The organism is Thioalkalivibrio sp. XN279 (assembly GCF_011089885.1).
Lineage (GTDB): Bacteria > Pseudomonadota > Gammaproteobacteria > Steroidobacterales > XN24 > XN24.
Genome location: NZ_JAANBD010000023.1, coordinates 307,501 through 348,319 on the forward strand (window position 1 = coordinate 307,501; position 40,819 = coordinate 348,319).

The 40,819-nt window shown below is 68.4% G+C and carries 29 protein-coding genes, 4 tRNA genes, 2 rRNA genes and 3 riboswitches (1 of these 38 cut by a window edge); of the genes, 32 read left to right on the plus strand and 3 right to left on the minus strand.

Annotated features, from left to right (window positions below):
- The 14 genes from G8346_RS04490 to G8346_RS04555 all read left to right on the plus strand — a co-directional run.
- Positions 1-1,535: ribosomal RNA gene (locus tag G8346_RS04490) — 23S ribosomal RNA — on the plus strand; it begins 1,367 nt to the left of the window's first position.
- 129 nt (positions 1,536-1,664) lie between these two features.
- A 5S ribosomal RNA gene (gene rrf / locus G8346_RS04495) occupies positions 1,665-1,780 on the plus strand.
- Between the two features lie 115 nt (positions 1,781-1,895).
- Positions 1,896-1,983, plus strand: a riboswitch (cyclic di-GMP riboswitch).
- Between the two features lie 73 nt (positions 1,984-2,056).
- Positions 2,057-2,437 carry a hypothetical protein gene (locus tag G8346_RS04500; protein ID WP_166048629.1) on the plus strand — a complete coding sequence of 127 codons (381 nt, stop codon included), beginning with the start codon at positions 2,057-2,059 and terminating at the stop codon, positions 2,435-2,437.
- Between the two features lie 109 nt (positions 2,438-2,546).
- Positions 2,547-2,633, plus strand: a riboswitch (cyclic di-GMP riboswitch).
- A 75-nt stretch (positions 2,634-2,708) separates the two neighbouring features.
- Complete coding sequence (locus tag G8346_RS04505; protein ID WP_166048630.1) at positions 2,709-3,296, plus strand: hypothetical protein; 588 nt, start codon at positions 2,709-2,711, stop codon at positions 3,294-3,296.
- A gap of 6 nt (positions 3,297-3,302) precedes the next feature.
- Complete coding sequence (locus tag G8346_RS04510; RefSeq protein ID WP_166048631.1) at positions 3,303-5,177, plus strand: lipopolysaccharide assembly protein LapB; 1,875 nt, start codon at positions 3,303-3,305, stop codon at positions 5,175-5,177.
- Positions 5,174-8,296 (plus strand): tetratricopeptide repeat protein, encoded by a 3,123-nt coding sequence (locus tag G8346_RS04515; protein WP_166048632.1) that lies wholly within the window; start codon positions 5,174-5,176, stop codon positions 8,294-8,296. Before G8346_RS04510 ends, G8346_RS04515 begins: the two co-directional genes overlap by 4 nt.
- 3 nt (positions 8,297-8,299) lie before the next feature.
- The gene (locus G8346_RS04520) at positions 8,300-8,935 is read left to right on the plus strand and encodes a tetratricopeptide repeat protein (RefSeq protein ID WP_166048633.1); all 636 of its coding nucleotides are present in this window, start codon (positions 8,300-8,302) and stop codon (positions 8,933-8,935) included.
- A gap of 11 nt (positions 8,936-8,946) precedes the next feature.
- Positions 8,947-9,231 (plus strand): hypothetical protein, encoded by a 285-nt coding sequence (locus tag G8346_RS04525; protein WP_166048634.1) that lies wholly within the window; start codon positions 8,947-8,949, stop codon positions 9,229-9,231.
- Positions 9,232-9,297: 66 nt separating this feature from the next.
- Positions 9,298-9,948: a MotA/TolQ/ExbB proton channel family protein gene (locus tag G8346_RS04530; RefSeq protein WP_206202573.1), complete on the plus strand. Its 651-nt coding sequence runs from the start codon at positions 9,298-9,300 to the stop codon at positions 9,946-9,948.
- A 3-nt stretch (positions 9,949-9,951) separates the two neighbouring features.
- Positions 9,952-10,449: a biopolymer transporter ExbD gene (locus G8346_RS04535; protein ID WP_166048635.1), complete on the plus strand. Its 498-nt coding sequence runs from the start codon at positions 9,952-9,954 to the stop codon at positions 10,447-10,449.
- Entirely contained in the window at positions 10,446-10,949 is a 504-nt protein-coding gene (locus G8346_RS04540; protein ID WP_206202574.1) for a biopolymer transporter ExbD, read from the plus strand. The genes G8346_RS04535 and G8346_RS04540 overlap by 4 nt, the downstream gene beginning before the upstream one ends.
- Before the next feature lie 9 nt (positions 10,950-10,958).
- The gene (locus tag G8346_RS15080; RefSeq protein ID WP_166048636.1) at positions 10,959-12,362 is read left to right on the plus strand and encodes an AgmX/PglI C-terminal domain-containing protein; all 1,404 of its coding nucleotides are present in this window, start codon (positions 10,959-10,961) and stop codon (positions 12,360-12,362) included.
- A 61-nt stretch (positions 12,363-12,423) separates the two neighbouring features.
- Positions 12,424-12,512, plus strand: a riboswitch (cyclic di-GMP riboswitch).
- Positions 12,513-12,593: 81 nt separating this feature from the next.
- The gene (locus G8346_RS04550) at positions 12,594-19,214 is read left to right on the plus strand and encodes an SdrD B-like domain-containing protein (protein ID WP_166048638.1); all 6,621 of its coding nucleotides are present in this window, start codon (positions 12,594-12,596) and stop codon (positions 19,212-19,214) included.
- A gap of 5 nt (positions 19,215-19,219) precedes the next feature.
- Positions 19,220-24,316, plus strand: a complete 5,097-nt coding sequence (locus G8346_RS04555; protein ID WP_240901306.1) for an OmpA family protein — start codon at positions 19,220-19,222, stop codon at positions 24,314-24,316.
- Between the two features lie 16 nt (positions 24,317-24,332).
- On the opposite strand, the gene dacB is transcribed toward G8346_RS04555, so the two are convergent.
- The gene (gene dacB, locus G8346_RS04560) at positions 24,333-25,745 is read right to left on the minus strand and encodes a D-alanyl-D-alanine carboxypeptidase/D-alanyl-D-alanine-endopeptidase (RefSeq protein WP_166048643.1); all 1,413 of its coding nucleotides are present in this window, start codon (positions 25,743-25,745) and stop codon (positions 24,333-24,335) included.
- A gap of 141 nt (positions 25,746-25,886) precedes the next feature.
- Here dacB and G8346_RS04565 point away from each other — a divergent pair, with 141 nt between their 5' ends.
- From G8346_RS04565 to G8346_RS04575, 3 genes are all read left to right on the plus strand, one after another.
- Positions 25,887-26,447 carry an RNA polymerase sigma factor gene (locus tag G8346_RS04565; protein ID WP_166048645.1) on the plus strand — a complete coding sequence of 187 codons (561 nt, stop codon included), beginning with the start codon at positions 25,887-25,889 and terminating at the stop codon, positions 26,445-26,447.
- Complete coding sequence (locus tag G8346_RS04570; protein WP_166048647.1) at positions 26,444-27,352, plus strand: anti-sigma factor domain-containing protein; 909 nt, start codon at positions 26,444-26,446, stop codon at positions 27,350-27,352. The genes G8346_RS04565 and G8346_RS04570 overlap by 4 nt, the downstream gene beginning before the upstream one ends.
- Positions 27,353-27,435: 83 nt before the next feature.
- On the plus strand, positions 27,436-28,899 hold the full coding sequence (locus G8346_RS04575; RefSeq protein ID WP_166048649.1) for a DUF4397 domain-containing protein: 1,464 nt from the start codon (positions 27,436-27,438) through the stop codon (positions 28,897-28,899).
- 57 nt (positions 28,900-28,956) lie between these two features.
- Here G8346_RS04575 and G8346_RS04580 read toward each other — a convergent pair whose 3' ends face one another.
- A complete protein-coding gene (locus tag G8346_RS04580) occupies positions 28,957-29,631 on the minus strand; it encodes a glutathione S-transferase (RefSeq protein WP_166048651.1) in 675 nt (224 codons plus the stop codon).
- 63 nt (positions 29,632-29,694) lie between these two features.
- On the opposite strand from G8346_RS04580, the gene ctlX reads away from it, so the two are divergent.
- The 5 genes from ctlX to G8346_RS04605 all read left to right on the plus strand — a co-directional run bounded on the left by ctlX (position 29,695) and on the right by G8346_RS04605 (position 34,693).
- Complete coding sequence (gene ctlX / locus G8346_RS04585; RefSeq protein ID WP_166048653.1) at positions 29,695-30,642, plus strand: citrulline utilization hydrolase CtlX; 948 nt, start codon at positions 29,695-29,697, stop codon at positions 30,640-30,642.
- Between the two features lie 68 nt (positions 30,643-30,710).
- A complete protein-coding gene (locus G8346_RS04590) occupies positions 30,711-31,541 on the plus strand; it encodes a dimethylarginine dimethylaminohydrolase family protein (protein WP_166048655.1) in 831 nt (276 codons plus the stop codon).
- Positions 31,542-31,571: 30 nt separating this feature from the next.
- The gene (locus G8346_RS04595) at positions 31,572-32,903 is read left to right on the plus strand and encodes an NAD(P)/FAD-dependent oxidoreductase (protein WP_166048657.1); all 1,332 of its coding nucleotides are present in this window, start codon (positions 31,572-31,574) and stop codon (positions 32,901-32,903) included.
- Positions 32,904-32,909: 6 nt separating this feature from the next.
- Positions 32,910-33,803, plus strand: coding sequence for a YqiA/YcfP family alpha/beta fold hydrolase (locus G8346_RS04600; protein ID WP_166048659.1), 894 nt, complete (start codon positions 32,910-32,912; stop codon positions 33,801-33,803).
- Complete coding sequence (locus G8346_RS04605; protein ID WP_166048661.1) at positions 33,803-34,693, plus strand: DMT family transporter; 891 nt, start codon at positions 33,803-33,805, stop codon at positions 34,691-34,693. Before G8346_RS04600 ends, G8346_RS04605 begins: the two co-directional genes overlap by 1 nt.
- Positions 34,694-34,704: 11 nt before the next feature.
- Here G8346_RS04605 and G8346_RS04610 read toward each other — a convergent pair whose 3' ends face one another.
- Positions 34,705-35,613, minus strand: a complete 909-nt coding sequence (locus G8346_RS04610) for a diacylglycerol kinase family protein (protein WP_166048663.1) — start codon at positions 35,611-35,613, stop codon at positions 34,705-34,707.
- 116 nt (positions 35,614-35,729) lie between these two features.
- On the opposite strand from G8346_RS04610, the gene G8346_RS04615 reads away from it, so the two are divergent.
- The 10 genes from G8346_RS04615 (at position 35,730) to tuf (ending at position 40,818) form a co-directional block, all read left to right on the plus strand.
- Positions 35,730-36,368 carry a glycerol-3-phosphate acyltransferase gene (locus G8346_RS04615; RefSeq protein ID WP_166048665.1) on the plus strand — a complete coding sequence of 213 codons (639 nt, stop codon included), beginning with the start codon at positions 35,730-35,732 and terminating at the stop codon, positions 36,366-36,368.
- Entirely contained in the window at positions 36,365-37,351 is a 987-nt protein-coding gene (locus G8346_RS04620) for a biotin--[acetyl-CoA-carboxylase] ligase (RefSeq protein ID WP_166048667.1), read from the plus strand. The genes G8346_RS04615 and G8346_RS04620 overlap by 4 nt, the downstream gene beginning before the upstream one ends.
- A complete protein-coding gene (locus G8346_RS04625; protein ID WP_166048669.1) occupies positions 37,348-38,127 on the plus strand; it encodes a type III pantothenate kinase in 780 nt (259 codons plus the stop codon). The genes G8346_RS04620 and G8346_RS04625 overlap by 4 nt, the downstream gene beginning before the upstream one ends.
- A 106-nt stretch (positions 38,128-38,233) precedes the next feature.
- Positions 38,234-38,518 carry a hypothetical protein gene (locus G8346_RS04630; protein WP_166048671.1) on the plus strand — a complete coding sequence of 95 codons (285 nt, stop codon included), beginning with the start codon at positions 38,234-38,236 and terminating at the stop codon, positions 38,516-38,518.
- 130 nt (positions 38,519-38,648) lie between these two features.
- Positions 38,649-38,724 (plus strand) — tRNA-Thr (locus G8346_RS04635).
- Between the two features lie 82 nt (positions 38,725-38,806).
- A complete protein-coding gene (locus G8346_RS04640) occupies positions 38,807-39,079 on the plus strand; it encodes a hypothetical protein (protein ID WP_166048673.1) in 273 nt (90 codons plus the stop codon).
- A 103-nt stretch (positions 39,080-39,182) separates the two neighbouring features.
- Positions 39,183-39,267, plus strand: a tRNA-Tyr gene (locus G8346_RS04645).
- Positions 39,268-39,334: 67 nt separating this feature from the next.
- Positions 39,335-39,408: transfer RNA gene (locus G8346_RS04650), tRNA-Gly, on the plus strand.
- Positions 39,409-39,457: 49 nt separating this feature from the next.
- Positions 39,458-39,533, plus strand: a tRNA-Thr gene (locus tag G8346_RS04655).
- Positions 39,534-39,627: 94 nt separating this feature from the next.
- A complete protein-coding gene (gene tuf, locus G8346_RS04660) occupies positions 39,628-40,818 on the plus strand; it encodes an elongation factor Tu (protein ID WP_166048675.1) in 1,191 nt (396 codons plus the stop codon).
- The last annotated feature ends 1 nt before the right edge of the window (position 40,819 follow it).

Sequence of the window (40,819 nt, forward strand, 5' to 3'; positions counted from 1 at the left end):
CGTAGTCGATGGGAAGCAGGTTAATATTCCTGCACCGTGTATTACTGCGATGGGGGGACGGAGTAGGCTAGGTCATCCGGGCGTTGGTTGTCCCGGTTCAAGCGTGTAGGGAGTGTGGTTAGGCAAATCCGGCCGCACATATCCTGAGGCGTGATGACGAGTTCCCATGTGGAGCGAAGTGATTGATGCCAAGCTTCCAGGAAAAGCCTCTAAGCTTCAGGTAATACATGACCGTACCGTAAACCGACACAGGTGGGTGAGGAGAGAATCCTAAGGCGCTTGAGAGAACTCGGGTGAAGGAACTAGGCAAATTGGTACCGTAACTTCGGGAGAAGGTACGCCCCTGCCGGTGACGAGACTTGCTCTTTGAGCTGGTGGGGGTTGCAGTGACCAGGTGGCTGCGACTGTTTATCAAAAACACAGCACTCTGCAAACACGAAAGTGGAAGTATAGGGTGTGACGCCTGCCCGGTGCCGGAAGGTTAATTGATGGGGTTAGGGAAACCGAAGCTCTTGATCGAAGCCCCGGTAAACGGCGGCCGTAACTATAACGGTCCTAAGGTAGCGAAATTCCTTGTCGGGTAAGTTCCGACCTGCACGAATGGCGTAACGATGGCCACACTGTCTCCACCCGAGACTCAGTGAAATTGAATTCGCTGTGAAGATGCAGCGTTCCCGCGGCTAGACGGAAAGACCCCGTGAACCTTTACTACAGCTTTGCACTGAATTTTGAGCACGCTTGTGTAGGATAGCTGGGAGGCTTTGAAGCTGGGACGCCAGTCCTGGTGGAGCCGCCCTTGAAATACCAGCCTGGCTTGCTTGGAGTTCTAACCTAGATCCGTTATCCGGATCAGGGACAGTGTATGGTGGGTAGTTTGACTGGGGCGGTCTCCTCCCAAAGAGTAACGGAGGAGCACAAAGGTACCCTCAGCGCGGTCGGACATCGCGCATTGCGTGCAAGGGCATAAGGGTGCTTGACTGCGAGACAGACACGTCGAGCAGGTGCGAAAGCAGGTCCTAGTGATCCGGTGGTTCCATATGGAAGGGCCATCGCTCAACGGATAAAAGGTACTCCGGGGATAACAGGCTGATTCCTCCCAAGAGTCCACATCGACGGGGGAGTTTGGCACCTCGATGTCGGCTCATCACATCCTGGGGCTGTAGCAGGTCCCAAGGGTATGGCTGTTCGCCATTTAAAGTGGTACGCGAGCTGGGTTCAGAACGTCGTGAGACAGTTCGGTCCCTATCTGCCGTGGGCGTTGGAAAATTGAAGGGATCTGCTCCTAGTACGAGAGGACCGGAGTGGACGTACCTCTGGTGTTCCGGTTGTCACGCCAGTGGCACTGCCGGGTAGCTATGTACGGAAGGGATAACCGCTGAAGGCATCTAAGCGGGAAGCCCACCCTGAGATAAGTTTTCCCTGGGGACTCGATCCCCCTGAAGGGCCCTCGTAGACTACGAGGTTGATAGGTCGGGTGTGTAAGCGCAGCAATGTGTTTAGCTAACCGATACTAATTGCCCGTGAGGCTTGACCATATAACACCCAAGCATTCAGGGTGTTGGTGCTCCTTGAACTTATGCGTCGCCTTGGAGCGACGACGTCAAAACTTTCCGATTTCGCGGCGCCCGGCTTTGACGGCGGGGCGCGATACGTGAACCAGTTTGCCTGGCGGCATTAGCGAGCGGGAACCACCCGATCCCATTCCGAACTCGGAAGTGAAAACGCTCAGCGCCGATGGTAGTGCGGGGTTTCCCCGTGTGAGAGTAGGTCACTGCCAGGCACCTAAAACAAAACCCCCGGTCTCGCTCGAGGCCGGGGGTTTTTCTTTTTGCGCGCGAAACTGTGAGCTGGCGCACATTAATCCGGCGCTTTGCAGGGGCAAAGTCGAGGCCAGGTTCAGACAAGGGCAAACCCACCGAAAGGTGGCGACGCAAAGTCTCCGGTCTAACGGGCGCATCGCCCCACGACAGCGGGACCGCCGGAATCACGGCCGCCATGGCTGTTCTTTATCCTCCCGGCGAAGCGTGCGCGCATCGGGTGGCGGGAGTGGACAGCGATGAGCAAATTCGAAACGACTTTCCTTTCTCGCGTCTCCGGCAATCGCGCCTGGACCGTTTTCCTTGCCCTCTGTTGCGTGCTCGCCGGGCTGTGGTCGCAACAGGCCGCGGCGGCGGAGGGCGCCGAGTTCGCCCCGTTGCACACGCGCCCGGTAGCGATGGCGGACGTCGACATCCGGCGGCACGTGCCGGGTGCGTCGCGTACCGACGCGTTCCCCGCCGCAGAGGCCGGGCAGAGCGACAGCGCCGGCCTGTATCGCCAGGTCAGCCGGAATTTCAAGTTCGGCTTGCGCTACACGCGCGCCGTCTTCTCGCTCGCTCCGGCCGAGGCGCTGGCGGACGACCACTACGTGTTCCTGAATCTCGTCGGCATGCTCTGAGCGGCGCCGCGATGGCGGTCGCCCGGCCGCGCAAGTTCAATTTTCACAGCAGAATTGTGATGGCGCGCACGCTTTTCGCGCCATAAATCGGGCGATAGTCGCAACACGATTTAGATAAAGGCAAACCCATCGAAAGGTGGGGACGCAAAGTCACCGGTCTAAAGGGCTTCTGCCCCATGACAGCGGGACCGCCGAAATCCAGTCCGTGTATTGGCCTTCTCCGGTCCCTGGTGGCTTTGCCCTTTCACCTGGTGGTGTAACGAGGGCGGCCATGACTTCAAGCTCCAGCATTCCCTGCTGCAACAGGCTCGGCGCTTGCCGATTCCCCGGCCTGCACCTGGCGCGGCTGTTTGCCCTGGTCCTCCTGTGCTGGGCCGGGCTCGCCACGGCCGCGGCGCCCGAGATCTCCCGCGAACAGATGAAAGGACTGGACGAGCAGGTCCAGGAGATCAAGGCGGACGTGCTGGCGATCGCCGCCGAGCTGAGCCAGCTCGAGGAGCGCCTGCTGTTTCCGTCCAGCACCCAGCTTTCCGTGTTCGTCTCGCTGGAGGAGGGCGCCTCTTACCGCCTGGACGCGGTCGAAGTGCAGCTCGCCGGCCGGCCGGTGGCGCATCACATCTACAGCTTCAAGGAACTCGAGGCGTTGCAGAAGGGCGGCGTGCAGCGCCTGTTCACCGGCAACCTGCCGAGCGGTGAGCACGAGCTTGTGGTGACGGTCAGCGGCAAGCTGCGCAGCGGCGCCGATTTCCGGCGCAGCGAGAACTTCAAGTTCACCAAGGGCGTCGAGCCCAAGATGGTGGCCATCAGTCTCGGCCAGCCCGACGGCGACGGCATCGGCGTCGCGCTGGGAAACTGGTAGTTCGTGATGCGACGACTCACATGGTTGCTCGCAGCCGGCCTGGCGACCTGCCCGGTCGCCGGCGCGGCGGAGCAGCTGCGTGACCCGTACTTCGGAGAAGCGCTGTATTACGCGCACCAGGAGCGCTATCTCGACGCCCTGGAGCGGCTCGACACCGAGCTGGCACAGCACTATCGCGTCGATGAGCCCGAGCTCGACAGCCTGCACTATCATGTCGGCCGCGCGGAGTTCTCGGTCGGCGACTTCGAGCTGCACTACCGGATGCATCACCGCGCTGGCCGCGCCATCCGCGCCGTGCTGGAAGGCGACGTGGACGAGGCGGTGCGCAACGAGGCCGCCTTCCGCCTGGCGCGCATCCACTTCCAGAAAGACCAGCCGGAAGACGCGCTGTTCGCGCTGGAGCGGATTTCCGGCGTCGTCCCGGACGAGATCAGCGCAGACGTCGAGTTCCTCCGTGCCAACGTCTACCTGGCGCTCGGCCGCCCCGGCGAGGCGGCCGAAGTGTTGCGCGAGCTGCAGGACGCCAAGGGCCTGGAGGCATTCAGCGCCTACAACCTCGGCATCGCGCTGTTGCAGGACGGGCAGGAGCGTGAAGCCATGGCGCAGCTCGACCGGGCCGGCAAGCTGCAGGGACTGGACCAGGCCGGGCTTGCGATGCGCGACAAGGCCAACTTCGTGCGCGGTGCGCTGCTGCTCGAGTCTGAAGACTACGGCTCAGCACAGGCCGCGCTCGAGCGCGTGCGGCTGGAAGGCCCGTTCTCGAACCAGGCCTTGCTCGGGGCCGGCTGGGCGCACGTTTCCGCTGAGAACTTCGAACGGGCGCTGGTGCCGCTGGCCATGCTCGCCGAGCGCGAGGTCACCGACGCCGCAGTGCAGGAGGCGATCCTGGCGCTGCCCTACGCCTACAGCCGGCTGAACGTCCACGGCCGGGCGGCGCTGCTCTACGGCGAGGCCGTGGAGATTTTCGGCCAGGAGCTGGACAAGGTGGACGCATCCATTCGCAGCATTCGCGAGGGCAGGTTCCTCGCGGCGCTGGTGCGCGAGGAAATACGCCTCAACAAGGACTGGGTGATCCGTTTGCGCTCGCTGCCCGAGACGCCGGAGACCTTTTACCTCGCGACCCTGATGGCCTCGCATGATTTCCAGACGGCCCTGCAGAATTACCTGGATCTCGAGGACCTGCGCAAGCGGCTGGTCTCCTGGGAGCGCAGCTTCGACGCCTTCGAGGACGTGATCGCGCAGCGCCACGCCTACTTCGAGCCGATCCTGCCCGAGCTGGATCGCCAGTTCCGCGAGCTCGACTCACAGATCCGCTTGCGCCAGGCCCAGCGCGCCGGCATCGATCGGCGACTGCAAGCCATGCTGACTGCGCCGCGACCGGACTACCTGGCGACCGCCGACGAGCGCGTCGCCCTCGAGACCCTGCGTGAACTCGCCCAGCGGCTGGGGGCGGCGGACTCGCCCGAGGAAGCAGCCTTGCGCGCGCGCCTGGAGCGCCTCGAGGGGCTGCTGCAATGGGAGCTCGAGACCCGTTACCACGAGCGCTTTACCCAGGCGCACGAGAACCTGGCGGCGCTGAACGAGGTCGTCGTCGCCATGGAGGCGCAATACCAGTCCTTCGTGCGTGCCCGGCAGGCTGCGATGCACAGCTACATCGGTTACGACGAGCAGATCTCCAGGTTGCGTCGGCGCGTGAGCGGGGTCCTGGAGCAGTTGCAGGTGCTCATGGCGCGCCAGGGGCACATGCTCGAGCGCGTGGCAGTGGCCGAGCTTGACCTGCGCCGGCAGCGGCTCGAGGCCTACCAGAACGAGGCCCGTTACGCCTTTGCCGACAGCTTCGACCGCGCTACCAAGGCCCAGGCCGCGGAGGACCAGGGATGACACGCCGCGTCGCCATGCTGCTGGCGGTCGCGCCACTGGCGCTCACGGCCTGTGCCACGGATCCCGACCGCCGCACGCTGGCCGAGTTGAGGTCCGTCGCGGCGGACGTGCAGGAAGTCCAGGTGACTGACGGCCTGGACCGGGCCATGGCCGGTTATCGAGCGTATCTCGAGGAAACGCCGGAGTCGGCGCGCACGCCCGAGGCCATGCGGCGCCTGGCGGACCTGCAGATCGAGCGGGACTTCGGCATTCTCGGCGACGGCACGCCGGTGGAGCTGCCGGCGCCCGAGCCGCGCGCCGACGTGTCTGCGTCGCGCCGCAGTAACGACGAGGCCGGCGCCGTGCAGGGCATGGCCGACCTGTCCGAGCCCGAGGACGATTTCCAGCAGCGCGCCGCCGGTGAGCAGGCGGTCGCCGCGACCGGCACAGCCGACGCTCCGGCATTGCCTGCGGGCGCGAGTGCTGGCGAGGGACAACCCGCGGGGCCGAGCGAGGCGATCGAGCTTTACCAGCGCATCCTCGCCACCTACCCCTACTACCCGCACAACGACCAGGTGCTCTACCAGATGTCGCGCGCCTACGACGAAATCGGCATGACCGAGGACGCGATGCGGGTGATGGAACGGCTGATCGCCGAGTACCCGGATTCGCGTTATATCGACGAAGTGCAGTTCCGGCGCGGCGAGTATTTCTTCACCCGGCGCCAGTATCTCGAGGCCGAGGCGGCGTACCAGGCCGTCACGGCGATGGGCCGGGGTTCGAGCTTTTACGAGCTGGCCCTGTACAAGCTCGGCTGGACGCTCTTCAAGCAGGACTTTTACGAGGAAGCGCTGCACGAGTTCATCGCCCTGCTCGATTACCGCGTCTCCATCGGTTACGACTTCGACCAGCAGAACGAGGAGGCCGACGAGCGCCGCGTGGCCGACACCTTCCGTGTGATCAGCCTCAGCTTCTCCAACCTCGGCCCCCCCGAGGTGGTGCAGGAGTACTTCGCCGAGAACGGTCACCGCAGCTTCGAGGACCGTATTTACGGCAACCTCGGCGAGTTCTACTTCGACAAGCTGCGCTACAACGACGCCGCCAAGGTGTACACCGCCTTCATCGAGCAGAACGCGCTGCATCGCGTCGCTCCCCAGTTCAGCATGCGGGTGGTCGAGATCTACGGCGCCGCCGGCTTCCCCATGCTGGTGGTGCAGGCGAAGAAGGACTTCGCCAACAGCTATGGCCTGGGCGCGGAGTACTGGCTGCACTTCGACATTGCCGAGCGCCCGGAAGTGGTGAGCTTCCTGAAGAGCAACCTGGAGGACCTGGCGAACCACTACCACGCCATGTACCAGGACGAGTTGCTGGCAGACGAGCAGCAGGAAAATTACCGCGAGGCGCAGCAGTGGTATCGCGCCTTCCTGGCCTCCTTCCCTGGTGAGGAGGACACGCCTGCGGTCCACTACCAGCTGGCCGACCTGCAGTTCGAGGCCGGCGATTTCGCCCCGGCGGCGCTGGAATACGAGCGCATCGCCTACGAGTACCCGCTGCACGAGCAATCGGCAGCGGCCGGCTACGCTGCGGTTTATGCGCATCGCGAGCGGCAGAAAGCGGCTCTCGAGGCGCCGGACCAGGTCCGGCGCGAGGCGGTCGAGAGTTCACTGCGCTTCGCCGAGACATTCCCCGGGCACGAGCACGCCGCCATGGTGCTGGGTGCAGCGGCCGACGACCTTTACGAGATGCAGCAGTTCGAACGCGCGCGTGAATCTGGCCATGCGCTGCTCGAACGCTATCCCGACGCCGGGGCGCCGCTGCGGCGCTCCGCCTGGATCGTGGTCGCGCACTCCTCGTTCGACCTGGAAGACTACGCGGCCGCCGAGCTGGCCTACAGCAGCGTCCTGGCGCTGACCGGCGCGGAAGACGAAACCCGGCCGGACTTTATCGACAACCTCGCCGCCGCCATCTACAAGCAGGGCGAGCTCGCCAATGCACGCGAGGACTACCGTGCCGCGGCCGATCATTTCCTGCGCATCCGCACCGCGACGCCGACTTCTACCATTCGCGCCGCAGCGGAGTACGACGCCGGCGCGGCCCTGATCCGCCTCGAGGACTGGGCCATGGCGGCCGCAGTGCTGGAGGATTTCCGCCGCGAATATCCGGAGCATGAGCTCAACAGGGAGGCGGGCAAGCAGATTGCGCACGTCTACCGCGAGGACGGCCAGGTCACGCGCGCGGCGGCGGAGTACGAGCGCGTCTCCGCGGAAGCAGACGACCCGGAACTGGCGCGCGAGGCGCTGCTGCTCGCCGGCGAGCTGTACGAGGGTGCCGCGGCCTGGGACCAGGCGCTCGAGGTGTACCTGCGCTATGTCGAGCAGTTCCCGCACCCCATCGAGCTTGCCGTCGAGACACGCCACAAGATCGCCACGCGCTACCAGGAACTCGCCGAACTGCCCGCCTACCACGCGCAGCTCGAGGCCATCGTGGCGATCGACGCCGCCGCAGGTGAAGAGCGCACGGCCCGCACGCGCTACCTCGCCGCGCAATCCGGCCTGGTGCTTGCCGAACAGGTGTACCTGCGCTTCGACGACGTCAAGCTGGTGCAGCCCTTCGAGCGCAGCCTGCAGGAGAAGCAGCGTCGCATGGACGCTGCACTGGCGGCCTTCGACAGCCTGGTCGCCTACGAGGTCGGGGACGTCACGGCCGCGGCCACTTTCTACATCGCCGAGGTGTACTACGGCTTCAGCCAGGCCTTGCTGGACTCCGAGCGGCCCGCCGACCTCGGCCCGGAGGAGCTGGCGGACTACGAGATGGTGATCGAAGAGGAGGCTTTCCCCTTCGAAGAGCGGGCCATCGAGGTGCACGAGAAGAACCTCGAGCTGCTCAGCGCAGGCGTGTTCAACGGCTGGGTGGAGCGCAGCCTCGACAAGCTCGCCGCGCTGATGCCCGGGCGCTACGCCAAGTTCGAGCTCAGTACCGGCTTCCTCGCCTCGCTGGACGTGTATTCCTACCGCTCCCCCGCGGCGCCGCCACCGGACGCCGTCGCGGAGCCGGGCGCCCCGCCGCCGGCTGCGCCGCAGGCGCCGGAAGAGACGGGTGAGACGGGTGAGACGGGTGCAACAGGCGAGACGAGCCCTTAAGTGATGTGCAATAAGAATCACAATGGCCCCGTGCGGGCGGCGATCGCGGCGCTGGCGACAGTCCTGCTGGCGACGGGTTGCGCGACACCGTCGGCCGGACCGGAGGTGCCCGCGACCGCAGCGATCCAGGACGAGCACGGCTTTGTCATCAGCCAGGATCTCCGTGTCAGCCCGGAGGCGCAGGCGGATTTCGCGGCGGCGCTGGGCCTGCTGCAACAGGAGCGCTACCAGGAAGGCATCGACCTGCTGGTGAGCGTGGCCGAGCGAGCTCCGGACGCCGCCGCGGCGCATATCAACCTGGGTATCGCCTATGCGCGGCTCGGCCGGAGCGACGAGGCGGAGGCCAGCATGCTGCGTGCGCTGGCGCTGAACCCGCAGCACCCGGTCGCGCACAACGAGATGGGCATGCTGTGCCGCAAGACCGGGCGTTTCGACGCCGCGCGTGCGCACTACGAACAGGCGCTGGCGTCCTACCCCGGCTTTCACTACGCGCGGCGGAACCTGGCCGTCCTCTGCGACATTTACCTGGGCGACCTCGAGTGTGCGCTGGAGCACTACGAGCGCTACGTCGAATCCGCGCCCGAGGATGGCGAGGCGGCGATGTGGGTCGCGGACCTGCGCAACCGGCTGGGCCAGTGAGGAGAACCATCATGCTGCGCAAGGACTTCTTTATCGCCCTGCTGTTTAGCGCTCCCGTCGCGATGGCAGCAGAGCCGCCGCAGGAGGGCGTGGAGGCGCCGGCCGAGGAACGCAACCTGGGCATGTCCATCGTGGGCAACCACGAGGCGCCCAAGTCGCTGGTCATCGTGCCGTGGAAGAGCTCGGAGCTCGGCAACCGGTCGGCCCTGGCGGGCCTGCTGGATGACGTCGCGCGGCCGGTGGACAAGGAAGTCTTCATGAGGGAACTGGAGTACTACCGCATCAAGGCGGAGTAAGGCGCGGCCACGGGCCGCAATGAACCGAAGGGCAACTGGCAAGTTGATGTGAAAGAGGATGTGGTCATGGACCTGATTTATTCATTGGTTGGATTTTTCGTAACGGGTGGGCCGTTCATGTATCCGATCCTGATCGTGTTTGCGGTCGGGGCGGCCATTGCGATCGAGCGCTATATCACCCTTTCGAGGGTGACGAATCACAATCAGAGCATGTGGGACAAGATCCAGCCGGCGCTGAACCAGGGCGATTTCGACAAGGCCCGCGAGCTCACCAGCAAGGACACCTCGACGGTCTCCCGGCTGCTGAGCATGGGGCTGGCCCGGCAGGGCGCGGTCCGCCGTCGCGAGGACATCGAGATCGCGATGGAGGAAAGCATGATGGAGATCATTCCACAGCTGGAGAAGCGCACCGCCTATGTGGCGCTGGCATCGAGCATCGCCACGCTGCTGGGACTGCTCGGCACCATCATGGGGCTGATCTCGGCCTTTACCGCGGTGGCCAACGCCAATCCCGCCGAGAAGGCCGACCTGCTGTCCGCCAGCATTTCGGTGGCGATGAACACCACCGCCTTCGGCCTCATGGTTGCCATCCCGCTGCTCGTCACGCACGCCGTGCTGACAGCCAAGACCGGCGCCATCGTGGACAGCCTGGAGATGGCCTCGGTGAAAGCGCTGAACGTCATTTCCGCCAAGGCCAAGCGGGTCGCGGAGGCGTAGGAAATGGCCAGGAGACACCACTACAGGCGGCGCATGAACGAGCCGGCCGAGTTGGACATGACCACCTTTCTCAACCTGATGGTGGTGTTGGTGCCGTTTCTGCTGATCACGGCCGTGTTCTCGCGTATCACCATCGTCGAGCTGAGCCTGCCCAGCAGCGCCAGTGCGCCGGCGCCGACCGCCCCGGCATTCCGCGTCGAGGTGATCGTGCGCGAGACCGGCCTCGAGATCACCAACGGCCAGGTCGTGATCGCCGCCATGCCGAAAGCCGAGGACGAGGACTACGACCTGTCGCAACTCGGCGAGTATCTCGTCGCTCTCAAGCGCGAGTATCCCGACAAGGAAGAGGCCTCCGTGCTGCTGGAGCCGGACATCGCCTATGACCACCTGATACGGGTCATGGACGTGGTGCGCAGCGTGGAACTGCCGCCGGAAGGGGAAGCGCTGGAGCCGCTGCGCGTGGCCCTGTTCCCCGACATCGCCATTGGAGACGCGCCATGAAGAACAGTCGCCGGGTGAAACGCATGTCGCGCAACCGGACCAGGATCACCAAGATGAACCTGACCTCGCTCATGGACGTGTTCACCATCCTGGTATTTTTCCTGCTGGTGAATTCCGCCTCCAGCGAGGTGCTGGACACGCCGAAGCAGATCAAGCTGCCGGAGTCGGTGGTGGAGTCGAAGCCGCGCGAGACCGTGGTGATCTTCATCAGTCCCGAGCAGGTGACGGTGCAGGGCCAGCCGGTGGCCCTGGTCGCCGACATTCTCCAGATGGAAGGCCAGGACATCGCACCGATCGCCGACCGCCTCGCCGCGCTCGACCAGAACGTGGTCGGGCTGCGCACGCGGGTGGTGGCGGAAAGCCAGGAGATCACCATCCTGGCGGACAAGCTGGTGCCGTTCAGCGTCATCAAGAAAGTGATGTCCACCTGCACCAGCCAGGGCTACGGCCGCATTTCCCTCGCCGTGATGCAGAAAGGCCACCAGGCCGCACAAATCTAGAGTGACACCGTGAACGTTGAAGCCACCCTCGATCAAGCCGCCCTGGACGCCGAGTTCGCCCAGGCGCGGGAGCGGCTGGATGCACTCGACCGGGACTTGCGCGCCGTCGATGCTGAGCTGGAAAGCTTGTCCGCCGACCATGAACGCTTCCTGCTGCTGCAGACCGCCTGCACGGCGCTCGGCAAGCTCGGGGAGCTGGGCGCCGCGGAACTGTTCTGGGGTGAGCAGTTCGCGGGAGAGAAGAGCGCGCAGCACCTGAGGCGTGTCGGCGCGCGGGTGGATGCCTTCCAACGCCAGTGGGGCGAGGTGGAGGCACGCCGCGAGGCCGTGATCGAGCAGATCCGGCAGGTTGAGGAACAGGTCGAGATCATCGAGGAGTCGCTGTTCCAGGCGCAGCAGGCCGAGGAACGGCGCAAGCTCGAGTGGATCATAGAGCGCGAGATCGACGCGCTGCCGGCGCGCCGTGCGGTGATGCCGTGGGCGCGCGGCGGCGAGGACGACCGTCGCCTGCGCAAGGCGCTGGGCACTTCGCTGCTGGCGGCGCTGGTGCTCGGGCTGATCCTGCCGTTGGTGGATCTCCCCCTGCCGCCGCTCGGCGAACCGATCGAAGTGCCGGAACGGCTGGCGCGCCTGGTCGAGCAGCGGCGCCCGCCGCCGCCACCACCGGTGCGCGAGGAGCCGCAGCCGGAGGTGCCCGAGCCGGTGGTGGAGGAAACGCCGCAGCCGACGGAAGAAGAGCCGGTGGTGGCGCAGGCGCCGACGCCGCAGCCGACGCCGCAGCCCGAGCCGAACACGCGGCAACGCGCGGAGTCCGCGGGCATCCTCGCCTTCCGCGAAAAATTCTCCGGCCTGGCCGACAGCCGTCCCTCCGCGCAGCTCGGCGCCGACGCGCGCATCAGCGGTGCGGGCGAGGAGGCGGCAGGCCCGGCGCAACGCTCCATGGTCACCACCCAGGCGCCGGGCTCGAGCGGGGGCATCAATCTTGCCTCGCTGAGCCGTGGCGGCGGTGGTGGCGGCGGCGGCTCGCTGGCCGGCGTCCAGGTGACCCGGGCCACCAGCTCGATCGGCGGCGGCGGCGCCGGCCGGCCCACGGCCGGTGGTGGCGGCGGCGGCGCGACAGCGTCCCGCACGGACGAAGAGATCCAGATCGTCTTCGATCGCCACAAGGCATCGCTGTACCGGCTTTACAACCGCGAGCTGCGCCGGGATCCGACCCTGCGCGGGCAGATGGTGCTGCGCATTCGCATCGAGCCGGATGGCCGGGTCTCGCTGTGCGAGTTGCAGTCCACGGACATGAATGCGCCGGAGCTCTCGGCGCAGGTGCTGGAACGGGTCGGCACCTTCAACTTCGGCGCCAAGGATGTACCGCCGGTGAACATTCTCTACCCGATCGATTTCCTGCCAGCGACCTGAGTCAGCGGCAGCTGTACAGGCACGACCACCGACAAGACCACAGACACGACACTCGACACGATTCAGACAAAGGCAAACCCACCGAAAGGTGGCGACGCAAAGTCACCGGTCTAACGGGCTCCCTGGCCCCATGACAGCGGGACCGCCGGAATCCAGCCCTGCCACGGGCTGTCTCCCTCGGTTCGCACCGGCGCTGCGATCGCCATACCCCAGGTGGAACGAGGGCACGCAATGATCCCCGAACGGGCAATACAAGCGCGAGCGCGCAGCGGCAGGACGGTGGTCCGACTGCTGGCCGCAGCAATGCTGCTGCTGGTGTCGCTGCCCGCGCTGGCGGTGAATTGCCTGGATGCGCCTTATTTCGGAGTGATAGACGGCAACTTCGTGGCGCCGCCCAGCCAGATCCAGGTCGACGGCAACTGCACCGTCAGGAATTTCCCGGCCTCCAACCCGCTGACCACGAACTTCAGTTTCCTGACGCAACCGGGCCAGACGCAGGAACGCTGGCTGGTGGTGTTCGACAACGTCGTGCACCTCGGCAACATGTCCTGCAACGCCACGCACGAGCACAAGATCTGGTTCACCAACGGCTCCTCCAGCAGGATCCGCGCGAACTGCCAGAACCTGCTCATCCCCGTCGAGAAGATCGACAAGCAGAACCCTGCGGGCCAGGTCACCGCCGCGATCGGCGCGCCGTTCACCTACCGCCTGGTCATCCCGGTGCTGTTCGACCCGGCCACGGGCAACGTCATCAACTTCGCCGGCTCGCCGAACCAGCTGCACGGCATCACCATCTGGGACGATCTCAACGAGACCGGCGCCGACCTGACCTACCTCAGCCACGAGGCTTACTGGCTGGAGAGCGGCGCCGAAGTGCCGCACACCTTCTCCAATACCGACGGCCTGCTCACTTTCGTCATCGACCCGGTCATTCCCGCCGAGACCCAGATGGTCATCGACATCACGGTGGTGCTCGACGACTCGCCGGCGAACGTGATCGGCACGCAGTTCATCAACACCGCCAAGTGGCAGTTCGGTCGGCTCATCGACGGCGTGTTCTACCAGCCGCTGCCGGGCGAGTGGGGCGTCACGCCGCCCATGACGATCGCGGGGCCCGACCTGGTGGTCGACAAGACCGGCCCGGCGACCCTGAACCTCGGCGAGCTGGGAGAGTTCGTCCTCGACGTCCGCAATATCGGGAACAGCGACGCCTGGAACACCAGGCTGGCAGACCAGCTGCCCGACGGCGCGAGCGGTGGCATGTGCGACTTTGCGCCTGTCGTCCAGAGCGCGCAGGTATTCGCCGCCGACGGCGTCACGCCGGTGCCCGGCAAGGGCCCGCTGGTCCAAGGGACGGATTACTTCCTCAGCTTCAGCAGCGCTCCGGCCTGCGAGCTGGAGCTCGAGATCCTCACGCCGGCCGGCGTCATCGGCGCCGGCGAGCGCCTGGTCGTCCGCTACCAGGGCAGGATCGACAGCGACACCCAGGACGGCATAGCGCTGACCAATGTCGCCGGTGCGGTCGAATGGTTCCATGGCGCCCCGGGCAGCCCCTCGCGCTACCAGTTCACGCGCGAGCTGACCGACGGCACCGTCGGCGTGGTCGACCACGAGGATGCCCATACCGTCACGGTGGCGCTGTCGGGGCTGTTCTTCGAGAAGTCGGTGGCCAACCTGAGCACCGGCACGAACCCGGCCGGGACGGCCCGGCCGGGCGACGTGCTGCGCTACACCCTGCGCCTGCGGACCCTCGACGACGCGCTCGAGAATCTCACCTTCCGCGACGACCTCGGGTCGCTCAACACGCTGCCGGTGTTCGTGCCGGGCTCGCTGGCGCTGGTGCCCGGCAGCATCCCGCCGGGCGCCGACACCTCGAACACCAACCCGGCCGGCGGAACCAACGGCGCCGGCCTGCTCGATATCCGCAACCTGCAATTGCCTGCGGGCGGCGCGATCCAGGTCCAGTTCGATATCACCCTGCGGCCGGAGCTCAGCGACGGCGACGTGGCCCTGAACCAGGCCGAGCTCATCTTTGGCGGCAGCCAGCTGGCCCTCAGCGACGATCCGAACATCAACGGCCCCGCCGATCCGGCGGTGCCGGGCGACGAGGACCCGACGCGGGTGGTGATCGAGACCGATCCGCCGCAGGGCCTGGCGAAGGCCAACACCCAGGCCACGGCCGCCATCGGCGAGCGCTTCAGCTATCGCGTCACGGTGCCTGCCGTGCCGCATGCCACGGCGGTGTACGACGCGCGCATCATCGACGACCTGTCGGCCTCGGCCGCCGACCTGCGCTTCGTCGGCGTCAGCAAGGTCTCCGGCTCGGGGGCGTGGACGCCGGTGAACACCGGCACCGACACCGCCCTGGTGATCGAGGACCCGGTGAACGGGATCGACATCCCGGCCGGCGAGCAGGCGGTCATCGAGATCACCGTCGAGCTGCTGGACACCGCCGCCAACGTGGCCGGCCTCGCTTTCACCAATACCGCGTCCTACACCTACAACCTGCGCAACGACGATCCCGGCAGCGTCCGTCCCGGCGATCCCGGCACCACGGAGCCGATGACCATCGTCGAGCCGCAGCTCACGCTCGAGAAGAGCGGCCCGACACGCATGGTGCCGAACGGCGCGCCCGCCGATTTCACGCTCGACGTGCACAACACCGGCACCTCGCCGGCGTACCGCCTGACCCTCATCGACCGCTTGCCCGATACGGCCGGTGGCGGCATGTGCGACGTTGCGCCCGCCGCACTCACGCTGCAGCTGTTCCAGGCGGACGGGGTGACGCCGGTGGCGCCGGTGCTGGTGGCCGGGAGCGACTACACGGTCGATTTCGCCGGCACGCCCGCCTGCACCATGACCCTCACCATGTTGTCCGCCGCGGCTGCGATCGGTCCCGACCAGCGGTTGCTGGTGCGTTACCAGGCCGCGCTCGACGTGGGCACGCAGGAAAATATCGGTCTCACCAACGTGGCCGGCGCGACGCGGTGGTTCAGCAACGACGCCGCGGCGCCCGGGGCCGAGGTGCGCGAGTACCTCCGCCCGCTCACCAACGGCACCGTCGGCGTGCTCGACCACGAGGACGCCCACACCGTGGCCGTGTTCGCTCCCGTGCTGCGCTTCGACAAGACCGTCGCCAACGTCACCCGCGGCGACGATCCCGGCACGCTGGCCTCTCCCGGCGACACCCTGCGCTACCGGCTGGTCATCGAGAACCTGGGCGAGACCCCGGTCGAGGACTTCAGCATCATCGACCAGCTGGATCGGCTCAACGTCCCGCAAGCGTTCCAGCCCGGCAGCCTGAGGCTGGTCACGGTGCCGGCCGGCGCCGACACCGCCAGCACCGATCCCTCCGGCGGCGATGCCGGCACCGGCCTGCTCGACGTCCGCAACCTCAGCCTGGCCGGCCCGGGCGACAGCGTGACGATCGAGTTCGAGGTCGCGCTGGCGCCGGTGCTCGCCAACGGCCGTGCGGTCCTCAACCAGTCGCAGATGCTGGTCGACCAGACGGTGGTCTGGCAGAGCGACGACCCGAACGTCAACGGCCCCTCCGACCCCGGCGTGGACGGTGACGAAGATCCGACCCGGATCGTGATCGAGTCGGCGCCGGCCTTCGAGGTGCACAAGGTCTCGGCCTATCTTGACGGCGATCCCGCCATCCTGCTCGCCGGCGAGCGGCTGCGCTACACCGTCACCGTGCGCAACATCGGCAGCGATGACGCAGCCGATACGTTGCTGCGCGACGAGATCCCGGTAAACACGCGCTATGTGCCTGGCAGCACCACCCTCAACGGCGCGCCGGTCCCGGACGGTCCCGCCGCAAGCGCCCCGCTGAGCAACGGCATCCTCATCAACACCCCGGAGGACCCGACGCCGGGCCTGCTGCGCGCCGCGCCCGCGGAGACGCCCGGCAACACGGCGACGCTGACCTTCGACGTGACAGTCAACGAGGACGTGATCGACGGCACGGTGATTGCCAACCAGGCCTTCGTCAGCGCGCCGGCCGGCGGGATCAACGGGCAGCCTTCCGACGACCCGCGCACGCCGATCGTGGACGACCCGACGCGCGACGTGGTCGGCAATGCGCCGGCGCTGTGGGCCGAGAAGACGGTCGCCTTGCTGGTCGACGCGGGGACGCCGGGCATCGTCGACCCGGGCGACGTGCTGCGCTATACCATCACCGTCTACAACTTCGGCAACGTGCCCGCCACCGGCGCGGTGGTCCGTGATCCGATCCCGCCGGACACGACCTACCAGGCCGACACGCTGTATCTCAACGAGCTGCCCGTGGGCCAGCCGGACGGTGGCGTTTCGCCGCTGATCGCCGGCGTGGACGTCAGCTCGGAGGACCTCACGCCGCCGTTGCCCGATACGGGAAGCGGCACCCTCTCGCCCGGCGGTGCGGCGCAGATCCGGTTCGATGTCCGGGTCGACGACGCCGTGCTGTCGGGCACCATCATCCGCAACCAGGCCGTGGTTGCGACGCAGGAGCTCTCCGACCAGCTCACCGACGGCGACGGCAACCCGAGCAACGGCGCGCAGCCCACCGAGATCGTGGTCGGCGACGCGCAGCAGCTGGCGATCACCAAGCAGGTCGCCGTGGTCGGCGGCGGCCTGGCGCTGCCGGGAACGACGCTCGAGTACGTCGTGGAAGTGCGCAACATCGCCAGCGTGCCTGCCCAGGCCGTGGTGATCACCGACGATCTCGACCTGCCCGTGGCGGGGCAGCTCAGCCTGGTGGACGGCTCTGCCAGCATGAATGGTTCCGGCGCCGCGATCAGCGTCGCGGGGCCGGTGCTGGTGGCCGACTACTCCAGCGTGTACGGACCGCTGGCGCCCGGCGGCGTGGTCCAGCTGCGCTTCCGTGCGGTGCTGGACGAAGCCCTGGCCGTCGGCACCACCGTGACCAATACCGCGGTGGTGGAGTGGAACACGCCGGCGCAAAGCGCCAGCGCGAGCGTCTCCATAGATGTCGGCGGCGTCGCCGGCGTCGGCATCGTGAATGGCGTGGCCTGGCACGACGTCGATTTCAACCGCGTCCAGGGCGCGGGTGAGCCTGCGCTCGAAGGCTGGGTCGTCAATCTCTATCGCAACGACCAGCTGGTGCACACCACGCTGACCGATGCCGGCGGCGCTTATCGCATCAGCGGCATCGCGCCCAACGACGCCAACGGCGACCGCTATGAGCTGCGCTTCCGGGCGCCCGACGCGGGGTCACTGAGCGCCATGCTCGGCGACGGCGACTCGCCGTTCACCAACGGCCCGCAATCCATCGCCGACATCGCGGTCGCTTCGGGCAGCAACCTGCAGGACCTGAACCTGCCGATCACGCCCAACGGCGTCGTCTACAACGCCATGCTGCGAACCTCGGTGGCCGGCGCCGCGCTCACCATGCAGTACGCGGGCAGCGAAACGCCGCTGCCCGCCAGCTGCTTCGCCGACCCGGTGCAGCAGGGCCAGGTGACGCGCGGCGACGGATACTACAAGTTCGACCTGGACCTGTCCGATCCGGCCTGCGCCGGCACCGGCTACATCATTGCCGTCGCGGCGCCGGCGGACGGCTTCATTCCCGGCCAGTCCCGCATCATTCCACCGGCCAGCGACGGCGCGACGCCGGCCTTCTCGGTGCCGGCATGTCCGGGCACCGCCGCCGACGCGGTCCCGGCCACGGCGGCGCACTGCGAGGCGCAGGTCTCCGGCCTGGCCCCGCCGCCGTCCGTGCCCGGGCGCACCGCCGGCACCAGCTATTACCTGCACCTCGGCCTGGACGACAGCCAGCCGCCGGGCTCCAGCGAGATCTTCAATAACCACATCCCGCTCGATCCCGTGCTCGACGGTGCGGTGGCGATCAGCAAGACGACCCCGGTGCTCAACGTCAGCCGCGGCCAGCTGGTGCCTTACCTGATCACCGTCAACAACGTGTTCGGCGCGGAGCTGCTCGATATCTCCATCGTCGATCGCTTCCCGGCCGGCTTCCGCTACGTCGAGGGCTCGGCGCGCATCGACGGCATGCCGGCCGAGCCTGCCGTCGCGGGACGCGAGCTGACCTGGGACAACCTCGGCATCGACGAGGAAGGCACGCGCACGGTGGCGCTGCTGCTGGCAGTCGGCGCCGGCGTGGGCGAGGGCGAGTTCGTCAACCGCGCCCAGGCTGTCCATAGCCTGACCGGCGGCGCCCTGTCCGGCGAAGCCACGGCGACGGTGCGCGTGGTGCCCGACCCGACCTTCGACTGCACCGACGTCACCGGCAAGGTGTTCGACGACGCCAACCGCAACCAGGTCCAGGATGCGGGCGAGCGCGGCCTGCCCGGCATCCGCCTGGCGACCGCGCGCGGCCTGGTGGCGACGACGGACGAGCACGGCCGCTTCCACATCACTTGTGCGGTCACGCCGCGCGAAGGCCGCGGCAGTAATTTCATTCTCAAGCTGGACGATCGCACCCTGCCGAGCGGGTACCGGATGTCCACCGAGCAGGTGATGGTCGAGCGGGCGACGCGCGGCAAGGCACTGCGCTTCAACTTCGGTGCCTCCCTGCATCGCGTGGTGTCGCTGGATATCGCCGACGCCGTATTCCAGCCCGGCACGGCGCAGATGCGTCCACAGTGGCAGCCGCGCATCGAGCTGCTGGTGGCCGAGCTGAAGAAGGCGCCGGCCGTGCTGCGGCTCTCCTACCTTGCGGACCTGGAGGACCCCGGGCTGGTGGAGCGCCGGCTGGAGGCGGTGAAACAGCAGGTCACCGATGCGTGGGAGACGCTGGACTGCTGTTATGAGCTGAGCATCGAGCAGGAAATCTTCTGGCGTCGCGGCGCGCCGGCCGACAAGGTCGCCCTGCCGGGGAGGGACGCGCCGTGAGCCGCATGTGCAAGTGCGCCTTGCTGTCCCTGTTATCCATCGCCTCGATGCCGGCCATGGCGCAGTCCTGGCAGTTGCTGGATTCCCTGGCACCGCTGGAGCCGCGACGTGGCGAGGCCGTCGAGACTCACCTGCCGGGCGATCTCGATTTCCGGCAGTGGGCGCTTGATCCCGAGCTGCTGCAGGCGGAGGCCGGCGACCGGCTCGAGACCCGAGACGTCGTCGTCGAGGACGTGGAAATCGTCAAGTTGAGCGGGCTGGTGCCGCCGATCCGCTTCGAGTCCGGCGTGGCCGACATCCCGCCGGATTACGTGGCCCAGCTGCGCGAGATCCTGGCAGGCATGCAGCATCGCAGGAATGTCCGCTTGCACCTGGTCGGCCATGCCGACAACCAGCCGTTGTCCCCGGCGCTGGCGCAGGTCTACGGCGACAACGCCGGCCTGTCGCGCGAGCGCGCCGGCGAGGTGGCGGAGTTCTTCCAGGCGGCGCTGGGCCTGCCGCCGGAATCGATCTCCTACGAATGGGCGGGCGACAGCCGGCCGATCGCCGCCAATGCGTCGCCAGCTGGCCGGGCGCTGAACCGCCGGGTGGAAGTGGAGGTCTGGTACGACGAGCCGAAGGAGGTGGTGGTACAGCAGGAAGTGCTGGTCGCAGGCGAGTTCAAGCGCGTCAAGGTCTGCCGGGTCGAGACGGTTTGCAAGCTGCGTTACCTCGAGGGCCACTCGCGGCGCGCGCGCGTCAGGAACCTTGTCGCACCCTTGCACTGGGACGGCGAATCAGCAACGGTGCCGCCGGAGTTCATCGACCAGCTGCGGCAAAGCCTGCACAACATGCGCGACCGCCACAACATCGCGGTCCGTTTCATCGGCCACGCCGACGACCAGCCGCTGACCGGGCGCGCCGCCCGTATCTACGGCGATCCGCTGTCGTTGTCCAAGGCACGTGCCCTGCGTGTCGCGCTGGCCGCGCGGGACGCGCTCGAGATGCCCGGTGTCGCTTTCGAGAGCGAGGGCCGCGGCGCGTCCCGCCCGCTGGCCAGCAACGAGACGGCGCAGGGCCGCGCCACGAACCGGCGCGTGGAAGTGGAGTTCTGGTACGACGACCCGCTGCAGGATTTGCCGGACGAGCCGCAGCTGTGCCCGGAGGATGCCGGTGCGGAGCTGGTGACCCGGGTGTATGACCCGCCGTGGGGCCGGATTCCGCAGCTGGACCTGGTGCAGGGTGACGCGATCGTGCCGCCCGGCTATACGGACATGCTGCGTCGCGCCCTGGACGACGTCGCCGACGAGACCAATCCCCGCCTGCGCTTCGTGGGCTACACCGCCAACGAGCGGCTCGACCGCCGTACGGCGATGGTGTACGGGGACGATGTCGGGCTTGCCACGGCGCGCGCGCGCCGCGCCATGGAAACCCTCGGCGCGGAGCTCGGGCTGGAGAGTCACCAGGCCGAGCACGAGGGTCGCGGCTACGTGCACTCGGAGGACGTGGTGCGGAGCGGCTTCCTGCAGGGGCAGGATTCCTACGTGGTAGTGCAGGTCGTGTACGACGAGCTGGCCGTGCTGGACGACTACGAGGGCGTGGACGTCACTCGCATCACGCGGGAGCTGCGCACCCGAGATGCCTTCGGCCTGAATCTCATGCGCATCGCTGTCGACGGCGAGCCGATCGACGACCCGGGCAGGAGCTCGGCGGACGTCCAGCGCTGCACCGACGTGGCCCTGGAACGCGCCGACATGCGCTTCCACTTCGACAGCCTGGAGGCACGACCGCGGCTCTCCGTGACGGCGCAGCCCGCGCCGCTGGTGGTGCCGCGTGCGGAGCCGGTCGACGCGTTCGCGACGCCATTCCGCTTCCGGATGTACACCAACTACGCGAGCTTCATCGAGCGCGCCGAGGTGCGGCTGTTCGCCCCGGGGCAGTCGCTGCAGTCTGCACCCCTGGCGGCGGTCGAGATGGATCGCGACGGACTGGCAGTCTGGCATCCCGAGAGCGTCGGCCTCGGGGCGCCGGCGGAGGAACTGGTATACGTCCTGCGTGCCTATGATGCCGCCGGCAATTTCGACCAGACAGCGCCGCGCCGGCTGTGGATGGTGCGCGGGGAAGAAGCCGCCGCGGGCGAGGATGCTGCGGCCGAGGCCGACGGCCTGGAACAGGCCGCCCTGCTTGCGGGCTACGGCGAATCCGGGCTCGCGGTGCGGAACATCGAGCTCGGCAGCGGCACGGTGCGGGTCCATGGCACGCAGATTCCGCCGGGGCACTCGGTCTGGATCGCCGGCCGCCCGGTTCCGGTCGACGCCGAGGGCGCTTTCGTGGCGGAGGAAATCCTGCCCGCCGGGTTGCACACGGTCGAGGTTGCCGTGCTCGACGAGGCCGGCAACGGCGAGCTGTTCCTGCGCGACCTGGAGGTGGCACGCAGCGACTGGTTCTACGTCGGCGTCGCGGATTTCACGCTCTCGAGCACGTCGTCGAGCTCGCGCGCGGATCTCCTCACCGGCGCGAATGCACCGTACCGGATGGACTCTTCGGCAGACGGCCGGCTGGCCTTCTACCTGCACGGCAAGTTCGACGAGCACACCCGGCTGGTGGCGAGCGCCGACACGCGCGAGGCGCCGATCGGCGACCTGTTCAGCAACTTCATGGACAAGTCGCCCGAGGCGCTGTTCCGCCGCATCGATCCCGACTATTACTACCCGACCTTCGGCGACGACGGCACCGTGGAGGAAATGGCGCCGACCATGGGCAAGTTCTACGTCAAGGTGAGCCGTTACGAGAACCATGCGCTGTGGGGCAACTTCAAGATCGGCTACATGAACAACGAGCTGGCGCAGGTGGACCGCGGCCTGTACGGCGCGAACCTGCACTACCAGTCGCAGGACACGACGGGCTTCGGCGAGCAGCGGCTGGTGCTGGACGGATTCGCCGCCGAGCCGGGTACGGTGCCCAGCCGCGACGAGTTCCTTGGCACCGGCGGATCCCTTTACTTCATGCGCCGGCAGGACATTCTCTCCGGCTCCGAGCGCGTACGCATCGAAGTGCGCGACAAGGACTCGGGGCTGGTGACCGCGGTGCTGAACCTGCAACCCGGCGCCGACTACGACATCGACTACCTGCAGGGCCGCATCCTGCTCTCCGAGCCCCTGTCCTCGACCGTGGACGACCGCCTGCTGGTGCGCACTGGCGGCCTCAGCGGCGACGAGGCCTGGCTGGTGGTGCGCTACGAGTACACGCCCGGCTTCGAGGACCTCGACGCCCTGGCCCTCGGCGGGCAAGGCCATTACTGGTTCAACGATGCTGTCAAGCTGGGCTTCACCAGCAGCAGCAGCGACGACGGCGACGCCGACAGCAGCCTGCACGCCGCGGACCTGACGCTGAGAAAGAGCACGGATACCTGGGTCAAGCTGCAGGCCGCGAGGAGCGACGGCCTGGCGGCCACGACGCTGCGCTCCAGCGACGGCGGATTCGACTTCGCCGGGGTCGACGACTGGACGCTCGCAGGCGAGGATGCCGGTGCCTACCGGGCAGACGTGAGCGTCGGCCTCGACGATTTCTTTGCCGCCGGGCGGGGCCGGGTGACGGTGTACGCACAAAGCCTCGACGGCGGCTACTCCGCGCCGGGACAGAGCGCGCTCACGGACACGCAGCAAGTTGGCGGCACCGTGGAAGTCCCGCTTACCGAGCGCGTTGCAGTGAGCGCCAAGATCGACCGGCGCGACCAGCAGGACGCGCTGGAGACCTCGGCGCAGGAATTCAACGTCGGCTTCAAGGCCGATACGCACTGGAGCGTGAGTGCCGGCGTGCGGCGCGATTCACGCCAGGACCGCTCACCGGTGGTGGCGCCGACCCAGGAGGAGGGCGATCGCACCGACGCCGTCGTGCAGCTGGGCTATGACTCGGGGGCCAGGTGGCGCAGCTACGGCTTCGTACAGGACACGGTGTCGAGCAGCGGGAGCCGCGAAGACAACGGCCGCGTCGGCGTCGGCGGCGCCTGGAATTTCAGCGAGCGGCTGACGGTCGACGGCGAGGTTTCGGACGGCGACCTCGGCGCCGGCGCGAGGCTGGGCACCAACTACCTGTACTCGGAACGCACCAGCCTGTACCTGAACTATGCGCTGCAGAACGAGCGTGCCGACAACGGCCTGCGCCAGCGCCGCGGCAACCTGGTCTCGGGGGCGCGCTCGCGCCTCTCGGACACCACCAGCGTCTATCTCGAGGAACGCTACCAGCACAGCGACACGACGGCGGGGCTGACCCACGCCACCGGCGTCAGCCTGGCGCCGAGTGAGCGCTGGACCCTGGGCGTGAATGCCGACGTCGGCACCCTGCGGGACCGTGACACTGCTGCCGAGACGAAGCGTCTGGCCGGCGGCGTCCGGGCGGGCTACGTATTCGAGAAGCTGCAGCTGTCGAGCGGCGTCGAATTCCGCAATGACGACATCCAGCAGGCCGACGGCTCCGTGTTGGAGCGGACCACCTGGCTGTTCCGCAACAACCTCAGCTACCAGGTCGCGCCGGACTGGCGGCTCATTGGCCGGCTGAATCATGCCGACAGCGAGAGCTCCGCGGGCGCGTTCTACGACGGCGGCTACACCGAGGCCGTGATCGGCTACGCCTTCCGGCCGGTGCGCCACGACCGCCTCAATGCGCTGGCGAAGTACACCTACTTCTACAACGTGCCGACCACCGAACAGGTGACGCCGCAGAGCACGGCGGCGCAGTTCGTCCAGAAGAGCCATATCGGGGCGCTGGATCTGAGCTACGACTTGACCGCGAAATGGACCATCGGTGCCAAGTACGCGTATCGCCTCGGCCAGGTGAGCCTGGAGCGGGAGAACCCGGAGTTCTTCGACAACAGCGCCCACCTGGTGGTGTTGCGCGCGGACTGGCACCTCGGCGAAGGATGGGAGGCGCTGCTTGAAGGGCGCGTCCTGGACATGCCGGACCTCGACGAGCGGCGCAGCGGTGCGCTGGTGGGTCTTTACAAGTGGCTCGGGCGCAACGTCAAGCTGGGTGTCGGCTACAACTTCACTGAGTTTTCCGACGACCTCACCGACCTGAACTTCAACCAGCAGGGTGCGTTCATCAACATCGTCGGCGTGATGTAAGCCACGCTGCTGGACCTCAGCGTCCGAACACCCAGCGCAGGACAGACTCGTGCACGGCCTCGCCGATGCCGCGATGAGCATTCGGCGCATTCAGGATCACCACCGCCACGTAGCGCTCGCCCGAGCGGCTTTGCACCAGTCCGGCGATCGCCGACACGTCGTCGAGCCGTCCGGTCTTGAGACTGAGCCGGCCGGCCATGTCGCCGTCATGGCGGCGGCGCAGCGTGCCGTCGCGAGCCGCGATGGGCATCGACGCCATGAAGTCGGCCATCTGGGGGTGGTCCCAGGCGTCGAGCAGCATGTTGCCGAGGGCGGCTGCGGTGACCCTGGTGTCGCGCGACAGGCCGGAGCCGTTGTCCAGCAACAGCCCCGGCATCTCCAGCCCTCTCTTTTTCAGCCATGCGTCCACGGCAGCCCGGCCTTTCTCCGGCGTGGCCGGCGGGCCCGCATGCTCCAGCCCGAGTGTGAGCAGCAGGTGCCGGGTCATCGGGTTGTTGCTCCACTTGTTGATGGCGCGCACCTGGTCGTTGAGCGGCAGGGAAGGGAAGGCCAGCAGAGGCTGCGCGTCGGCCGGCGTCGCTTCGATGCGCAGGCCGCCCGTGATGCTCCCGCCCAGCTGGCGCCACAGGGCGCGGAACAGCGCGTCGGCAAACTCCGGCGCGGGCAGCACCGAGCGCCACAGGCTGTACGCGGTGCACCCCGTAGGAAAGGACCCGGACAGCACGGCATGCCGCCCCTCGAACCCGTCGGGGAGGTGGAAGGCCACGCCGCGCTGGAAGCCGCTGCATGGACCACGGCGATCGCCGATCTGGTTCTCGACGCGGAATCCTTCCAGCGGCGGATCGACGTAGACGCTCACGCCGGCGGCATCACGCATGACGCGGAATTCCACGGTGTTGCTGTTCACCAGCACGGCGCTGGGCAAGACGTTGTAGGCGCGGTAACGCTGGCTGTCGAAGTCGCCGGGATCCTCGCCGTTGGGCGCGAACAGGGTGTCGTCGATGACCAGGTCGCCGGCGATTTCCCGGATGCCGCGCGCGCGGACCTCGCGCAGCAGGGTCCAGAAGCGCTCCGTCGTGAGGCCCGGGTCGCCGCCCCCGCGCAGCACCAGGTCGCCCTCGAGGCGGCCGTTGCGCACCGGCCCGGTCACCAGCACCTCGGTTTTCCAAGTGTACGCCGGCCCGAGCACATCGAGCGCGGCGTAGCTGGTGAGGAGCTTGATGACCGAGGCCGGGCTGCGCGGCACGTGCTCGTTGAAGGCCAGCAGCGGGGCGGTCCCGTCGACGGCCTGCACGAAAATGCTCAGCCCGGCGCCGTCGAGCTGATGGCTGGCGAGCGCCGCGGCGATCGGTCGCGGCAGGGTCTCGGCGGGCAATGCCGCGGTCATCGAGAGTCCGAGCAGCAGTGCTGCGACGGCGCGCCTGAACATCGGGTCGAGCCTCCTGTGCTTGCAAGCGGTTACAATTGGCCGCGGCGAGCCGATTTGCTATAAACGGCCGGCACCGACTGGGCGCATGATGCCGAATCCGCGCTCCATCCAGCAACGAAACAGCCCTCAAGGAAGGCCCTGATGGCGGAATCTCTCCTCAAGAGAGTAGCCGATGGCGACAGCGGCGCCGTAAAGGAAGTCATGGACCAGTTCGGCGGCCTCGTATGGTCGCTGGCGCGGCGTTCCTGTTTCAACCCTGCGGACGCGGAGGACGCGACGCAGGAGATCTTCCTCGATATATGGAAGAGCGCGGGGCGCTATGACGAATCGAAAGGCTCGGAGACATTGTTCGTGGCAATGATCGCGCGCCGGCGGCTGATCGACCGGATCCGCCGCCAGGGCCGCGAGCCGCAGATGGAAGACGTGGACGCGCCCGGCTTCGAGCTCGCCGGGAGCACCTCGCTGGACGGCGAAACGGTCAGCGAGGCTGCCCTCGCGGCCCAGGCCGTTGCCACCCTGAAGCCGGCGCAACAGCGGGTGCTGGAACTCGGCTTGCTGCAGGGCTTGAGCCATAGCGAGATCGCTGACGTCACCGGGATGCCGCTGGGGACAGTGAAGACGCAGATGCGGCGCGGCCTGATCAAGGTGCGGGAGCTCATGCAGGTCGGCGAGCTGGCAGACCCCGGGGAGGGCGGCTCATGAGCGCCGTGCTTCCCGACGACGAGAGACTGCAGGAATTGCTGGCACTGCGCGCCGTGGAAGGCCTCGCGGAACACGAGCAGCGGGAATTGGAACACTTCAGCACGCGCTACCCACAGCTTGATACCGACGCGCTGGAACGCGTCGCGGCGTCGCTCGCGCTCGTCGGTCTCGAGCGCGAGCCGATGCCCGCTGCGCTGCGCGCGCGGGTGGAGGCGGATGCGGCGGCGTGGCTGTCGCAACGCAACAGCGCGCCGGAAGGCACCGGCAAGGCGTCGGCGCAACGTGTGGTCGAGCTGCGGCCCCGGCCTGCCCCGGCCACGGCCTGGGGCGGCTGGCTGGCGGCCGCGGCGACGCTGGTCCTGGCCGTGGTCGGTTGGCTGCAGGTGGATCGCACGGCGCAGGAGCGCGAGGCGCTCGCCGCGCGCCAGGCCGCGCTGGAGTCCGCTGTTTCGCGCCTCGAGCGCAGCCTGGCGGAGAAGGATGCGGCACTCGACGCCCTGCAGGAGCCCACGGCCGGCGAACTGCTGGCGGCGCTGGAGGGCCGTCCCGGGACGCGGGTGTTGCCCTGGTCGGCCACCGAGGACCCTGCCGCCGCCGAAGCCGGCGGCGCCGTGGTGTGGAACGGCGAGGCCCAGGCGGGCGTGATGCGATTCAGCGGCCTGCAGCCGAACGACCCTGCAGAGTGGCAATACCAGCTGTGGATATTCGACGCCGCCCGCGACGAGCGCTTCCCGGTGGATGGCGGCGTGTTCGACGTCGGGCCGGACGGCGAGGCGCTGGTGCCCATTCGCGCCAGCCTGCCGGTCGGCGAGGCGGTGCTGTTTGCCATCACGGTGGAGCGTCCCGGTGGCGTGGTGGTCTCGTCACGCGAGCGTATTGCGCTGGTGGCCCAGCCGGGCGCCTGAACGATTTCTTGAATCTGTCTTTCCCGCGCTGACCGAACAGTCAGTCAAGCCCGGAGTCTCCGGGTCATCCAGGAGGACAGACCATGAATCGACTGCTCAGCCGCGGCCTGCTGGCCGCGACTCTCGTGACGCTCGCCGCGTGCGGCAGCGACAGCGACAATTCCCTCACCGTGGTGGATCCGCCGACGCCGCCGGCGGTGGCGCAGCTGCAGGTCGTGCACGCCTCGGCCGACGCACCCGACGTCAACGTGCTGGTCAACGGCGCGGTCCCCGCGGGGCTTGCCGGGGTGCCGTTCGCAGCCGCATCGCCTTACCTGGAGCTCGAAGCCGGCACCATAGATGCCGCCGTCAACGCCATCCTGCCCGACGGCAGCGAGGTGGAAGTCCTGGCTGCGCCCGGCCTGGCGCTGGATGCCGACATCGCCTACACGGTGATCGCTGCCGGCAGCACCGCCGACCTGCTCGCTGCCGCAGGCGCGAACCCGCTCAATCTGTTCCTGCTGACGCGCCCGGTGGCGGAGGCCATCGACGGCGTGCGTATCCAGGTCCTGCACGGTTCGCCCTCCGCACCCGAGGTGGACGTCTATGTCAGTGCGCCGGACGCCGAGCTGGCCACCGTGACGCCGGCGACCTTCGCCTTCGGCGAGGTGCTCGACCTGGGCACCGTGCCTGCCGCGGAGTACCGGATCCGCATCACGCCCACCGGCAGCGAAGCCGTCGTGTTTGATTCCGGCGCCGTCGCGCTGCCTGACGGCGCCGACCTCAGCATCGTCGCCGTCGACAACGTTGGCCCCGGCAGCGCGCCTGTGGCTTTGCTCGCGGTGTTCGCTGACGGTACGGTCGTCGAGTTGCGCGACGGTGGGGCCGCCGCGCCCGCCGGCCTGACGGCGGTGCACAACTCTGCCGACGCCCCGGCCGTGTGTGTCGTCGCCGACGACGCCGGCACGGCCGAGGTCGAGCGCGTCGAACTGTTCCCCGGCGTGCCGTTCCGCGGCTTCGGCTATCTCGGCGAGGTGCCCCCGGGCAGCTACCTCGTCGGTCTCGAGGTCTTCGACGCCCAAACGGGCTGTGCCGGCACCTCGGCCGTGACTTTCGACACCCCGGTGGACTTCGCCGCCGGCGCGGAAGCGACCGGTATCGTGGTCGGTTCGCTCGGCGGGGGCACGCTGGAGCTGTTGCCGCTGGCCGATGACTTGCGTCCGATCGCGACCGAGGCCCGCGTGCGTATCGTGCACGGCTCCGAGGCCACCCCTGCGGTCGACATCTACGTCGTGCCGGCGGGTACGGACATCACGGCGCCCGATGTGACCCCGGACTTCAGCGCGGTCGAGTTCACGTCCTCCACCGGCTTCGTCGCGCTGCCCCCGGGGGAGTACGACGTGTTCGTGACGCTCGCAGGCGACACCACCCCGGCGATCGCCGTGGAGGGCGCGCTACTCGAAGGCGGCGACGTCATCAGCGCGATTGCCAGCGATCCGGCGGGCGAGGAGACGGCGCCGGGGCTGATCGTGATCGATCACCTGGAGCTGAAGAATCCGCCGCTCTGACTCGGGCGGCATAGGAGCGGGGGCGTCCATGCTGCGGCATGGACGCCCCTTTTTTTCCTAGAAGGCGAGGGTGTAGGGGCCGCCTTTTTTCAGCGCCCGCTGGTAGGCCGGCCGTGCGCCGATGCGTTGCACGAAATCGGCCAGGCGCGGCCGCGCTCTGCCGAGCAATCCGGCCGCGCCCGCCGCCTCCAGCGGGAAGCTGATCTGGATGTCCGCGGCGGTGAAGTCATCCCCGGCAAACCAGTCGCGCTGCTGCAGTTCGCCTTCCATGTAGTCCAGGTGCAGGTCGAGCTGCGGGCGGATGAAGGTGGACTGCACCTTGGCGGCGATGCCCTTGACCACGGGGCGCACGAAGAACGGCATCGGCGCCGCGGGCATCTTGCGGAACACCAGCGCCAGCAGCAGCGGCGGCATGGCCGAGCCCTCCGCGTAGTGCAGCCAGTAGGTGTAGCGCAGCCGCTCGGGGGTGTCTGGCGCCGGCAGGAGCCCGCTGTCCGCGCCGTAGCGGCCCACCAGGTACTCGATGACCGCACCCGATTCGGCGATGACCTGGCCCTCGTCCGTGACCACGGGCGACTTGCCGAGCGGGTGCACCTTGTGCAGCGACTTCGGCGCCAGCCCGGTTGCGGGATCCCGCTCGTAGCGCTTGACGCGGTACTGCAGCCCCAGTTCCTCGAGCAGCCAGAGGATGCGCTGCGAGCGCGAGTTCTCGAGATGGTGGACGGTGATCATGGCGTTCTCCCGCAAATCAGGCCGTCGATGCTATCGCTTTGCCGGGGCGGATAGAATGCCGGCATGAACACAGCATGCGAGAGACAGGCAGCCGACACGGTGCTGCTGGTGCGCCCGGTGGCCTTCCACGGCAATCCGGAGACGGCGGAGTCCAACGCCTTCCAGCGTCCGCCCGAAGCGGCGGACCCGGCCGCCGAGCAGGCCGCCGCGGCGGTGGAATTTGCCGGGCTGATGGAGGCCTTGTCCGCTGCCGGGGTCGGGACGGTCGTGGTCCCGGACAAGGTGTCGCCGGCGACACCCGACGCGGTGTTTCCCAACAACTGGGTCAGTTTCCATGCCGATGGCACCGCCGTGCTCTATCCCATGATGGCGCCGAGCCGTCGCGGCGAGCGGCGCCAGGACATACTCGAACTGCTCAGCAGCGCGCACGGCTTTCGCATCGAGCGGGTGCTGGACCTGTCGCCGCACGAGCAGGCCGGGCGGTTCCTGGAAGGCACCGGGAGCATGGTGCTGGACCGGGTGAACCGCGTGGCGTACGCCTGCCTGTCGCCGCGTACCGACGCGGAAGTGCTCGCGGAAGCCGCGCGGCTGCTCGACTACGAGCCCATCGCCTTCCTCGCCACCGATGCCGAGGGCATAGCCGTCTACCACACCAACGTCATGATGTGCCTCGGCGCGGATTTCGCGGTGTTGTGCGAACAGGCCATCGGCGACCCGGGACAGCGCGCCGCGGTGCGTCGCCGGCTCGAGCAGACCGGGCACGAGATCGTGCCCATCGATTTCACCCAGATGCGCAGCTTCGCCGGCAACATGCTGGAGCTGCGCGGACACGACGGCGAACGCGTGCTGGCGCTCTCGGCGCGGGCGCTCGAGTGCCTGGCGCCGGCGCAGGTGCAGGCGCTGGAGTCGCGCTGCCGGCTGCTGCCGGTGCCGGTGGCGGCGATCGAGGAGGGCGGCGGCGGCAGCGTGCGCTGCATGCTGGCGGAGGTGCACCTGCCACGCCGGGACTGAGCGTGCAGGCAATTTGCACATAATATGCAGTACACTCGGGCGCCTCCCGAGACTGCCAAGGTCACTGCATGAGCGCCGCTACCCGGATCCTGATGTGTCCGCCGGACTTCTTCGAGGTGGACTACGTGATCAACCCGTGGATGGACGGGCACGCGGGCTCGCTCGATCGCGAGCTCGCCCGGCGCCAGTGGGACGGCTTGCGCGCCGCCATCGCCGCCTGCGCCGAGGTGGTGCTGCTGCAGCCGCAGCCCGGACTGCCGGACCTGGTGTTCACGGCCAACGCCGGCTTCGTCCACGGCCACCGCGCGGTGCCGTCTCACTTCATGCCCCACGAGCGCCGTCCCGAGGAACCCTACCTGCGCGCCTGGTTCGAGGCGGAAGGCTTCGAGGTGCGCGTGTTGCCCGACAATGTCGCCTTCGAGGGCGCCGGGGACGCGCTCATCGATCGCGGCGGGCCCTGGCTGTGGGCGGGTTACGGCTTCCGCACCGAGATCGAGGCGCACGATTACCTGCGCCGCTGGTTCGATCTCGAGATCGTGTCCATCCGGCTCACGGACCCGCGCTTCTACCACATCGATACCTGCATGTGCCCGCTCGACGGCGGCTACCTGCTGTATCACCCGCCGGCTTTCGATGAGCCCTCGCGGGCGGAGATCGAGCGCCGCGTGCCGGCGGCGCGCCGCATCCCGGTCGGCGTCGAGGACGCGGGCCACTTCGCCTGCAATGCCGTGAACATCGGGCGCCAGGTCTTCATGAACCGCGCGCGCGCCGAACTCGTGGCGGAGCTCGAGGCCCATGGCTTCGAAGTGGTGCAGTTGCCGCTGTCCGAGTTCCTCAAGGCCGGCGGCTCGGCGAAATGCCTGACGCTCAAGCTCACGGAGCCGGTGGCACGCGGCTAGAATAGTGGCTCGTCCCAAGGGAGAGCCCAGATGTCCGATCGTCCCCGCGTCTGCGTCATCGGCGCCGGCTCCAGCGGCATCGCCGTGGTGAAGGCGCTCAAGGACCGCGGCATTCCCCAGGTCTGTTACGAGAAGGGCGACGACATCGGCGGCAACTGGTATTTCCGCAACAGCAACGGCATGTCCGCGGCCTACGAGTCGCTGCACATCAACACGGATGCGAAGCTGATGGAGTACCGCGATTACCCGATGCCGCCGGACACGCCGGACTATCCCAGCCATCGCGTCATCAAGGCCTATTTCGACGATTACGCCGCGCACTTCGGCCTGCGCGAGCACATCCGCTGCAACACCGAGGTGACGCGCGCCGAGCGCGCCGCAGACGGCTCCTGGGCGGTGACGCTCGACAGCGGCGAGACCGAGCGTTTCGACGCCCTGGTGGTGGCCAACGGCCACCACTGGGACCCGCGCTGGCCCGAGCCGCCGTACACCGGCGAGTTCGACGGCGCGCAGATCCATTCGCACCAGTACATGAACCCGCATGAGCCGCTGGATTTCCACGGCAAGCGCGTGCTCGTCGTCGGCATGGGCAACAGCGCCATGGACATCGCCTGCGAGCTGTCGCGCCCCGGCATCGCGGAGAAACTGTTTCTCTCCGCCCGCAACGGCGTGTGGATACTGCCCAAGTACCTGTTCGGCATCCCGATGTCGCGTCTCGGCATGCTGCCGCACTGGGTGCCGTGGCAGATCGGCGGCTTCCTCACCCGTCTCGCGGTGACGCTCAACGCCGGCTCGCCCTGGCGCTTCGGCCTGCCGCGCCCGACGCACCGCATGCTCCAGGCCCATCCCACCATCAGCCAGGAAATCTACATGCGCCTCGGCAGCGGCGACGTGCTGCCGCGCCCCGGCATTCGCATGCTCAAGGGCGACCGGGTCGAATTCAGCGACGGGCGCGAGGAGCAGGTCGACGTCATCGTATGGTGCACCGGTTACAAGCTCAGCCTGCCGTTCTTCGATCCGGGCTTCATCTCCGCGCCGGGCAACGACCTGCCGCTGTGGGAGCGCATGATCAAGCCGGGCATCGACAACCTCTACTTCGTCGGCCTGTTGCAGCCCCTGGGCGCCATCATGCCGATCGCCGAGGCACAGGGGCGCTTCATCGGCGATCACCTGCTCGGGCGCATCGTGCTGCCCGATACGGCGGAGATGCAGCGCGCCATGGCGAAAGAGCGCGCGGCCATGTTCCGCCGTTACCAGGACCACGCACCGCGCCACACCATGCAGGTGGACTTCGAAGCCTACCTGCACCGGCTGCGCAAGCATGCACGCCGCGGCCGCCGCCTCGCCGCGGACGCAGCGTAGGGCCCGGTGGCGCTGCGCCGACTGCTGGCGCGCGGGCTCGTGCGCACCCTGGTGCGGCGCGACCTGGCGCCATCCCGCTCCCTGGCGGCGCGCCGCCGTGCCGTGGACCGCGCCGCTCGCCTGCTGCGCCTGCCGCGCGGGGTACGCAGCATGCCCGCGGCGGGTTTTCCAGGCAGCGAGTGGCTGCTGCCTGCAGGCGTCGCGACGGCAGACAGCGGTCCAGCAATTCTCTACCTGCACGGCGGCGGCTTCGTGCTCGGCTCGCCGCGCAGCCACCGCAGCGTGGCGGCGCACCTCGCGGCGGCCTGCGCGCGGCCGGTGCTGCTGCTCGATTACCCACTGGCGCCGGAGCAGGCCTTCCCGGCAGCGCCCGACACGGTGCTGGAGGCGTGGGAGCGGGTGACGGCTGCGGGCGGGCGTCCCATCGCGCTGGCGGGGGATTCGGCCGGGGGCTGGCTGGCGCTGCGGCTGGCATTGCAGGCGGGCGCCATGGGCCTGCCGGCGCCGACGGCAATGGCGCTGTTCTCGCCCCTGCTCGATCTCGGGCGGGCCTCGGCCTCGACCGCGCCCGACCTCATGCTCCCGCCCGGCTTTGTCGCCGCGGGCATCCGGGCGTTTGCGGGCGGGCTGCCGCCGGCAGACCCGCGGCTCGACCTGCTCGGCCAGTCGCTGGCGGGGCTGCCCCCGCTGTTCATTGCCTACGATGCCGACGAGATGCTGGCCCCAGACAGCCGGCGCCTCGCCGAGGCGGCTGCGGCAGCCGGTGTGCGCGTGCGCGTCGCAGCGGAGAGCGGGCTGTGGCATGCATGGCCGCTGCTGGCCGGCCTGTTGCCCGAGGCCGGCGCCACCCTGCGCCAGGCGGCGGCGGTGCTCGCGCCGCGGCGAGGAGCCGTCTCCTGATGCTGTTGCACAATCCGACACTGCGATTGCTGGCCGGGGCCGCGATGATCAGCTTCGCCCCGGTGTTCGTGCGCCTGACCCCGGTCAGCCCGACCGACAGCGCCTTCTATCGCACCCTGTTCGGCGGCCTGATGCTGGCCGCCTGGGTATTCGCCCGGCGCACCCCGGTGGAGCGGCGCTCGGGGCTGGCGCTGGTCGCGCTGCTGGCGGCCGGGTTGCTGTTCGCCGCCGACCTCGCCGTGTGGCACCGGAGCATCTGGTACGTGGGCCCCGGGCTGGCGACACTGCTGGGCAATTTCCAGGTGTTCGTGCTGGCGCTTGTCGGTATCGTCTTCTTCCGCGAAAAGGCGCGCTGGGAGCTGATGCTCGCCATCCCCATGGCCTTCGTGGGTCTCGGCCTGATCGTCGGTTTCGAGTGGCGCTCGCTGGATGCGGAGTATCGCTGGGGGATCTTGTTCGGCCTCGCCACCGCCTTGTTCTACTCCGCGTACATCCTGTCGCTGCGGCGTGCACGCGCGGCCAGCCCCCAGGGCTCGATCGCCGCGGACCTGATGATCGTGTCGCTGGTCTCGGCGGCCTGCCTGTACCTCGGCTCCGGGGTCGGCGGCGCCGGCATCGCGCTGCCCGACCCGGGCGCCGCATGGATGCTGGCGGCTTATGCGCTGGTGGCCCAGGTGGTCGGCTGGCTGCTGATCTCCGGCAGCCTGCCGCACGTGCCGGCCTCGCGCGTGGGCCTGATCCTGTTGTTGCAGCCGACCCTGGCCTTCATCTGGGACGTGCTGATTTTCGCGCGCGAGTTCGGCGCCCGCGAGACGGCCGGCGCCGCACTGGCCATCGCCGCCATCGGCCTCGGCTCGCTGCCGCGACGCGGCGGCAAACGCCCGGCCTGAGCGCGCCGCCCTCAGGTCCAGAGGGCGATGGCGCCCGCCGCCACCTCGATTTCCAGCCGCTCGACCTCCAGCCCCAGCAGTTCCCCGTCTGCCTGGGCCGGCACCGGCCGGTCGCTCGTCACTTCCAGCCGGCGCGCCCGGGCCTGGTGCGCGATGGGCAGCCGCCCGTGCGTTCCGCGCATGACGCTCGGCGCGTGGCGCAGGACCTGGAAGCGGCCGAGTGCGTCGGCCCACACCAGGTCGAGACAGCCGTCATCCAGCTCGGCCTGTGGCGCGAGGTGGAACAGTCCCCCGGCGTAGCGGCCGTTGCAGGCCGCCACCAGCGTCACTGCACGCCGGTCTTCGCCGCCGTTCCCGTCGGCATCCTCCCAGCGCAGCGTGCACACCGGGTCGCCGATGCCCGCGTACAGCGCCCCGACGAGTCCGGCGGCATAGCCCAGCGCGCCCGGCAGCCACTTGTGGCCGGCGGTGGCGTGGGCGATCGCCGCATCGAAGCCGAGTCCGACGGCGTTGATGAACCAGCGTCCGTTGACCCGCCCGGCGTCTACGCGGCGCGCTGTGCAGCCGCCGGCCAGCAAGGCGCAGGCCCGGCGCCAGTCGCGCGGCAGCCCGGCGGACTTGATGAAGTCGTTGCCGGTGCCGAGCGGCACGATACCGAGGATGGTGGGTGCGCCCGGCACCTCGAGCAGGCCGCGCGCCACCTCCGACAGGGTGCCGTCGCCGCCGAGCACAATGACCCTGGCGCGGCCGCGCCCGGCTTCGTTTGCCGCGGCTTCAGCCAGGTGTCCGGGGCCGCGGCTGACCACGGTCTCGACCCGCATGCCGGCGCTCGCCAGCAGCTTTGCGGCGCGGGCGCCGAGCCGATCGCCACGCCCGCTGCCGGCAGCGGGGTTGGCGAGCAGTACGACGGCCTCTGGCATGGGGTTCCTCCGCAGCGACGCCGCGCAGCATAACCCAGGCCTGCCGCGCCGCGAGCACGCACAGGTGCCCGTGATCCGGGCTAGAATCGGGCCTTTCGTCGCCGCATCGCCCCGCCATGCTCGAACTCGCCTGCAAGCTCATCCTCGGCTACCTGGCCGGGTCCATCGTCGGCAGCCTGGTGGTCGGGCGCCTGCGCGGCGTCGACATCCGGCTGCTCGGCAGCGGCAACGCCGGCGGCACCAATGCCTTGCGCACCCAGGGCAAGGGTTTCGCCCTCGCGGTGGTGCTCATCGACGTGCTGAAGGCGGTCCTGCCCATCCTCTGGCTGACTGGCGCCGCGCTGCCCGGGGTGCCGGTGGATGCCGCGGTGTCGCGCGAGGCCGTGGCCGTGGTCATCGGGGCCGGCGCCGTGGCCGGGCACGTGTGGCCGGTGTTCTTCGGCTTCCGCGGCGGCAAGGGCATGGCGACGCTGGTCGGCGCCTACGCCGCCATCGAGGCTGCCTTGCTGGCGCCGGTGCTGGCGGGATGGGTGCTGGTGGCGGTGATTGGCGGCTACGTGGGCATCGCGACCATGTCTGCGGCGGCGGTGGCTCCGCTGTGGCTGGCCGTCACCGGGCAGGCCGGGCGGCCGCTGTTCTGGTTCGCGCTGCTGATGGCGGTGTTCGTGGCCTGGACCCACCGCAGCAACATCGCGCGCCTGCGCGCCCGCACGGAGCACCGCATGTTCCGCGGCCTGCTGGGCCGGCGGCGATGAGCTTCAACATGGCGCTGCTGCGGGCGCTGGCTCCGGGAGACCCGGTCTCGGGCACGGCGCTCGGGCGCGCGCTGGGGACCAGCCGTACCGCGATCTGGAAGGGTATACAGCGGCTGGTCGACCTCGGACTCGAGGTGGAAGCGAAGCCCGGCCTGGGCTACCGCCTGGCGGCGCCGCTCGAGTTGCTGGACGCGGCCCGCCTGCGGCGTGCCTTGCCGGCGGCGGCGAGCGCCAGGCTTGCCCGGCTGGAAGTGCTGGCAGAAACCGATTCCACCAACAGCCGCGTGCTTTTCTCGGACGCGGCGCCCGGCGTGCTGGTGGCCTGCCTCGCGGAACACCAGAGCGCCGGCCGCGGTCGCCACGGGCGTGCATGGCTGGCCGCGCCAGGGCGGGGCGTGTGCCTGTCGGTCGGCGGGCGCATGCCGGCCAGTCCGGCAGACTTCGCCGGCCTGCCGCCCGCCGTGGGCCTCGCTTGCGCCGAGGCGCTGGAACGGCTGGGGGTACCGGGTGTGCGGCTGAAATGGCCCAACGACCTGTTGCTGGGCGACGCCAAGCTCGGCGGCATCCTCATCGAGCTGCGTGGCGAGGCCCAGGGACCGGCCACTGTGGCGGTGGGCATCGGCCTGAACCTGCACGTCGGCGCGCCGATGCGGGCCGCGATCGGTGCGGCAGGCGGGTTGCCGCCGGCCGCGCTGGCTGATGCGGCACCCGATGTCGGCCGCAACGAAGTGGCCGCGGCGCTGCTGGCGGCGGTCGTCGAAACCCTCGCGCAGATGCCGGGGGGGCTGGGCGAGGAGGCGCTCGCAGCATGGGTGCGTCGTGACGCCCTGCGCGACCGCGCGGTGCGGCTGGAGACCCCGGGGCGCGCGGAAACCGGTATCGCGCGCGGCATAGACGCCACCGGCGCCTTGCTGCTCGAGACCGCCGACGGGACCCTGCGGCGCGTCACCGCCGGCGAGGTGACGCTGAGGCCGGCGGCATGACCCTGTTGCTGGATCTCGGCAATACCCGCCTCAAGGCGGCGCGCAGCGACGGCAGTGGCGGCCTGGAGCTGCTGGGAGAGGCCTCCCATCGTGAGCACGGCATGGCCGGGGCGCTGGCCCGGGCGCTGGGCGCGTCCGCGCCCGGCGCGGGTGTGGCCTGGTGCGCCAATGTCGCCGGGCCGGCGGCCGGCGAAGCCTTGGCGGCGGCGCTGGCACAGGCCGGCGGCGGCGGCCTCAGTTTCCTGCGCGCCGCCCCGGAAGCCTGCGGCGTGAGCTGTGCGTACGCGGAGCCGGCGCGCCTGGGCGCGGACCGCTGGGCGGCGCTGCTGGGCGCGCGCGGCCTGTCGGCGGCCCCCTGCGTGGTAGTGGATGCCGGCTCGGCTCTGACCATCGACGCCATGGCAGCGCAGGGCCGCCATCTCGGCGGCTGGATCCTGCCGGGGCTGGCGATGATGGTGGACGCCCTGGAGGCTCGCACCGGGGACCTGGCGCGCTTCCGCCAGGCCTCGGCCCCCGCGGTCACCGGTGGTTTCCCGACCGACACCCGGTCGGCGATGGAAGAGGGCGCCCGCCTGGCTGCCCTGGGTGCGGTGGCGGCAGCGCAGGAGAGACTTGCGCTGCATGCCGGGGCGCCAGCGCGGCTTTTCCTGACCGGGGGAGATGCGCCGGCGCTGCACTCCGCGCTGGAAACTGCGGAGCTCGTGCCCGAGCTGGTGCTGCTGGGACTGGCGCGCGCCGCGGCCGGGAACCCGGTGTCGAATATGAACGCTTGCTGAACCCTGGGGCAGGGCTGATCGTGGCCTTTACGCATGTTCCGGCGGGAGCGCATCGGTATACTGGCATCGACTATGTCATCGTCATGAGTCCAGGAGGACTGAAGTTATGAAGAAGCTCACCATCGCGATTCTCGCTGCCCCCATTCTGGCGTTCAGCGGTGCCGCGCTGGCCGGCGACGCCGATGCCGGCAAGGCCAAGGCCGAAGAACTGTATTGCATGGATTGCCATGCCGGCGAAGACTTCGCCGGTATGAGCCTCGAGGAGATCACGGCAGCCCTCGCGGCCCTGAAGAGCCCCGACTCCGCGCATCCCCCGGGCACCGAGGACATGACGGAAGCCGATATTCCCGACCTGGCCGCCTACTTCTACGCGGCCGGCGGCGGCCAGTAAGCCGTCTCCACGGTCTGTGACCAGGCGCCGCCCCCGGGAGACCGGGGGCGGCGTTCTTAATTGCCCGTCCCGCCTGTGGCGGCGCCGGCGGTTGCCGCAGGCGCGGGGCGCTCCTAGAATGCGCCGGCAGGCCGGTGTAGCTCAGTTGGCAGAGCGGCTGATTTGTAATCAGCAGGTCGCAGGTTCGACCCCTGTCGCCGGCTCCAGTGTTGTCCCCAGCCGACTGCAGCCGAGGCCGAAGTCGACTATACTCCGTCGCCCACTTTCCTAACCGAAGGAAACCTGTACATGAAGAAGCTTGCCATCGCCCTGATGTCCCTGCCCCTGGTTGCCGTCAGCGGGGCTGCCCTTGCGGGCGACGCCGCGGCCGGTGCTGAGAAGGCCACGCTCTGCCTGGATTGCCATATGGCCGACGATTTCAGCGGCCTCGGCGCCGAGGAGATCGAGGCCCTGATCGTTGCCGCCAAGGGTGGCGAGGACCATCCCCCCGAGATCGGTGACCTGGCCGACGAAGACATCGCCGACGTGGCGGCCTTCTTCGCCCACGAGGGCGCCAAGTAGCCTGACGCCGGTTCGTCCGGGACCCGCGGCGGGGGCCACGGCCCCCGCCGTTTCTGTTGACACCCTCCCGCCCGCGTTTAATAATACGCGGCTTGCGCTTTTGGGAGGGGTACCCAAGCGGTCAACGGGGGCAGACTGTAAATCTGCTGGCTCAGCCTTCGGAGGTTCGAATCCTCCCCCCTCCACCACGCGTCCGCGGCGCAGGCCGTGAGGCGCGACGGCAGACAGGCCTGGGGCCGAGACATGAGACCACGCGCGGGCGTAGTTCAACGGTAGAACCTCAGCCTTCCAAGCTGATGATGTGGGTTCGATTCCCATCGCCCGCTCCAGATGGGGGCCGCGCCCGCGGGGCGGACAGGGTTTAGAGAAAGGATCGCAGCCCACATAGCTCAGACGGTAGAGCACTTCCTTGGTAAGGAAGAGGTCACCGGTTCAAGTCCGGTTGTGGGCTCCATGACAGGCGCGAGAAGATTCAGGCGGACGGGCCGCGAGGCACGCCGCGTTTTTTAGGCAGACAAATTCACTGATCAGTCCGGAGTCGAGCACCGATGTCCAAGGCGAAATTCGAACGTACGAAGCCGCATGTGAATGTGGGGACGATTGGTCATGTTGATCATGGCAAGACGACCTTGACGGCGGCGTTGACGAAGGTGATGGCGGAGAAGTTTGGTGGTGAGGTGAGTGCTTACGACCAGATTGACAAGGCGCCGGAGGAGAAGGCGCGCGGCATCACGATTGCGACGGCGCACGTGGAGTATCAGTCGGCGGCGCGTCATTACGCGCACGTGGACTGTCCTGGGCATGCGGACTACATCAAGAACATGATCACGGGTGCGGCGCAGATGGACGGCGCGATCCTGGTGGTGTCGGCGGCGGATGGTCCGATGCCGCAGACGCGCGAGCATATTTTGCTGGCGCGGCAGGTGGGTGTGCCTTACATCGTGGTGTACCTGAACAAGGCGGACATGGTGGACGATGCTGAGCTTCTGGAGCTGGTTGAGCTCGAGGTTCGGGATCTTTTGAGCACGTACGAGTTCCCTGGCGATGACACGCCGATCATTACTGGTTCGGCGCTGAAGGCGTTTGACGGTGACACGAGCGAGATCGGGGTGCCCTCGATCGAGAAGCTGGTGGCGGCGATGGACGATTACATTCCGGAGCCGGAGCGTGCTGTGGATGGTGCCTTCCTGATGCCGATCGAGGACGTGTTCTCGATTTCGGGTCGTGGCACGGTGGTGACGGGGCGCATTGAGCGCGGCATCGTGAAGGTGGGTGACGAGGTGTCGATTGTAGGCATCCGTGACACCACGAAGACGACGGTGACGGGTGTGGAGATGTTCCGCAAGCTGCTGGACCAGGGCCAGGCGGGTGACAACGTGGGTGTGCTGCTGCGCGGCACGAAGCGTGATGACGTGGAGCGTGGCCAGGTGCTGGCGAAGCCGAACTCGATCACGCCGCACACCAAGTTCCAGGCCGAGGTTTACATCCTGACGAAGGAAGAGGGTGGACGTCATACGCCGTTCTTCAAGGGATACCGGCCGCAGTTTTATTTCCGCACCACGGACGTGACCGGGATGGTCGAGCTGCCGGAGGGTGTGGAGATGGTGATGCCTGGCGACAACGTGCAGATGCAGGTGGAGCTGATTGCGCCGATCGCGATGGAAGAAGGCTTGCGCTTCGCCATCCGCGAGGGCGGCCGCACCGTCGGCGCCGGCGTCGTGGCGAAGATTTACGAATAAG

Bases quoted from the DNA above. Each gene is read 5' to 3' on its own strand.
- G8346_RS04500 (WP_166048629.1), top strand. From the start codon at position 2,057: ATGAGCAAATTCGAAACGACTTTCCTTTCTCGCGTCTCCGGCAATCGC.
- G8346_RS04505 (WP_166048630.1), top strand. From the start codon at position 2,709: ATGACTTCAAGCTCCAGCATTCCCTGCTGCAACAGGCTCGGCGCTTGC.
- G8346_RS04510 (WP_166048631.1), top strand. From the start codon at position 3,303: ATGCGACGACTCACATGGTTGCTCGCAGCCGGCCTGGCGACCTGCCCG.
- G8346_RS04515 (WP_166048632.1), top strand. From the start codon at position 5,174: ATGACACGCCGCGTCGCCATGCTGCTGGCGGTCGCGCCACTGGCGCTC.
- G8346_RS04520 (WP_166048633.1), top strand. From the start codon at position 8,300: ATGTGCAATAAGAATCACAATGGCCCCGTGCGGGCGGCGATCGCGGCG.
- G8346_RS04525 (WP_166048634.1), top strand. From the start codon at position 8,947: ATGCTGCGCAAGGACTTCTTTATCGCCCTGCTGTTTAGCGCTCCCGTC.
- G8346_RS04530 (WP_206202573.1), top strand. From the start codon at position 9,298: ATGGACCTGATTTATTCATTGGTTGGATTTTTCGTAACGGGTGGGCCG.
- G8346_RS04535 (WP_166048635.1), top strand. From the start codon at position 9,952: ATGGCCAGGAGACACCACTACAGGCGGCGCATGAACGAGCCGGCCGAG.
- G8346_RS04540 (WP_206202574.1), top strand. From the start codon at position 10,446: ATGAAGAACAGTCGCCGGGTGAAACGCATGTCGCGCAACCGGACCAGG.
- G8346_RS04550 (WP_166048638.1), top strand. From the start codon at position 12,594: ATGATCCCCGAACGGGCAATACAAGCGCGAGCGCGCAGCGGCAGGACG.
- G8346_RS04555 (WP_240901306.1), top strand. From the start codon at position 19,220: ATGTGCAAGTGCGCCTTGCTGTCCCTGTTATCCATCGCCTCGATGCCG.
- dacB (WP_166048643.1), bottom strand. From the start codon at position 25,745: ATGTTCAGGCGCGCCGTCGCAGCACTGCTGCTCGGACTCTCGATGACC.
- G8346_RS04565 (WP_166048645.1), top strand. From the start codon at position 25,887: ATGGCGGAATCTCTCCTCAAGAGAGTAGCCGATGGCGACAGCGGCGCC.
- G8346_RS04570 (WP_166048647.1), top strand. From the start codon at position 26,444: ATGAGCGCCGTGCTTCCCGACGACGAGAGACTGCAGGAATTGCTGGCA.
- G8346_RS04575 (WP_166048649.1), top strand. From the start codon at position 27,436: ATGAATCGACTGCTCAGCCGCGGCCTGCTGGCCGCGACTCTCGTGACG.
- G8346_RS04580 (WP_166048651.1), bottom strand. From the start codon at position 29,631: ATGATCACCGTCCACCATCTCGAGAACTCGCGCTCGCAGCGCATCCTC.
- ctlX (WP_166048653.1), top strand. From the start codon at position 29,695: ATGAACACAGCATGCGAGAGACAGGCAGCCGACACGGTGCTGCTGGTG.
- G8346_RS04590 (WP_166048655.1), top strand. From the start codon at position 30,711: ATGAGCGCCGCTACCCGGATCCTGATGTGTCCGCCGGACTTCTTCGAG.
- G8346_RS04595 (WP_166048657.1), top strand. From the start codon at position 31,572: ATGTCCGATCGTCCCCGCGTCTGCGTCATCGGCGCCGGCTCCAGCGGC.
- G8346_RS04605 (WP_166048661.1), top strand. From the start codon at position 33,803: ATGCTGTTGCACAATCCGACACTGCGATTGCTGGCCGGGGCCGCGATG.
- G8346_RS04610 (WP_166048663.1), bottom strand. From the start codon at position 35,613: ATGCCAGAGGCCGTCGTACTGCTCGCCAACCCCGCTGCCGGCAGCGGG.
- G8346_RS04615 (WP_166048665.1), top strand. From the start codon at position 35,730: ATGCTCGAACTCGCCTGCAAGCTCATCCTCGGCTACCTGGCCGGGTCC.
- G8346_RS04620 (WP_166048667.1), top strand. From the start codon at position 36,365: ATGAGCTTCAACATGGCGCTGCTGCGGGCGCTGGCTCCGGGAGACCCG.
- G8346_RS04625 (WP_166048669.1), top strand. From the start codon at position 37,348: ATGACCCTGTTGCTGGATCTCGGCAATACCCGCCTCAAGGCGGCGCGC.
- G8346_RS04630 (WP_166048671.1), top strand. From the start codon at position 38,234: ATGAAGAAGCTCACCATCGCGATTCTCGCTGCCCCCATTCTGGCGTTC.
- G8346_RS04640 (WP_166048673.1), top strand. From the start codon at position 38,807: ATGAAGAAGCTTGCCATCGCCCTGATGTCCCTGCCCCTGGTTGCCGTC.
- tuf (WP_166048675.1), top strand. From the start codon at position 39,628: ATGTCCAAGGCGAAATTCGAACGTACGAAGCCGCATGTGAATGTGGGG.